60 protein-coding genes and 2 pseudogenes are annotated in these 54,584 nt (G+C 63.2%); 21 read left to right on the top strand and 41 right to left on the bottom strand.

Going from position 1 to position 54,584, the window contains the following annotated elements:
• Positions 1-148: 148 nt before the first annotated feature.
• On the bottom strand, positions 149-1,645 hold the full coding sequence (locus tag FJV77_RS15915; RefSeq protein ID WP_142867737.1) for a LysM peptidoglycan-binding domain-containing protein: 1,497 nt from the start codon (positions 1,643-1,645) through the stop codon (positions 149-151).
• Between the two features lie 125 nt (positions 1,646-1,770).
• On the opposite strand from FJV77_RS15915, the gene FJV77_RS15910 reads away from it, so the two are divergent.
• The 3 genes from FJV77_RS15910 to FJV77_RS15905 all read left to right on the top strand — a co-directional run bounded on the left by FJV77_RS15910 (position 1,771) and on the right by FJV77_RS15905 (position 3,682).
• Entirely contained in the window at positions 1,771-2,382 is a 612-nt protein-coding gene (locus FJV77_RS15910) for a TIGR00730 family Rossman fold protein (protein WP_142867736.1), read from the top strand.
• Positions 2,379-2,546 carry a hypothetical protein gene (locus tag FJV77_RS32375; protein ID WP_185970349.1) on the top strand — a complete coding sequence of 56 codons (168 nt, stop codon included), beginning with the start codon at positions 2,379-2,381 and terminating at the stop codon, positions 2,544-2,546. Before FJV77_RS15910 ends, FJV77_RS32375 begins: the two co-directional genes overlap by 4 nt.
• Positions 2,547-2,683: 137 nt before the next feature.
• Positions 2,684-3,682: a transporter gene (locus FJV77_RS15905; protein WP_142867735.1), complete on the top strand. Its 999-nt coding sequence runs from the start codon at positions 2,684-2,686 to the stop codon at positions 3,680-3,682.
• A gap of 14 nt (positions 3,683-3,696) precedes the next feature.
• On the opposite strand, the gene FJV77_RS15900 is transcribed toward FJV77_RS15905, so the two are convergent.
• The 9 genes from FJV77_RS15900 to cysS form a co-directional block, all read right to left on the bottom strand.
• Positions 3,697-4,383: a glutathione S-transferase family protein gene (locus FJV77_RS15900; protein WP_142867734.1), complete on the bottom strand. Its 687-nt coding sequence runs from the start codon at positions 4,381-4,383 to the stop codon at positions 3,697-3,699.
• Between the two features lie 11 nt (positions 4,384-4,394).
• On the bottom strand, positions 4,395-5,324 hold the full coding sequence (gene rarD / locus FJV77_RS15895) for an EamA family transporter RarD (protein WP_142867733.1): 930 nt from the start codon (positions 5,322-5,324) through the stop codon (positions 4,395-4,397).
• Positions 5,325-5,452: 128 nt separating this feature from the next.
• Positions 5,453-5,971: a hypothetical protein gene (locus FJV77_RS15890; RefSeq protein ID WP_142867732.1), complete on the bottom strand. Its 519-nt coding sequence runs from the start codon at positions 5,969-5,971 to the stop codon at positions 5,453-5,455.
• A gap of 3 nt (positions 5,972-5,974) precedes the next feature.
• On the bottom strand, positions 5,975-7,591 hold the full coding sequence (gene cimA / locus FJV77_RS15885; RefSeq protein ID WP_142867731.1) for a citramalate synthase: 1,617 nt from the start codon (positions 7,589-7,591) through the stop codon (positions 5,975-5,977).
• A gap of 46 nt (positions 7,592-7,637) precedes the next feature.
• Entirely contained in the window at positions 7,638-8,597 is a 960-nt protein-coding gene (pip, locus tag FJV77_RS15880) for a prolyl aminopeptidase (RefSeq protein WP_142867730.1), read from the bottom strand.
• An 8-nt stretch (positions 8,598-8,605) separates the two neighbouring features.
• Positions 8,606-9,082, bottom strand: coding sequence for a GFA family protein (locus FJV77_RS15875; protein WP_142867729.1), 477 nt, complete (start codon positions 9,080-9,082; stop codon positions 8,606-8,608).
• Entirely contained in the window at positions 9,079-9,570 is a 492-nt protein-coding gene (locus FJV77_RS15870; protein WP_142867728.1) for a GFA family protein, read from the bottom strand. The genes FJV77_RS15875 and FJV77_RS15870 overlap by 4 nt, the downstream gene beginning before the upstream one ends.
• Before the next feature lie 22 nt (positions 9,571-9,592).
• On the bottom strand, positions 9,593-9,979 hold the full coding sequence (locus tag FJV77_RS15865; RefSeq protein WP_142867727.1) for a VOC family protein: 387 nt from the start codon (positions 9,977-9,979) through the stop codon (positions 9,593-9,595).
• Positions 9,976-11,409, bottom strand: coding sequence for a cysteine--tRNA ligase (gene cysS, locus FJV77_RS15860; protein WP_142867726.1), 1,434 nt, complete (start codon positions 11,407-11,409; stop codon positions 9,976-9,978). Before cysS ends, FJV77_RS15865 begins: the two co-directional genes overlap by 4 nt.
• Before the next feature lie 465 nt (positions 11,410-11,874).
• On the opposite strand from cysS, the gene FJV77_RS15855 reads away from it, so the two are divergent.
• Complete coding sequence (locus FJV77_RS15855; protein WP_112560752.1) at positions 11,875-12,030, top strand: hypothetical protein; 156 nt, start codon at positions 11,875-11,877, stop codon at positions 12,028-12,030.
• A 199-nt stretch (positions 12,031-12,229) separates the two neighbouring features.
• Here the strand turns inward: FJV77_RS15855 and FJV77_RS15850 are convergent, their stop codons facing one another.
• Positions 12,230-12,994 (bottom strand): SOS response-associated peptidase, encoded by a 765-nt coding sequence (locus tag FJV77_RS15850; RefSeq protein WP_142867725.1) that lies wholly within the window; start codon positions 12,992-12,994, stop codon positions 12,230-12,232.
• Positions 12,995-13,117: 123 nt separating this feature from the next.
• Between FJV77_RS15850 and FJV77_RS15845 the strand changes: the two genes are divergently transcribed.
• The 4 genes from FJV77_RS15845 (at position 13,118) to FJV77_RS15830 (ending at position 15,488) form a co-directional block, all read left to right on the top strand.
• The gene (locus tag FJV77_RS15845; protein ID WP_142867724.1) at positions 13,118-13,543 is read left to right on the top strand and encodes an NUDIX hydrolase; all 426 of its coding nucleotides are present in this window, start codon (positions 13,118-13,120) and stop codon (positions 13,541-13,543) included.
• A gap of 49 nt (positions 13,544-13,592) precedes the next feature.
• Positions 13,593-13,967, top strand: a complete 375-nt coding sequence (locus FJV77_RS15840) for a TIGR02301 family protein (protein WP_142867723.1) — start codon at positions 13,593-13,595, stop codon at positions 13,965-13,967.
• A 333-nt stretch (positions 13,968-14,300) separates the two neighbouring features.
• On the top strand, positions 14,301-14,558 hold the full coding sequence (locus FJV77_RS15835; RefSeq protein ID WP_008874920.1) for a hypothetical protein: 258 nt from the start codon (positions 14,301-14,303) through the stop codon (positions 14,556-14,558).
• A 126-nt stretch (positions 14,559-14,684) separates the two neighbouring features.
• On the top strand, positions 14,685-15,488 hold the full coding sequence (locus FJV77_RS15830; RefSeq protein WP_185970333.1) for a hypothetical protein: 804 nt from the start codon (positions 14,685-14,687) through the stop codon (positions 15,486-15,488).
• Between the two features lie 15 nt (positions 15,489-15,503).
• Here FJV77_RS15830 and FJV77_RS15825 read toward each other — a convergent pair whose 3' ends face one another.
• Positions 15,504-16,835, bottom strand: a complete 1,332-nt coding sequence (locus FJV77_RS15825; RefSeq protein ID WP_142867722.1) for a dihydroorotase — start codon at positions 16,833-16,835, stop codon at positions 15,504-15,506.
• 82 nt (positions 16,836-16,917) lie between these two features.
• On the opposite strand from FJV77_RS15825, the gene FJV77_RS15820 reads away from it, so the two are divergent.
• The 3 genes from FJV77_RS15820 (at position 16,918) to FJV77_RS15810 (ending at position 20,621) form a co-directional block, all read left to right on the top strand.
• Positions 16,918-17,778, top strand: coding sequence for a folate-binding protein YgfZ (locus tag FJV77_RS15820; protein ID WP_142867721.1), 861 nt, complete (start codon positions 16,918-16,920; stop codon positions 17,776-17,778).
• A complete protein-coding gene (locus tag FJV77_RS15815) occupies positions 17,778-18,416 on the top strand; it encodes an HD family hydrolase (RefSeq protein ID WP_142867720.1) in 639 nt (212 codons plus the stop codon). Before FJV77_RS15820 ends, FJV77_RS15815 begins: the two co-directional genes overlap by 1 nt.
• Before the next feature lie 66 nt (positions 18,417-18,482).
• Positions 18,483-20,621, top strand: coding sequence for an EAL domain-containing protein (locus FJV77_RS15810; protein ID WP_142867719.1), 2,139 nt, complete (start codon positions 18,483-18,485; stop codon positions 20,619-20,621).
• On the opposite strand, the gene FJV77_RS15805 is transcribed toward FJV77_RS15810, so the two are convergent.
• A complete protein-coding gene (locus FJV77_RS15805; RefSeq protein ID WP_246691275.1) occupies positions 20,590-21,438 on the bottom strand; it encodes an AraC family transcriptional regulator in 849 nt (282 codons plus the stop codon). The genes FJV77_RS15810 and FJV77_RS15805 overlap by 32 nt on opposite strands.
• Before the next feature lie 91 nt (positions 21,439-21,529).
• On the opposite strand from FJV77_RS15805, the gene FJV77_RS15800 reads away from it, so the two are divergent.
• Complete coding sequence (locus FJV77_RS15800) at positions 21,530-22,705, top strand: amidohydrolase (RefSeq protein ID WP_142867718.1); 1,176 nt, start codon at positions 21,530-21,532, stop codon at positions 22,703-22,705.
• 6 nt (positions 22,706-22,711) lie between these two features.
• On the opposite strand, the gene FJV77_RS15795 is transcribed toward FJV77_RS15800, so the two are convergent.
• Positions 22,712-23,629: a fatty acid desaturase family protein gene (locus FJV77_RS15795; protein WP_142867717.1), complete on the bottom strand. Its 918-nt coding sequence runs from the start codon at positions 23,627-23,629 to the stop codon at positions 22,712-22,714.
• Positions 23,630-23,716: 87 nt separating this feature from the next.
• Between FJV77_RS15795 and FJV77_RS15790 the strand changes: the two genes are divergently transcribed.
• On the top strand, positions 23,717-24,622 hold the full coding sequence (locus FJV77_RS15790; protein WP_142867716.1) for a LysR substrate-binding domain-containing protein: 906 nt from the start codon (positions 23,717-23,719) through the stop codon (positions 24,620-24,622).
• Positions 24,623-24,664: 42 nt separating this feature from the next.
• Here FJV77_RS15790 and FJV77_RS15785 read toward each other — a convergent pair whose 3' ends face one another.
• The 8 genes from FJV77_RS15785 to FJV77_RS15750 form a co-directional block, all read right to left on the bottom strand.
• Positions 24,665-24,937 (bottom strand): DUF3303 family protein, encoded by a 273-nt coding sequence (locus FJV77_RS15785; RefSeq protein ID WP_142867715.1) that lies wholly within the window; start codon positions 24,935-24,937, stop codon positions 24,665-24,667.
• An 18-nt stretch (positions 24,938-24,955) separates the two neighbouring features.
• Positions 24,956-26,419: a RimK family protein gene (locus FJV77_RS15780; protein WP_142867714.1), complete on the bottom strand. Its 1,464-nt coding sequence runs from the start codon at positions 26,417-26,419 to the stop codon at positions 24,956-24,958.
• A 5-nt stretch (positions 26,420-26,424) separates the two neighbouring features.
• Positions 26,425-27,522 (bottom strand): peptidase C39 family protein, encoded by a 1,098-nt coding sequence (locus FJV77_RS15775; protein WP_142867713.1) that lies wholly within the window; start codon positions 27,520-27,522, stop codon positions 26,425-26,427.
• A 206-nt stretch (positions 27,523-27,728) separates the two neighbouring features.
• The gene (locus FJV77_RS15770) at positions 27,729-28,520 is read right to left on the bottom strand and encodes an anti-sigma factor (protein WP_142867712.1); all 792 of its coding nucleotides are present in this window, start codon (positions 28,518-28,520) and stop codon (positions 27,729-27,731) included.
• Positions 28,517-29,035 (bottom strand): RNA polymerase sigma factor, encoded by a 519-nt coding sequence (locus tag FJV77_RS15765; protein WP_142867711.1) that lies wholly within the window; start codon positions 29,033-29,035, stop codon positions 28,517-28,519. The genes FJV77_RS15770 and FJV77_RS15765 overlap by 4 nt, the downstream gene beginning before the upstream one ends.
• A 162-nt stretch (positions 29,036-29,197) precedes the next feature.
• Positions 29,198-29,614 (bottom strand): type II toxin-antitoxin system VapC family toxin, encoded by a 417-nt coding sequence (locus FJV77_RS15760; protein ID WP_142867710.1) that lies wholly within the window; start codon positions 29,612-29,614, stop codon positions 29,198-29,200.
• A complete protein-coding gene (locus FJV77_RS15755; protein WP_142867709.1) occupies positions 29,614-29,856 on the bottom strand; it encodes a type II toxin-antitoxin system VapB family antitoxin in 243 nt (80 codons plus the stop codon). Before FJV77_RS15755 ends, FJV77_RS15760 begins: the two co-directional genes overlap by 1 nt.
• 48 nt (positions 29,857-29,904) lie before the next feature.
• Positions 29,905-32,658: a DUF2339 domain-containing protein gene (locus FJV77_RS15750; protein WP_142867708.1), complete on the bottom strand. Its 2,754-nt coding sequence runs from the start codon at positions 32,656-32,658 to the stop codon at positions 29,905-29,907.
• A gap of 246 nt (positions 32,659-32,904) precedes the next feature.
• Between FJV77_RS15750 and FJV77_RS15745 the strand changes: the two genes are divergently transcribed.
• A complete protein-coding gene (locus FJV77_RS15745; protein ID WP_142867707.1) occupies positions 32,905-33,369 on the top strand; it encodes an NUDIX domain-containing protein in 465 nt (154 codons plus the stop codon).
• Between the two features lie 16 nt (positions 33,370-33,385).
• On the opposite strand, the gene FJV77_RS15740 is transcribed toward FJV77_RS15745, so the two are convergent.
• The 9 genes and pseudogenes from FJV77_RS15740 to FJV77_RS15700 form a co-directional block, all read right to left on the bottom strand.
• Positions 33,386-33,904, bottom strand: coding sequence for a PaaI family thioesterase (locus FJV77_RS15740; protein ID WP_025583659.1), 519 nt, complete (start codon positions 33,902-33,904; stop codon positions 33,386-33,388).
• A 7-nt stretch (positions 33,905-33,911) separates the two neighbouring features.
• A complete protein-coding gene (gene recO / locus FJV77_RS15735) occupies positions 33,912-34,688 on the bottom strand; it encodes a DNA repair protein RecO (RefSeq protein WP_142867706.1) in 777 nt (258 codons plus the stop codon).
• Positions 34,689-34,787: 99 nt separating this feature from the next.
• A pseudogene (locus FJV77_RS15730) lies at positions 34,788-34,970 on the bottom strand (aminoglycoside phosphotransferase); the annotation flags it as partial.
• A gap of 45 nt (positions 34,971-35,015) precedes the next feature.
• Positions 35,016-35,948: a GTPase Era gene (gene era, locus FJV77_RS15725; protein WP_142867705.1), complete on the bottom strand. Its 933-nt coding sequence runs from the start codon at positions 35,946-35,948 to the stop codon at positions 35,016-35,018.
• A complete protein-coding gene (rnc, locus tag FJV77_RS15720) occupies positions 35,935-36,660 on the bottom strand; it encodes a ribonuclease III (RefSeq protein ID WP_142867704.1) in 726 nt (241 codons plus the stop codon). Before rnc ends, era begins: the two co-directional genes overlap by 14 nt.
• Positions 36,660-37,409 carry a signal peptidase I gene (lepB, locus tag FJV77_RS15715; RefSeq protein WP_142867703.1) on the bottom strand — a complete coding sequence of 250 codons (750 nt, stop codon included), beginning with the start codon at positions 37,407-37,409 and terminating at the stop codon, positions 36,660-36,662. The genes rnc and lepB overlap by 1 nt, the downstream gene beginning before the upstream one ends.
• A gap of 95 nt (positions 37,410-37,504) precedes the next feature.
• Positions 37,505-37,918, bottom strand: coding sequence for a holo-ACP synthase (gene acpS / locus FJV77_RS15710; RefSeq protein WP_142867702.1), 414 nt, complete (start codon positions 37,916-37,918; stop codon positions 37,505-37,507).
• On the bottom strand, positions 37,915-38,499 hold the full coding sequence (locus FJV77_RS15705) for a DUF2062 domain-containing protein (RefSeq protein ID WP_142867701.1): 585 nt from the start codon (positions 38,497-38,499) through the stop codon (positions 37,915-37,917). Before FJV77_RS15705 ends, acpS begins: the two co-directional genes overlap by 4 nt.
• Positions 38,500-38,761: 262 nt before the next feature.
• Positions 38,762-39,142: a VOC family protein gene (locus FJV77_RS15700; protein ID WP_142867700.1), complete on the bottom strand. Its 381-nt coding sequence runs from the start codon at positions 39,140-39,142 to the stop codon at positions 38,762-38,764.
• A gap of 122 nt (positions 39,143-39,264) precedes the next feature.
• On the opposite strand from FJV77_RS15700, the gene FJV77_RS15695 reads away from it, so the two are divergent.
• Positions 39,265-39,453, top strand: coding sequence for a type II toxin-antitoxin system HicA family toxin (locus FJV77_RS15695; RefSeq protein WP_142867699.1), 189 nt, complete (start codon positions 39,265-39,267; stop codon positions 39,451-39,453).
• Between the two features lie 5 nt (positions 39,454-39,458).
• A complete protein-coding gene (locus FJV77_RS15690; protein ID WP_142867698.1) occupies positions 39,459-39,860 on the top strand; it encodes a type II toxin-antitoxin system HicB family antitoxin in 402 nt (133 codons plus the stop codon).
• Positions 39,861-39,907: 47 nt separating this feature from the next.
• On the opposite strand, the gene pyrE is transcribed toward FJV77_RS15690, so the two are convergent.
• The 3 genes from pyrE to rpoZ form a co-directional block, all read right to left on the bottom strand.
• Positions 39,908-40,486: an orotate phosphoribosyltransferase gene (gene pyrE / locus FJV77_RS15685; RefSeq protein ID WP_142867697.1), complete on the bottom strand. Its 579-nt coding sequence runs from the start codon at positions 40,484-40,486 to the stop codon at positions 39,908-39,910.
• Positions 40,487-40,510: 24 nt separating this feature from the next.
• Positions 40,511-42,742 (bottom strand): bifunctional (p)ppGpp synthetase/guanosine-3',5'-bis(diphosphate) 3'-pyrophosphohydrolase, encoded by a 2,232-nt coding sequence (locus FJV77_RS15680; RefSeq protein ID WP_142867696.1) that lies wholly within the window; start codon positions 42,740-42,742, stop codon positions 40,511-40,513.
• 127 nt (positions 42,743-42,869) lie between these two features.
• Positions 42,870-43,271 (bottom strand): DNA-directed RNA polymerase subunit omega, encoded by a 402-nt coding sequence (gene rpoZ / locus FJV77_RS15675; protein ID WP_027045279.1) that lies wholly within the window; start codon positions 43,269-43,271, stop codon positions 42,870-42,872.
• 330 nt (positions 43,272-43,601) lie between these two features.
• Between rpoZ and FJV77_RS15670 the strand changes: the two genes are divergently transcribed.
• Both FJV77_RS15670 and FJV77_RS15665 read left to right on the top strand, forming a co-directional pair.
• Positions 43,602-44,183 carry an NYN domain-containing protein gene (locus FJV77_RS15670; protein ID WP_112560724.1) on the top strand — a complete coding sequence of 194 codons (582 nt, stop codon included), beginning with the start codon at positions 43,602-43,604 and terminating at the stop codon, positions 44,181-44,183.
• Positions 44,184-44,195: 12 nt separating this feature from the next.
• On the top strand, positions 44,196-44,846 hold the full coding sequence (locus FJV77_RS15665) for a uracil-DNA glycosylase (protein WP_142867695.1): 651 nt from the start codon (positions 44,196-44,198) through the stop codon (positions 44,844-44,846).
• 10 nt (positions 44,847-44,856) lie between these two features.
• Here the strand turns inward: FJV77_RS15665 and FJV77_RS15660 are convergent.
• Positions 44,857-45,069 (bottom strand): annotated as a pseudogene (locus tag FJV77_RS15660) (zinc-binding dehydrogenase); the annotation flags it as partial.
• A 59-nt stretch (positions 45,070-45,128) separates the two neighbouring features.
• Positions 45,129-45,602, bottom strand: a complete 474-nt coding sequence (locus FJV77_RS15655; RefSeq protein WP_142867694.1) for an Lrp/AsnC ligand binding domain-containing protein — start codon at positions 45,600-45,602, stop codon at positions 45,129-45,131.
• A gap of 153 nt (positions 45,603-45,755) precedes the next feature.
• On the opposite strand from FJV77_RS15655, the gene FJV77_RS15650 reads away from it, so the two are divergent.
• Positions 45,756-46,655 (top strand): DMT family transporter, encoded by a 900-nt coding sequence (locus FJV77_RS15650; RefSeq protein ID WP_142867693.1) that lies wholly within the window; start codon positions 45,756-45,758, stop codon positions 46,653-46,655.
• Between the two features lies 1 nt (position 46,656).
• Here FJV77_RS15650 and FJV77_RS15645 read toward each other — a convergent pair whose 3' ends face one another.
• The 3 genes from FJV77_RS15645 to dapA all read right to left on the bottom strand — a co-directional run bounded on the left by FJV77_RS15645 (position 46,657) and on the right by dapA (position 48,861).
• Positions 46,657-47,385 (bottom strand): GH25 family lysozyme, encoded by a 729-nt coding sequence (locus FJV77_RS15645; protein ID WP_142867692.1) that lies wholly within the window; start codon positions 47,383-47,385, stop codon positions 46,657-46,659.
• An 89-nt stretch (positions 47,386-47,474) separates the two neighbouring features.
• Positions 47,475-47,954 (bottom strand): SsrA-binding protein SmpB, encoded by a 480-nt coding sequence (gene smpB, locus FJV77_RS15640; RefSeq protein WP_025583626.1) that lies wholly within the window; start codon positions 47,952-47,954, stop codon positions 47,475-47,477.
• 25 nt (positions 47,955-47,979) lie between these two features.
• On the bottom strand, positions 47,980-48,861 hold the full coding sequence (gene dapA / locus FJV77_RS15635; protein ID WP_142867691.1) for a 4-hydroxy-tetrahydrodipicolinate synthase: 882 nt from the start codon (positions 48,859-48,861) through the stop codon (positions 47,980-47,982).
• A gap of 246 nt (positions 48,862-49,107) precedes the next feature.
• Here dapA and FJV77_RS15630 point away from each other — a divergent pair, with 246 nt between their 5' ends.
• Together FJV77_RS15630 and FJV77_RS15625 are read left to right on the top strand one after the other, a co-directional pair.
• Positions 49,108-51,141, top strand: coding sequence for a lytic transglycosylase domain-containing protein (locus FJV77_RS15630; protein ID WP_142867690.1), 2,034 nt, complete (start codon positions 49,108-49,110; stop codon positions 51,139-51,141).
• Between the two features lie 103 nt (positions 51,142-51,244).
• Entirely contained in the window at positions 51,245-52,144 is a 900-nt protein-coding gene (locus tag FJV77_RS15625) for an alpha/beta hydrolase (RefSeq protein ID WP_142867689.1), read from the top strand.
• Positions 52,145-52,204: 60 nt separating this feature from the next.
• Here FJV77_RS15625 and FJV77_RS15620 read toward each other — a convergent pair whose 3' ends face one another.
• Together FJV77_RS15620 and FJV77_RS15615 are read right to left on the bottom strand one after the other, a co-directional pair.
• Positions 52,205-53,227: a site-specific integrase gene (locus tag FJV77_RS15620; protein WP_246691285.1), complete on the bottom strand. Its 1,023-nt coding sequence runs from the start codon at positions 53,225-53,227 to the stop codon at positions 52,205-52,207.
• Positions 53,228-53,516: 289 nt separating this feature from the next.
• The coding region (locus FJV77_RS15615; RefSeq protein ID WP_142867688.1) for a porin at positions 53,517-54,584 on the bottom strand (1,068 nt) is incomplete at its 5' end.

Genomic DNA, 54,584 nt, shown 5'->3' with positions numbered 1-54,584 from the left:
CGCCGAAGGCGACAGAGGGGGGGCCGTGCGACCGGGCGCGACGTCGTTTGGAAAGAAGAGAAGGCCGGCGCTCTATGCGCGGCGACCCCCTCTGGCCTGCCGGCCATCTCCCCCTCAAGGGGGGAGATTAGGCGCACAAACGCCTCGCCTACTGCGCCTTCACCGGCGCCGTCGTCGCTTGCTCGCCCATCGCCTTGAGGTCGGCGGCTTCGCCTTCCTTCGACTTTTCCGGGACCTTGAACACCTGCCCTGGCCAGATGCGGTCGGGATTGCTGATCTGGTCCTGGTTGGCGAGATAGATGGTCGAGTAGCGCACGCCATGACCATAGACCCGCCGCGAAATCCGCCACAGCGTGTCGTTGCGGCGGATGATGACGGCGCCGTCGGCATGTTCGAGTTTCGGCGCCACCGTCTCGGGCACGTCGGGCGTCGCGGCCGCGACCACGGCCGGAGCCTCGGTAGCGGGCGCTGCCGGCACCGCCGGTGCCTCGGCAACCGCCGGGGCTGGCGCTTCGGCCGCAGGCGCGACAGGAGCCGGTGCGGCCGGCGCTTCGGCAGCAGCCGGTGCGGCCGGCTTCGGTTCAGCCGGCTTTGCCTCGGCCGGCTTGGTCCCTGCGGGCGCCACGGCGGCGACCGCTTCGCCCGGTTCGCGCTCGAACGGCACGGCGGCGCGGGCCACCACCTTCACGCCGTCGGCATCGAGACCGTCGACATGGATGGTGTAACTGCCGACCGGGATGTCGCGCGTCGCCTCGACCAGGAAATGGCCGTCCGGCGACGTCACCGCGTCGCCGAGCAGGATATCGTTGGCGTAGGCGCGCACCTTGCGGCCGGCGTCTGCCAGACCGGCAACAAAGATCTTGTTGCCGTCGATCTCGACCGCCTCGACGACGATCTTGGGTTCGGCCACCGCCGCAGCCGGCGGTGTCGCCGGAGCCGGAGCGGCCGGCGCAGTTTCGGCCGGGGCGGCAGGTGCCTCAGCAGCGGGAGCAGCGGCCTGATCGCCGGCAGCCGGTGCCGCAGGCTTGGTCTCAGGCGCGGGAACAGTCAACAGCTCGGCCGGCTTGCCCGGCTCCTCGACCATCGCCAGCACCTGGCCGGCGGCATCCTTGGGAACCGAAACGACGGCGGTCTGCACCGAAGGCGTAACGACATCGCCGGCTGTCGAGCGCAGCGCAATCGTATAGTCGCCGGGCTTGAGCGGATCGTCGAGAACGATGACAAAGGCGCCGTCCGGGCCGGCGATCGTCGAGCCGAGCACTGTCGAGCCGTTGAGGATCTCGACCTTGGAATTGGGCGCGGCATTGCCGGCAACGACGATCGAGCCGTTGCTTTCGACGCGCACGACATCGAAGCTCGGCACAACCGGGCCGACCGCAGCCGGTGCTGTCGCGGGAGCCGTTGCGTCGGCAGGCGCCGGTGCCGGCACAGCCTTGGCATCGGTGGGGGCGGCAGGCGCCGGCGGCAGCCTTCCCTCGGTCCCTGAATCGGCCGGCTTGTCAGCCGGCGGCGCCAGCGACGCAATCTCCGCCGGAGGCGTGGGATTGAGATACGGGTCGAGTGCGCCCGATACATAGGCGGTCCCGATGACCGCGACGGTCCCACCCGCCGCGAACAGAAACGCCTTCAAAGGATTAACAGCCATATTTCCCCTGCCCCTTAGCCACCTAACGCCGGTCTAGCGTGTTTTGCCGGAACCGACAAGAAAAAGCCCGGGCTTGTCAGCCTATGGGGCTTGACCCCGCATTCAGACCCAATCACCAATCACGCATGAACACGATTCGATCCGTCTGCGTCTACTGCGGCTCGTCTCCGGGCCGCGATGAAATCTACGCCAAGGCCGGGCACCTGCTTGGCCGCTCGCTCGCCAAGTCCGGCCTGCGATTGGTCTATGGTGGCGGCACCAAAGGCATTATGGGCGCCGTCGCCGAAGGCGCGCTCAAGGCCGGCGGCAAGGTAACGGGCATCATTCCGCGCTTCCTCATCAACAAGGAGGCGACCGAAACCGCGCTTGACCGGCTCGACGAGTTGGTGATCACCGACAACATGCACGAGCGCAAGCACAAGATGTTCGAAAAATCCGACGCCTTTGTGGCGCTGCCGGGCGGCATCGGCACGGTCGAGGAGATCGTCGAGGTCATGACCTGGGGCCAGCTTGGCCATCACCGCAAGCCGATCGTCTTCGCCAACGTCAAAGGGTTCTGGAATCCGATGCTGGCGCTGATCGACCATATGTCGAGCGAAGGCTTCATTCACACCGCCCAGCGGGTCAAACCATTGGTGATCGAAGACCCCGAAGCCATCGTCGCCGCCATCATGGTGGCGGGCTCGTCGGTCGATGCGCCGACGGAAGGCGTGCAGTCGGTGATTGATAAGATGTGAATAGCCGCGGCGATATTCCGGGCAGCGGCATGATGTTCGAAGCCGGCAGCGACGCCGACGTGCGCGGCCACCTCGCCACTCTGCCGCTGATCAAGGCGGGCATGATGGACATCGCCGCGATCGTGCCGCTTGCGCCCTATCCCGGATTTGGGCCCAAGCGCTGATCCTCACGGCGAACACGACGGACTGTGATCGCCCTGTCAAGAATCTGTCACACGGATCCCGGTTCACCCGTGATAGGAATGGCGCGCCGGCATCCGCGCGTCGGCGTAGTCGAAATCTGGATCTGGCGAGGCGAGCCGTGAACATCGCTCTCAACGCGGAAGGCACTCCCCTGTCGCCTTACCTGCCCGACGAGCACGGGCTGTTCTTCATCTATCATTTCACCGCTGAGGGCCTGCGCACCAAGGACGCGGCTGCGGCTGCCTGGACATGGCGCAGCTACCAGCTGTCCGACCTGCGCGCCCGCCGCGAGATCGCCGCCGAGGCGGCGCTGCCGGCGCCAGTGCGCGAAGCCTTCCTCGGCGCCAGCCAGGGCTGCCACATCGATCTCGAGGATGACTGGCTCTATGGCGATCTGCCGGACCTGCGCCACGACTATTCGGCGGAGGCACGCGGGCTCGGCCATTTTCGCTTTGCCCTCAATGAAAAAATGCTGATCGGCGCGCGCAAGCAACCACTGGAATCGGTCGATCTCATCCGCAAGGCGGTGGAGAGCGGCTCGCGCAAATTCCGCGCCCCTGCCGACCTGATCGAGGCGGTCATGGGCCAGTCGCTCGACGGCATGGCGGCCGAGCTTCACGGCCTTGGCGATACGCTTGACGGCATCGAGGACCGCATCGTGCGCGACGCCTGGCACAGCGAGCGGCAGTCACTGGTCGAGGCGCGCCGTCAGCTGGTGGTCATCCATCGGCAGATGGCGACACTCACAAACCTGTTCCGCCATCTCGACCATTCGCATCGCAACGAGCTGCCTGACCCGATCAACGACATGGCGACAAGGCTCTCGCACCGAGCGCACACGCTCTATCACGACGGCGAGCAGCTGCAGGCGCGCACAAGGCTGTTGCAGGACGAGTTGATGGCCAAGCTGACGATGCAGTCGAACCAGCTGCTCTATGTGCTGTCCGTAATGACGGCGGTGCTGTTGCCGATGACCATCATTTCAGGCCTCTTCGGCATGAATGTCGGCGGCCTGCCGCTGGTCAACACGCCGATGGGGTTCTGGGTGGTGTCGGCGGTTTCGATCGTGATCGCGGCGGCGACCTACCTGTTCGTCCGGCGGCTCGGGCGGATGTAGCGCCCAGCAGAGGGTCACGCCGTCGCTCGAAGATCCTCTATGACGGTGCCGGCGGCAGCGACCTCCGCCTCATGGTCCGGTTCACGCCAGGTCTCCGCGAGCCCCGCCGCATACCATTCCTGCATCGCCGGCAGGCCAAGCAATTGCGCGGGATAGGCGGCAGCTGCCCCTTCGAACGAGAGCCCATAAGACTGCACGCGGAACGCCACCGGAGCAAAGAAGGCATCGACGGCGGTGAAATGGCCGCCGGCAAGAAACGGTCCGCCAAAACGGGCGAGGCCATCGTTCCACAGATCGCCGAGGCGGAAGAGATCCTGCTTCAGCGCGTCAGACATAGGAAACGGCTTTACCCGCAAGCCGCAATTCATCGGGCACGCACCGCGCAAGGCGGTGAAGCCCGAATGCATTTCGGCGGCGGCCGAACGTGCCCAGGCGCGTGCCTTGGCCTCGACCGGCCACACACCGTGGTGGCGCTCGGCGAGATACTCCGCAATAGCCAGCGAATCCCAGACAGCCCAGCCGTCATCGACCAGGCAGGGAACGCGGCCACTGGGTGAAAACGACCGGTAGAGATCAAAGCTGGGCCCGGTCGGGAATGGCGTCAACCGCTCCTCGAACGGGATGTCGAGGGTCCGCATCAGAACCCATGGCCGCAGCGACCACGACGAATAGTTCTTGTTGGCGATGTGCAGCACGTACATCGAAGGAGATCCTATTTCGCGACCAGCGCCACGGGGCGGATTTCACGGCCACGGAACATCGACCAGGAATACATCGCCAACGCCGCCCAGATCAGCGCGAAGGCAATCGCCTGCGTGGCGCCGAACGGTTCGTCGAAGATCAGCACCGCGATCAGGAACACCATGGTCGGCGCGATATATTGCATGATGCCGATGGTGGAGAGGCGCAGAAGCTTGGCGCCGAAGGCGAACAGAAGCAGCGGCACGGCGGTGACCGGTCCGCAGCCGATGAGCAATGCCGTGTCGGTGCCGTTGCTGGAGATGAAATGATCCTGGCCGTTGGCGATCAGGAAGACGATGTAGCCAAGCGCCGGCACCGACAGCAAAAGGATTTCGAGCAGAAAGCCCTGGCTCGGACCGATCGGCAGCGTCTTGCGGAAGAAGCCGTAGGCGGCGAACGAAAACGCCAGCGCCAACGACACCCAGGGCAATTTTCCGGCATCGACGGTCAGCACCGCAACGGCGATCACAGCCAGTACCACGGCCGCGATCTGCAGCTTGTCGAGCCGTTCGCCGAGCAGCAGCGCGCCGACGACGATGCTCACCAGCGGATTGATGTAGTAGCCGAGCGCGGTCTCGACGGTACGGTCGACCGAGATCGCCCAGACATAGATGCCCCAGTTGACGGAAATCAGCGCCGCCGTCAGCGCCGCCATGGCGATGCTGCGCGGCGAGCGGATGGCGGCCTTGAAATCGGCGGTGCGGCCGGCCCAGACCAGCACTGCCGCCGCGATCGGTACCGACCAGACGATGCGGTGGGCGATCACCTCGATCAGCGGCAGATGTGCGACGGCCTTCATGTAGAAAGGCAACAGCCCCCACAAGAGATAGGCGCCCAGCGCCAGCAGAAAGCCGCGGCGGGCTTTGGAGTCGGCATCGAGGGCGAGTGCGTCGGTGGCCATGGCGCAACGCTATGGATCAACGGCTCGGCCAAAACCATCGCAAAGTTGTGATGGATCAATGGACTTTTGCTGATGGTTCAAGGGGTGCCTCACAGGCTGTGCCTCGACAACGACGTCTGGTCAGCACACTAGGCACGTTTCTCGACAAGCTCGAAGAACAGCCGGTCCGGCGCCCATTCATCATGCCTGAAGCTCGTCAATTCCGCCGCCAGATCAAGAGGAATGTCGAAAACATAGTCGACGTCATCTTCCTCGTCCTGCTTTGAAAAGGCTTGTTGTCTCAGAGTTTCAAAAGAGGCCGAAAGATCGCCTGTGGCGTGGAGGTCCCTGACATTCTGGTCACCGCTATGCCCAACCTTCCAGACACTTCTTCCATCACGCCACAGTTCGGCGTGCGAGAACATGACATGCTCTTCTATGTGCACGACGACCAATTCTCGTCCTTTCGAAATCGCTGCGAGGAATTGATCAGGAGGTCCCGGAAAGCGGCACTCGTCAAGAATGACAATCGCCCAATTCTCATTGGCATAAGCGTTCATCGGAGCGTCGAAGGCGTCGATTTGATCGCCAACCTCGACTTGAAGCAGCGCCGCAGCTTCTTCTATGCCGAGGCCGCGAAGGCCTAGCCAACTGATAGAAAAGCCCATTGCTCACTCCGCCGCCACCAGCCCCGCCATGTCGCGGTTCTTCATCAGCTTGTAGACGATCGAATCCATCAGCGCCTGGAAGGAGGCGTCGATGATGTTTTCCGACACGCCGACCGTCCACCAGCGGGCGCCGGTGCCGTCATGCGATTCGATCAGGACACGGGTGATGGCCTCGGTGCCGCCATTGAGGATACGCACCTTGAAGTCGGCCAGCTCCAAGTCGGCGATCTCGCCCTGGAACTTGCCGAGATCCTTGCGCAGCGCGATGTCGAGCGCGTTGACCGGGCCGTGGCCTTCGGCGACCGACATCTTCTCCTCGCCCTCGACCATCACCTTGACGATCGCTTCCGACACCGTCTTCAGCTGGCCGTTGGCGTCGAAGCGGCGCTCGACCATGCAGCGGAACGAGGTGACGTTGAAGAACTCCGGCAGGCCGTGCAGCATCTTGCGCGCCAAGAGCTCGAAGGAGGCATCGGCGCCCTCATAGGCGTAGCCCTCCGCCTCGCGCTCCTTGACCACCGAGATCAGCGCATCAAGACGGTGATCGTCCTTTGGCACGTCGATGCCGCGCCGCTTCAGTTCGGCGAGGAAATTGGCTTTCCCGCCCTGGTCGGAGACCATAACGCGGCGGCGGTTGCCGACGGCTTGCGGCTCGACATGCTCATAGGTCGCCGGCTCCTTGGCGAGTGCCGAGGCATGGATGCCGGCCTTGGTGGCGAAGGCCGAGGCGCCGACATAGGGCGCCTGCGCTTCCGGCGCGCGGTTCAAGAGTTCGTCGAAGGCGCGGGACAGCCTGGATATGCCGGTCAGCGCTTCGGCTGAAATACCCGTCTCAAAACGATCAGCGAAGGCCGGCTTCAGCGCCAGCGTCGGCACGATAGAGACCAGATTGGCATTGCCGCAGCGTTCGCCGATGCCGTTCAGCGTGCCCTGGATCTGGCGCACGCCGGCCTCGACGGCGGCCAGAGAATTCGCCACCGCCTGGCCGGTATCGTCATGGGCATGGATGCCGAGATGGTCGCCCGGTATGCCGGCGGCGATCACCTTGTCGACAATGGCGCGCACTTCAGAAGGTTGCGTGCCGCCATTGGTGTCGCACAGCACCACCCAGCGCGCATGGGCGTCATAGGCGGCCTTGGCGCAAGCCAGCGCATAATCCGGATTGGCCTTGAAGCCGTCGAAGAAATGCTCGCAATCGACCAGCGCTTCCTTGCCGGCGGCAACAGCTGCTTCGACCGAAGCCTTGATGGAGTCGAGGTTCTCCTCATTAGTGCAGCCAAGCGCGACGCGGACATGATAGTCCCAGCTCTTGGCGACGAAACAGATGGCGTCGGATTTCGACTGTACCAGCGCCGCCAGGCCCGGATCGTTGGATGCCGATACCCCGGCCCGCTTGGTCATGCCGAAGGCGACGAATTTTGCCTTCGCCGTGCGCTTCTGCTGGAAGAAGGCGGTGTCGGTCGGATTGGCGCCGGGATAGCCGCCTTCGACATAGTCCATGCCGAACTCGTCGAGCAGCTTCGCAATCGCGATCTTGTCCTCGACGGAAAAGTCGATGCCCGGCGTCTGCTGGCCGTCGCGCAATGTGGTGTCGAAGAGATAAAGGCGTTGCTTTGTCATGGCTGCGCGGGTGCGTACGCACCCTCCTCTGGCCCGAAGGCCGATGTCATTTCTTTCCTGCGAACTTGTCCGTTGCCCTGATCAGCTGATCGAGGATCCCCGGTTCCGAATAGGCATGGCCGGCGCCTTCGATCAAATGGAAATCCGCCTTCGGCCAAGCCTTGTGCAGCGCCCAGGCGTAGCGCGCCGGACACGGCATGTCGTAGCGGCCATGGACGATGGTGCCGGGAATGTCCTTCAGTCTGTGCGCGTCGCGCAGCAACTGTCCCTCCTCGAGCCAGCCGGCGTGAACGAAATAGTGGTTCTCGATGCGGGCAAAGGCGATGGCAAAATCGTCCTCGCCGAACTTGTCGCTGGTTTCCGGTTCCGGCAGCAGCGTGATCGTCTCGCCTTCCCACAGGCTCCACGCAAGGGCGGCTTCGAGCTGCGCTTTGCGGTCGGAGCCAACCAGCCGCTTGCGGTAGGCGGCCATCATGTCGCCGCGCTCGGCTTCAGGGATCGGCGCCTGAAAACGCTCCCACTTCTCGGGGAACATTTCCGAGACGCCGAACTGATAATACCATTCGAGTTCGGCGCGGGTCAGCGTGTAGATGCCGCGCACGACAAGCTCGCTGGCGCGATCGGGATGGGTCTCGGCATAGGCGAGCGCCAACGTCGAACCCCAGGAGCCGCCGAACACCAGCCAAGTTTCGAAGCCGCACATTTCGCGCAGGCGTTCGATGTCGGCGACCAGATGCCAGGTGGTGTTGGCGTCGAGCGAGGCGTTGGGGGTCGATTTTCCGCAGCCGCGCTGGTCGAACAGGATGACATCGTAAAGCTTCGGGTCGAACAACTGCCGATGTTTTGGCGAGATGCCTCCGCCGGGACCGCCATGCAGGAACACCGCTGGCTTGGCGCCCTTGGTGCCGGAGCGCTCCCAATAGATCTGGTGACCGTCGCCGACATCGAGCATGCCGGAAGCGAAGGCCTCGATCTCGGGATAAAGGGTGCGAAATTCACTGCTCATTTCATTGCTCATATCTGCAGGCCGTGCGCCGGCCAGTCCGCGGTTTCGTGGTCGGGATGCTGGAAGGAGATGATCTGCTCCTGGCGAGTGTAGAAATCGGGATCCTGATGCACGGGCTGGTCGAAGATCGTCTCCACCCAGGGCAGCCGTACCGCGTAGTTGATCTGGATCTGCGGCGCCAGATCCGAGCGGTCGTCGAACGCGCCGATGGCGATCTCCAGCGCGCCCGGCTGGCGATAGGTCAGCGGCGTTCCGCAACGGGCGCAAAAGCCGCGATCGATGTTGACCGACGACTGGAAGTAGGTTGGCTCCTCGCGCACCCATTCGACACCGTCCTTGGGCACCGTCACCAGCGCACCGAAGAAAGAGCCGAACTGTTTCTGGCACATGCGACAATGGCAGATGGAGGCACGGCCGAGCTTGCCCTTGATGCGGAAGCGCACGGCGCCGCACTGGCAGCCGCCGGTTCTGATATCATCGGTCATGGTCTTTCCTCTGGCGGCCATTGTTCGGTGTCGTGGTCGGGATGCTGGTAGGAGACGAGTTCGGCGAGATAAGGCGCCGATGACATGTCGGCCATCGTGTCCTCGCCGGGCAGTTGCGGGATGGTGTCGACATAGGGCAGCTTTGCCTCCGTGCCCCACTGGATCAGCGGCACGATTTCGGCCGGATTGTCGAACGCCCCAATGGCGAGCCCGACGCCATCAGGCGCGGTAAAGGTCAGCGGCGTGCCGCAATTGGCGCAGAAGCCACGATCGACATGGCTGGACGAGGCGAAATATTTCGGCTCGCCGCGCGTCCAGTCGAGCTTGGCGCCACGCACCGAAACCAGCGGCGCGTAGAAGGACCCGAACGCTTTCTGGCACATGCGGCAATGGCAGATCGAGGCATCGCCCAGCGCGCCCTCGACGCGGAAGCGCACCGCGCCGCATTGGCAACCGCCGGTGTAGATGGGCCGGTTGTCGAGGCTCATCGCGTCTCACTCCGTTTCATATTCATTCCGGGGCATGGCAGACGGCCTCGACATTGTTGCCGTCGGGATCGAAGACGAAGGCGCCATAATAGTGCGGGTGATAATGCGGCCGCAGGCCCGGCCCGCCATTGTCCTTGCCGCCGGCGGCAAGGGCGGCGGCATGGAACGCATCGACCTCAGCGCGGCTGCGCGCGGTGAAGGCGACATGCTGATGGGTCCTCGGCTCATCGTTGCTGGCCTGCAACCAGAACACCGGCCGGTCGCGGCCATAGCCACCGACCTTGGTGCCGCCGGTATATTCCAGCGGCACCATGTAGATCAGCGAGGCGCCTAGCGGCGCCATCGCCTGGTCGTAAAAGGCCTTCGAAGCGTCGAAATCGGCGACGTTGATGCCGAGATGGTCGATCATCTTTTTACCTCCCAGGTGGTGATTCTTTCGCCCGTGACGGGGTCCTTGCCGTCTTTCAACTGCACGCCTTGCGCCAAAAGCTCGTCCCGGATGCGGTCGGCTTCGGCCCAGTTTTTCGCGGCGATCAGTTCCAGGCGCTTGGCGATCGCCCTGGCGACCGCGGCCTCATCGACCTTGGCTGCACCGACATCGAAGCCGAGGAACAGCAGCGAGGCCTTCAGCGAAGCGGCAGCTTCGTTGCCGTCCGCGGCCTCGCCGGCAAGCTGCGTCAGTTGCTGGAAGGCGGCGTAGGTGGCGAGGTCGTCCGACAGCGCTGCCACGACTTCCGCCGGCACTTGCCCTGCGGCCGGGGCGAGATCGGCTGCGCGTTTCCATTTGCGCAGCGTGTTCTCGGCCTCCTCCAGCTTACGGACCGAAAAATCGATCGGCTCGCGATAATGCGTCATCAGCATCGCCAGCCGCAGCACCTCGCCCGGCCATTTGCGGCCGCCGAATGTGTCGGTCTCCAGCAGTTCGGCGATGGCGTAGAAATTGCCGAGGCTCTTCGACATCTTCTGGCCCTCGACCTGCAGGAAGCCATTGTGCATCCAGACATTGGCCATGACGTCGGTGCCGTGCGCGCAGCGCGACTGGGCAATCTCGTTCTCATGGTGGGGGAAGATCAGGTCGAGGCCGCCACCATGGATGTCGAAGACGTCGCCGAGATAGGCGGCCGACATGGCCGAGCACTCGATGTGCCAGCCCGGACGGCCCCTGCCCCACGGGCTGTCCCAGCCGGGCTCTTCCGGCGACGACAATTTCCACAAAACGAAATCGCCGGGGTTCTTCTTGTGCGCATCGACGGCGATGCGGGCGCCGGCCTGCTGCTCGTCGAGATTGCGCTTCGACAATTCGCCGTAATCCGGCATCGAGGCGGTGTCGAACAATACCTCACCGGCGGCGACATAGGCATGGCCGCGCTCGATCAGGCGCTCGATCAGGGTGATCATGTCGGCCTTGCCGTCGGCGCGCTGCGCGACGAACTCGGTGGCGCGCGGCTCGACCGTCGGCGGCAAGCAGCCGAGGGCCGCGACATCCTTGTGATACTGGTCGGCCGTCTTTTCCGTGACGCGGCGGATCGCCTCGTTGAGCGTCAGTTTTCCCGACGCGATCTCGGCGCCGAAATCGCGCAGCGCACGGGCGTTAATCTTGTCGTCGACATCTGTGATGTTGCGCACATACGTGACACCAGCCTTGCCGTAGAGGTGACGCAGCAAACGGAACAGCACGTCGAAGACGATCGCCGGCCGCGCATTGCCGATATGGGCAAAGTCGTAGACGGTCGGGCCGCAGACATACATGCGCACATTCCCAGCGTCGATCGGGACGAACACGTCCTTCGTCCGCGTTAGCGTGTTGTAGAGGCTGAGACCCTTCGATGCGTCAGACATGCGTGCCCTTCCGGTCCGTTACTCTTTGGTTGAGCATGATCTTATCCGAAAACCGGTACCCACTTTTCACTTCGTGGACCTTCGGTTCGGGATCATGCTCTGGGCAGAGCCGTCCTTGCGCCGAGGCACAAATCGGGCTCCAGCCTGCTGGCCGGGGCGTTTGTCCACTCTGGGGAAAGATGAGGCGAAAACGTCCGGACCAGCGTGAGGCTAGCCAATAATGCAAATGCCACAAATGGCGAAAAACGTTTTCATGGGCGGCTTTATCGCCTTGGCCGGTGTTGCCGTCAAGTCGCAACTTCCGGCAAAAGCGCAGCTGGATCACAGGTCATGAGGCACTGAAACATTTTATTAAACATGTCGGCACAGTCATGAAACATTCGCCGGCTAGTTCACCATGGGTCACGATTCGGTCAGATTCGGCCGGCAAACGCAGACACGGAAATGTTACCAGGGAAGAGATTGATGTCACGAACCAAGCAGGAATCGAGCCGCGCCAAGCAACCGGCGCTCGCCAACCACTACCGCGCGATCGGTCCGGCCGCCATCGTCGCCGCCCTTCTCCACACCGCCAAGAAGAAGAAGCCGGCACCGAAAATCACTTCGCCCCGCGCTGCCTGATCAAAGCTCGGGCACCGGCCGCCGCCAAGGCGTACGCCGGCACGGAAGGCTGAGGCGCGCCTGAGCGCGCCTGAAAACAACAGCTCTTCCTAATTGAGCAGGTTCTTCCCGAAGACTGGTTTCTTGGGGTCGTGCTCTAAGTCTTTGTTTGACGCATGTCGTTGTCCCAGAACCGCTGCACACTTCCGGGCGACATGCATTAGAACAGCGTCATTTGACTGTCGTCCGCGCCGGGCTTCTGGCGCCTGACCTTCTCGGGCTCAGGCCCGACGATGCCCCTGGCCTGTATCTCGGGCCCGGTGTTGGCGACCTTGTTGACGAGGTCGGAGACCGGCACAGCCTCGAAGAAATCGGGCTGTGCAGGTCTGAGCAGGTCGGCCACGTCGCGCGGTTCGAGCGTGCGGCAGTCCAGCCAGCGGGCGAAATCCTCAGGCGCGATGACCACCGGCATGCGGTCATGGATATGGGCGATGCCGGCATTGGCGTTGACGGTGAGAATGGCGCCGGTATCCATTTCCGAACCGCCCGGCTCGGCGTAGGTCTCGATCAGCCCGGCAAAGGCGACGAGCCCGCCATTCCTCGGCCGTATCCAGTAGGGCTGGCCCTTCTTGCCGTTGCCCGATTGCTGCCACTCATAAAAGCCGGAGGCCGGAACCAAGCCGCGGCGATGGCGCATGGCGGCTTTGAACGAGGCCTTCTCCGCCGCTCCTTCCGAGCGCGCATTGAACAGCAGCGGAAATTCCCTGGTGTCCTTGACCCAGGCCGGGATCAGACCCCAGCGCACCAGCATCGCCTGGCGATCGGGAAAATTCGAGCCCGGCATGCGCGGCGGCCCTGACAGCGCCATCAGCACCGGCTGCGTCGGCGCGATGTTGTAGCGGGCCGGAAAATCCTCCAGTTCGGCCAGGCCGAGCAAGGCAGCGGTCTGGTCCGGCGTGGCCGTCAGGGCAAAGCGTCCGCACATGGGCTAAGTTCTCTGAATGGTGTCATGCGAAGGTGGCGATGGAACCGGCCTTGCGCAACCGCTAAAGCTCGATGCCGCCAGCCGTCCACAAGGGTCTAACCTCATATAGGCGAATCGCGATCGATGAACGAACAGCGCAAGACACTTCCCGCAGTCTCCGTCGCCGTCGTGCGCGGCAGAACGGTGCTTCTGGTCAAGCGGGCGCGGCCGCCGTCGCAAGGGGTTTATGCCTTTCCCGGCGGCAAGGTCGAGCCCGGCGAAACGCTTGCGCAGGCAGCGGCGCGCGAATTGCTGGAAGAGACCGGGCTGCGGGCGAAAGACTATCGTCCGCTTCGGGACATCCACATCGACGGCAGCGGCGAGAATCACCCGGTCGACTATCTCCTGACGGTGTTCGGCGCTGTCTATGCCGGCGGCGAAGCGACAGCCAGCGACGACGCCGAAACCGCCGCCTTCTACACGCTGAACGACATGACCGACATGCCGCTCGCAGGCGATGTGTTTGAGGTCGCTGAGGAGCTTATGGGCTCAAGCGGTGCCGGTATCTGAACGCAGAGAATCGCCTTGCAGGCGACAAATTGTTTCGTCAGAAAGACTCATGACCCGCGTCGCGCTCTTCTTCGCCGCATGCCTCGCCGCCAGCACGGCTGCCGTGCAGCCGACGCTGGCCGCCGAGTCGCCGTTCGAGCCTGGGCTGATGCGGCTAGCCGAGGTGCTGGGATCGCTGCATTTCCTGCGCAATCTGTGCGGCGAAAAGGGCGACCAGTGGCGCACCGAGATGGAGAAGCTGATCGATTCGGAAAATCCAGATCCCGAGCGGCGCGCCCGCTTCATCGCCAGCTTCAATCGCGGTTACCGTTCCTTCGGCGGCACCTACACGCAGTGCACGCCGTCAGCGACCGAGGCCATCAGCCGCTACATGAAGGAAGGCGAGACGCTGTCGCGTGATATTGCCTCGCGCTACGGCAACTGACGAGCGCCGGACTGCGTTATAGCCAACACCTTTTCGTATACCTCCGCCTTGTATCCACGGCACGTTGATACAATGTTGGTGTTGCACTTTGGCAACAGTATTAACGAAACGTTAGCGCGCGGATGTGGAATTAACTCAAACTGAAGGTTTTCATCCCGCTCACCGGTCTAATCGGCTAAGTTTGAATCGGACCGAACGCTGGCGATGAGGTTTGTCAAATACGATCAAAAAAATGACGTATTTACAAATACTTACTTAGCCCGCGTGGAGATAGGGACAGCCCAAGCCGGATCCGACCCGTCGGATCGACGCTTGAAAAGGGTGGACATCGCGATGGAACATGGCGTCAACGACATCGACGCGCTGGTCAGGGAAGAAAAGCGCCTGACCGCGGTGGAAAGCCATAGCGAGGCCTGGGCGGAAGGTCTGTCGGCCGGCATCGAGCCGGAAATCATCGCCGAGGCAGCACTTGAAACGGCGTTCGGCGAGATGCTGCGCGCCAATGGCGAGACTTCAGCTCTTGCCCTGCTCGACCGCATGCGTGAAAAGGTGATCGCCGGCGCTTTCGAGCCGGAGCGGCTGCGCCACTAGATCTGCCTGCGTCCCTCTGGGCGCAAACCGGCGCTCCGGCGCCTTGATCGGTTCTTTGACGACGGCGCGCCGTTTGGGCATCATGCCTGGCACCTGAAGGAGCTCAGGCCCAAGGAGAGGCAAGCGGTGAATTTTTCGATGTCAGGCCAGCCTCGCGGACTGGTCCTCAGCATCTGGCTTGCCGCTTCCTGCGCCGCGGTTCCGCCGGCACTTGTCCTGACAAGCAGCCCTGCCCACGCGCTGAGCGAGATCAAGCGCGAGGAGCTTCCGGCGCCGGCTGCGCCGCCAGCCAACGGTGAGACGGCGCCATCCGAAAATTCCGTGCCGATGCCCGATCTGCCCGGCACGACGCCGCCAGCGGCCAGCCAGCCGAAATCACCCGCAGAGCCCGAACAAAGCCAGCCGGAAGGGCCGACCGACGATGGCGGCGTGGCCAACCCGCGTGCCGATCCCGATGCGCCGGTGCCTGAAGTCGTCTACGATCTTTCCAAATTGCCGGAGCCGGTCAGGCGCATGCACGACCTGATGGTCGAAGCCTGCGTCAGCGGCGACATCGAGAAGCTGCGGCCCCTGATCGGCACCGGCGAGACCATGACCCAATTGTCACTGGGCGAGATCGAGGGCGACCCGATCGCCTTCCTGAAGGGGCTTTCAGGCGACAAGGAAGGCCAGGAAATCCTCGCCATATTGGAAGAGGTGCTCAATGCCGGCTATGTCCATGTCGACGTCGGCACGCCGCAAGAGCTCTATGTCTGGCCGTATTTCTTCGCCCTGCCTCTGGACAAGCTTGACGCCAAACAGCGGGTCGAACTGTTCAAGATCGTCACCGCCGGCGACTATGACGACATGAAACAGTTCGGCGCCTACATCTTCTACCGCGTCGGCATCACGCCCGCCGGACAATGGACATTCTTCGTCGCCGGGGATTGAGTTTTTGCCGTCAGGCTATATCGGAAGGGCCTCGGAAAACTCCACCGGCCTGCCCTGCCCGGGCGTGACGACCTCGCCTTCCCACATGATGCGGCGGCCGCGCACGACGGCGCCGACCGGCCAGCCGGTGACTAGCTTGCCGTCATAGGGCGTCCAGCCGGCCTTGGAGCCGGCCTGCGCATTGGTGATGGTCTCGCGACGCTTCATGTCGACGATGGTGAAATCGGCGTCGTAGCCGGCGGCGATGCGGCCTTTCCGGGCCATCCCGAAGATGCGCTGCGGGCCGTGGCTGGACAGGTCGACGAAGCGCTGCAGGGTCAGCCGGCCTGAATTGACGTGGTCGAGCATGATCGGCACCAGCGTCTGCACCCCGGTCATCCCCGACGGCGACGCCGGATAGGGCTTTGCCTTCTCGGCCAGCGTGTGCGGGGCGTGGTCGGAGCCGAGCACGTCGACAACGCCTTGCGCAATGCCGTGCCAAACGCCGTCGCGATGGCGCGCCGCCCGCACCGGAGGATTCATCTGGATCAACGTGCCCAGCCGCCCATAGTCGTCGGCCGCGAGCGTCAGATGGTGCGGCGTCGCCTCGCAGGTCGCGACGTCCTTGTGCTGTTCGAGGAAGACGATCTCCTCCGCGGTGGAGATGTGCAGGACATGAATGCGCGCGCGGGTGTTTCGCGCGATGCGGACAAGGCGCTCGGTACAGCGCAAGGCGGCGATCTCATCGCGCCAGACCGGATGCGATGACGGGTCGCCCTCGACGCGCAGGCCAAGGCGCTCGCGCAGCCGGAACTCGTCCTCGGAGTGGAACGCGGCGCGGCGGCGGGTGTTGCGCAGGATCGATGCCACACCCTCGTCGTCCTCGACCAGCAGGTCGCCGGTGGACGAGCCCATGAACACTTTTATGCCGGCAGCACCGGGCAGCCTTTCGAGTTCGCCGACATCGCCGGCGTTCTCGCGCGTGCCGCCAACCCAGAAGGCAAAGTCGCAATGCATGCGGCTGGTAGCGCGGCGCACCTTGTCGGCAAGCGCTGATTCGCTGGTGGTCAGCGGGTTGGTGTTGGGCATTTCGAACACGGCGGTCACGCCGCCCAACACAGCCGCGCGCGAGCCCGTCTCCAGATCTTCCTTGTGCTCCAGCCCCGGCTCACGGAAATGCACCTGGCTGTCGATGACGCCCGGCAGGATATGCAGGCCGCGGCAATCGATCGTCTCACCGGCCGAGGCCTGGCTAAGATCGCCGATGGCCGCGATGCGACCGTCCTTGACGCCGACGTCGCGCGCGCCCTCGCCGTCATGGTTGACCACCGTGCCACCTGTCAGGATGAGGTCGTAGGTGCTGGCCATGGGCGTTCGGTCTCTTGCGGGGGGAGTATCGTCGGCTTACGTAAAGGCCGACCCTTTTGCAAGATCAGGTTCTTTTCCGCTCATGCACTTTGCCCAGCTCGAAAACCGCGCGCTCATTTCCGTGTCAGGCCCGGATGCCGAGCATTTCCTGCAGAACATCCTCACCACCGACCTCGATTTGCTGAAGGCCGAAGAGGTCAAACCGGGTGCGCTGCTGACGCCGCAAGGCAAGATCCTGTTCGATTTTCTGATCTCGCGCAGCGGCGAAAGCAGCTTCCAGCTGGAATGCCGGGCCGACGTCGCAGACGATTTCGTGCGCCGGCTGATGCTTTACAAGCTGCGCGCCAAGGCCGAGATTGCCAAGCGGGATCAATTGCTTGTGACGGTTGCATGGGGCGATGATTCAACCGCTTCACATTCTGATTCAACGGCACTTGCCGATACCCGCTTCCGTGACGTAGCCGTCAGCCGCTCCTATGGAGGCGTATCCGAAGGCGGCGATCCGGCTGCATGGCAAACCCTGCGCATCGCCCACGGCATTGCCGAAAGCGGGCCGGACTACCAGCTCGGCGACGCCTTCCCGCATGACGTGCTGCTCGACGAGACCGGCGGGGTCGGCTTCAAGAAGGGCTGCTATGTCGGCCAGGAAGTGGTCTCGCGCATGCAGCATCGCGGCACCGCCAGACGGCGCGTGCTGATCGTTTCGGCCGACAATGCTTTGCCCGCGCCGGGCACGGAACTGACGGTGGCGGGGCGGCCGGTCGGCACGCTCGGCTCGAGCAAAGGCTCCATCGGCCTAGCCGTTGCCCGCATCGACCGGGTCAAGGCGGCGCTCGATGCCGGGCAACCGATCCTGGCGGGTGACGTCGCTGTTTCGCTCGCCATTCCGGCCTGGGCAAAGTTCAGCTTTCCCAGGGAAGCGGTCGACGCGGAGGACGCCTGATGGCGGCCGACCGTGTCGGGGCGCCACCGCGCGCCTGGCAGCGCATGCTGTCGGGACGGCGACTCGACCTGCTCGATCCCTCGCCGCTCGACATCGAAATCTCCGACATCGCCCACGGGCTTGCCCGTGTCGCCCGCTGGAATGGTCAGACACGCGGCGATCACGCCTTTTCGGTTGCCCAGCATTCGCTGCTGGTCGAGGCGCTTTTTGGCGAATTGCAGCCGGACGCCTCGGCCAATGCGCGGCTGGCGGCCCTGCTGCACGACGCGCCGGAATATGTCATCGGCGACATGATCTCGCCGTTCAAATCGGTGATGGGCGGCTCCTACAAGGATTGCGAGTTGCGCCTCCAGCGCGCCATCCACCAGCGCTTTTCGCTGCCGGCCGAACTCGGCGTCGGCCTGCGCAAGGAGATCAAGCGCGCCGACCAGATCGCTGCCTATTATGAAGCGACGCTGCTTGCCGGCTTTTCGACCGCGGAGGCAACCGAGTTCTTCGGCCGGCCGCGCGGCTTCAATGCCGACCGCTTCGATTTCACGCCGCGCTCGGTGACCTCGGCGCAGGCTGCCTTCCTCAAGCGTTATGCGACGCTCGAAAAGCAGCGCCAGGCAACGGTTGCTGTGCATTCGGCGCAGTGAACATACGCTAAATTAACCAGCGGTAACCACAGTACCGGGTTCGATCACGGTCAGCAGGTACGCCTCATGTCCGTTGCGCACGTCAAGGGTGGTTCGCCCGTCCGCAGACGGGGAGCCGGAGGCGTTGCCGCGCCACGGCAGATCGCGGACGAATTGCGCCACCAGAACGAGCGCTTTTCGGCGGCCGTCGAGAACATGTCGCATGGGCTGTGCATGTTCGATGCCGACGAGCGGATGATCATCTGCAACCGCAACTATCTCAGCATCTTTTCCCTCGATGCGAAGATCGTGCGGCCCGGCATCGCGTTCCTGGATATTCTCCAGCACAGCGTCGACATCGGCGTCGCCTCGCAGAGCGCCGCAGACCTCTATGCCATCCGCAAGCCCTATATCGAGCGCGCGCAAGCCTCGACCTATGAGGAAATACTGTCGGACGGCCGTATCGTTTCCATCACGCACCGGCCGCTGGCCTCGGGCGGCTGGGTGTCGATCTATGAGGACATCACGGAGCAAAGGCGGGCCGAGCAGGAATTGAAGGAGCAGCACCGCCGCTTCGATGCGGCGCTCGCCAACATGTCGCAAGGCCTGCTGATGTATGACGCCGACGGTACGCTGATCGTGCGCAACCAGCGCTTCTTCGACCTCTACAACGTCACGCCCAGCGACTTCCCGCTCGGCATGAGCCAGCGCGCCCTGCTCGAACAGATGGTGCGTCTGCGCATCTATCCGTCGATCGACATCGACGGCGAGATCTCCAAGACCAGGGCCAGCCTGCAAGCCGGCGAAACGCGCTCGACAAATCGCATCCTTGCCGATGGCCGAACATTGCTGATTGCGCGCCGGCCGCTTGCCGGCGGGGGCTGGGTGGCGACGTTCGAAGACATCACCGAGCGCCGGCGCGCCGAAGAGCGCATGAGCCACCTTGCCCATCACGACACGCTGACCGACCTGCCCAACCGCTCGATGTTCCGCGAGCGGCTCGACCAGGCGCTTGGCGAAACCCCTGCTGCTCCGCTGGCGATCTTCTCGCTCGACCTTGATCGCTTCAAGGCCGTCAACGACACCTGGGGACACCCGGCCGGCGACTGGCTGCTGAAATGCGTGGCCGAACGGCTGCGGCACAGCCTGCGCAGCGACACCGATGTGGTCGCCCGTCTCGGCGGCGACGAGTTCGCCATCCTGCAGTTCAATCCCAAAGGCGCCACCGATGCGGAACAACTGGCAAAGCGCATCGTCGCTGTCGTCAGCCAGCCGTTTCGCGACAAGGGCCGCGACATGCATGTCGGCATCAGCCTTGGCATCGCGCTGTATCCCGGTGACGGCAAGGACGCCGACACGCTGTTGAAGAATGCCGACATGGCGCTCTACAGCGGCAAGAGCGAAGGCCGCAACGTCTACCGCTTTTTCGAACCCGGCATGGATGCCCTGGTGCGGGCGCGCCGGGCGCTCGAAACCGATCTCGAGACGGCACTGAAGCGGCAGGAATTCGTCCTGGACTTCCAGCCGATCACCAACATCGCGTCAGGCGAAATCGTCGGCGCCGAGGCTTTGATGCGGTGGAATTCGCCGACGCGCGGCCTGGTGGCGCCCGACGATTTCATCGCGGCCGCCGAAGACAGCGGACTGATCGTGCCGCTGGGCGAATGGGCACTCAAACAGGCCTGTAGCGTGGCCGCCGGCTGGCCGCCTGGTATGCGGATCGCCGTCAACGTCTCGGCCGTGCAGATCAGAAGCGCCGACTTTGCCCGCAGCGTGATTTCGGCGCTGGCCGTTTCCGGCGTGCCGGCCAGGCGGCTTGAGCTGGAGATCACCGAAACCGTGCTGATGGATGAGAGCAAGACGGTGCTGCGGACGCTGAGGCAGCTGCGCGAACTCGGCGTCCGCATTGCGCTCGACGATTTCGGCACCGGCTATTCGTCGCTTGGCTATCTCAGGCGTTTTCCCGTCGACAAGATCAAGATCGACCGCTCGTTCATCCATGATATCGACAACCGGGACACAGCGGCGATCGTGCGCACGATCATCGGGCTTGGCGCCGAGCTCGGCATCACCGTCACCGCTGAAGGCGTCGAGACCGAAGCGCAGCTCGACATATTGCGCAAGGCTGGCTGCGTCGAGGCGCAGGGCTTTCTGATCGGCATGCCGTCAAAGGCGGCTGACATGGCACGACTGCTCAAGTCGAAGGCAGCGTCCCGGCCCGCCTGAACATCCCCGGTGTCATTCCATGCGCCGCGCGGAAGGTGCGCGAAAGATGGCTTTGATCGGAGAAGCCGGCCGCAAAGGCGGCGTCGGCGAGGTTTGAGCCTTGGCGGATCAGGAGATCGGCGCGGCGCAACCGGCGGTCACGGATGAAGGCAGCGGGCGTGAGACCCAGCACCTTCCTGAAATCCCGGATGACCTGGAAGCGCGTCACGCCTGCAGCTTCAGCGAGCCGCCGCAAATCGAGGTCCGAGTTCAGATGGTCTTCGATGACCTGTTCATAGACCTGGAGCCGGCTTTTCGAGCCGAAGCTTTCGACCGCCTCGCGCCGTCGGCCGCCCCAATCGCCATGGCGCAGGACGAGCTTGCGCAAGGCGATCAGCATGGATGTCTCGGCACTTGTGGCATCGCCTGATGTCGAGGCCTGGTGTGCGGCGGCCACCGCCTGGACGAGGTCGGCGTCATCGACGATCGATTGCGAAAACAGTGGCGCGCGATCCTGCCCGAGTTCTCCCGCGATCGCGCCCATGAGGGAAGCCGTGGGATAGAAGGTGCGGTAGGCCCAGCCCTGCTCGGCACCAGCCTCGCCGTCGTGCCACACCTCCGGATTGACGAGGAGGACCGTGCCCATCGGCGCGACGACGGTCTCGTTGCCGATGCGGACACGCTCGCAGCCTTGCGTGATCAGGGCGACGACATAGGTCGGGTGCGTGTGCAACTGGTAGCGATGCCGCGTGAAACGCGCCGTGAGCATGCCAAGATCGCGAAAGCGCGGATGACGCCAGAACTGCGTTGTCTCCTGCGGCTCCTGAATTCCCGACACGGTCAATCCTGTTCAAGACGCTGCCGGCGCAAACCCTTTAGGTGCCGGCATCGACAAGGCCGAATTTACGACGGCCGGCAAGGAGAGCGCAATGCTGCACAACGACCCCGTCGCCGCCCTCACCCCGCAGGTGGTGGAATGGCGGCACCACATCCATGCCAATCCCGAGCTCGGCTTCGGCGAATATGAGACGGCGCGCTTTGTTGCCGCCAAGCTGCGCGCCTTCGGGCTCGACGAAATCCATGAAGGCATAGGCGGCACCGGCGTGATCGGCGTCCTCAGGGGTCGGCCGGGGACACGCGCGATCGGGCTCAGGGCCGAACTCGATGCCTTGCCTGTGCTGGAGAAGACCGGATTGCCCTACGCTTCGAAAAAGGACGGCGTGATGCATGCCTGCGGCCATGACGGCCACACCGCGATGCTGCTCGGCGCCGCCAAACTGCTCGCCGATAGCAGAGCCTTCGACGGAACCGTCTGCTTCATCTTCCAGCCAGCGGAGGAAAATGAAGGTGGCAGCATGCGGATGATCGAGGACAGGCTGTTTGAGCGCTTCCCGGTGGAAGCCGTTTACGCCGTCCACAACTGGCCGGGACTGCCGCTCGGCACGATCGCGGTCCGTGCCGGTGCGATGATGGCGGCCGTCGACAATTTCGAGCTGAGTTTCGAGGGGACCGGCGCGCATGCCGCCATGCCGCAGCTCGGCGACGACCCGGTGCTGGCGGCCAGCGCCTTCGTTCAGGCCGTGCAGCGCATCGTCAGCCGCTCGGTCGATCCGCAGACGGCGCTGGTCGTCTCGATCACGCAGATCCATGGCGGCAATGTCGGCAACATCGTGCCGGGCAAGGTCTGGCTGCAGGGAACCTGCCGCTTCTTCGAGCCCGCTCTGTCGGATCATTGTGAAAGGCTGATCGGCGACATCGCGGACGGTATCGCCTCGGCGCACGGCCTGACCGCAAAGCTGGCCTACAGGAAAGGCTATCCGCCGCTGGTCAACACATCGGTCGCGACCGAACAGGCCGTGCAGGCCGCCGCCGCCGTCGTCGGCAGCGAGCAAGTCGAGACCGCGTTCAACCCGAGCCTCGGTTGCGAGGATTTCGCCTATATGGTCCGCGAAGCCGGCGGTTGCTATGCGTGGATCGGCGCCGGCGCGGTCGGACCGGGCGAAGGGCTGCACGGCGATCGCTATGTCTTCAACGACGCCATCGTTCCGACCGTGCTGAGCTATTTCGTTATCCTCGTCGAGCAGACACTGGCGAGGGCAGACTGAGGGCCGTCAGCGCAGGGTCTCGATGTATTTCTCGTGGAAGCTGACATAACCGGGCTCGACCACTTTGAGATGGCGCTCGATCAACTGGTGAAATGCGGGCAATTGATGGAACGGCACGCCGGGATAGGCATGGTGCTCGGTGTGATACGGCATATTCCAGGCAACCTTGCGCACCAGCCAATTGGTTAGCGTGGTACGGGTGTTTTCGAGCATGTTGGCGACGAGCGGGCAGCGACCATGTTCGGCCAGCAGATAGAGCCTGAGGAATGGCTGTCCGAGCAGCGCCGGCACGATCCAGACATAGAGCAGCACCGTCGCGTTGAACCAGAGCGCCAGTGCGGCGACTACGACATAGAAAGCGATCATGGCGCGGGCCTCAGCACGCACCTTGGGCAGGCCCTTTGGCGGCACGTAGCTATCTCGGCAGCCGCCGGTCGCGTTGGTGTAGAGCGTCTGCAGATGCCCCCACCACACCGGCAGGCCCGACACGTGGACGACGTATTGCCGCACCGTCTCCGGTTTCGGAAAGGCGAGCTCGGGATCGTTCTCGGGATCCTGGGTAAAGCGGTGATGGGCGAAATGGAAATAGCGGAACCAGTCAGCCGGCAGCGCGATCGCCAGGCTGCAGACCCTTGCCACGGCATCGTTGAGCCATTGCGTCTCGAAGGCCGTCCTGTGTACCGTCTCATGCAGCAGCGTGAACAGGAAGACGATGAGGATGCCTTGCGGCAGCATCAGCAGCGGCCAGTACGGCACTTTGGCCGCGATCAGCGCGCCGAGAACGATGATCCCGCCGAGATGGAAGGCGAGCTGGACTAGGCCCGGCCCGTCCGATTTGCCGGTCAGGCGGTTGCGCTGCTCATTGGTCAGCGACGCGATGACATCGCGATGGTCTCTGGGTTCAGTCTGAGCCGATATGTTCATTGCGCCACGCTACCCCAACAAGAAACCTTTCTAAAAACGAGAATTTCTGCAAAATAGATAAGCTAAGCTTATCTATCGGATCACCAAATGGCCGCGCTTCCATCCCTGAAAGGACTGCAAGCCTTCGAGGCGGCTGCACGCTCGGGGAGCTTTGCCGCGGCGGCGGAAGAGCTGTCGATCTCGGCGGCGGCCGTCAGCCAGCTTATCCGCACCGTCGAGGAGCAGATGGGCCGCAAGCTGTTCCATCGCGTCAACCGCCGCGTTGTGCTGACCGAAGCCGGCGTCGAGATGCTGCCGAGGCTGACCTTGGCCTTCGAGGAGATCGGCAGCATAGCGCGCGGCGGCGATGCCTTCCGCCCGCGGCTTGTCATATCGGTGCCTCCGTCCATGGCGATGGGCTGGCTTTCGCAACGTCTCGCCGGCTTTGTCGCCAGCCACGGCGCCGTCGACATCTCGCTGCGCGGTGATGACGACCCGGTGCCGTTCGACCGCGAACTGATCGACATAAGGCTGTCCTTTGGCCCGCACTATCGCGAACACCCGACCGAGGACATTGTCAGGGACGCCGTCTACCCCGTCTGCGCGCCTGGACTTGCGGCAACGATCAAACCCGACAGCTTGGTCCGCATGCCGCTGATCCACACCGACTGGGGACCGACCGGCGCGTCATTTCCATCATGGCGCAACTGGTTTGAGGCGGCCGGCATCGAGCCCGGCCGGGCAGTCCAGCGCGGCCTGTCGGCGAATTCGTCGCGAGCAGCGCTCGATCTGGCCATTTCAGGGTTGGGCGTGACGCTGGCACAAGGCATCTATTGCGCCCAGGCGTTGGAAGACGGCCGGCTGGTCCGGGCGAATGCCCTATCGATCGCGCTGCGCCAACCCTATTGCCTGACGATCCCCGAGCGCAGCGCACGGCGCGACGTGGTGGCGGCGTTTCGCAATTGGCTGATCGACGAATGCCGGCGGTCGGTGGGTTCGCCGGTGCTCCGATGATGGCGTGCCCCGCTCCGACATGGGCGGCCAATGCCGCCCCACTCAGAGATGGCTGGCCAACGCGGCGACCATGTCCTTGTTCGTCGCCACGGGAATGATCTCGAACTCCACCAGGTCGGACCATTCGATGACCCAGCGCTGCAGCAGCGTCACATCATCGGCCTCGACCAAAAGGAAGCAGCGGCTCATATCCGCCGCGATCCAGGAGTGGTGCACGGCAAGCTCATCCGGCTTCAGGCGGCCGCGTTCGCCGAAGCGGCGATAGATCTCCTTGCGATCGCAGCCGGTGAAATCCTCGATGACGATAAACTGCATACGTCCCCTCGCCTTGAACTACCGCCCGGGACGGTCGAGCCGTTCCAGGAACCATTGCGTCAGCCGCACCCAGACCTCGTCCTTTTCGCCGGAATCCTCCCAGCCATGGTCGAGATTGGGGTTGTCGTTGACCTCGATGACGAACACGCCATCCTTGGTCTCCTTGAGGTCGACGCCATAAAGCCCGTCACCGATGCAGCGCGCCGCCTTCACCGCCGTCTCGACGACATGCGGCGGCGTCTCTTTCAGCGTGAAGGTCTTGATGCCGCCCTGGTCGGGCTTGCCGCTGGCCTTGTGGTTGACGATCTGCCAGTGCTTTTTGGCCATCAGATAGTGCACGGCAAACAGCGGCTGGCCGCCGAGCACGCCGACACGCCAGTCATATTCGGTCGGAATGAATTTCTGCGCGATCAGAAGATCGGAATCCTCCAGCCACTCGGTGGCGAGTGTCTTCAGTTCCTCGAAGCTGCCGCATTTCTTGACGCCGCGCGAAAACGACGAATCCGGGATCTTCAGCACCAGCGGAAAGCCCAGCGTCTGCGCCGCCAGTTCGAGGTCCGTGGTGCCGGCAATCATCACCGTCGGCGGCACCGGCACCTTGTTGTAAGCCATCAGCTCATTGAGATAGACCTTGTTGGTGCAGCGGATCATCGACAGCGGATCGTCGATCACCGGCATGCCTTCCTGCTGGGCGCGTCGCGCGAAGCGGTAGGTGTGGTTGGAAATCGAGGTGGTCTCGCGGATGAACAGCGCGTCGTAATTGGCGAGCTTGGCCAAGTCCTTCCTGGTGATCGGTTCGATTTCGACGCCCATCTTTTCGGCGATCTTGGCCCAGTAGCGCAGCGAGGAAATCTCCGAGGGCGGCAGTTCCTCATGCGGATCGACCAGCGTGGCGAAGGTGTAGCGCGCCGGTGTGCGGCCCTTGGTGTCACGCCACTCGCGGTTGGTGTAGGTCTCGAGCGCCTGCACGAAGAAGGCTTCTTCCTCCTCGGTCATCCTGGCCAGCGGCAGGAAGCCGATCTTGCGGATCGCGGCCCATTCGGCACTGTCCTTGATGTGGACCTCAAGCGCCGGGGCGCGGAACCAGTCGAACAACAGCTTGGCGAAGCGATCCCAGATCTTCGACGGGCCGACGCCGAAGAAGATGCAGACTTTTTGCGGAAAGACGCCGCCGAGATCCTTGCGGCATTTGTTGAGCGCCAGCTCCAGTTCCGGCAGCGCGTGCTCGTAGAGCTTGCGCTCCGACAGGTCGATCATCGTCTCGACCGTCGGGATGACCTTGTGGCCGCGCGAACCGGCGAGCAGCGAGGCATAGTAGCCGCGGCTCTGGTAGGCGTAGTGGTTCGACAGGTTGATCACCTTCGGCTGCTGGCCGCGAAACAGCGCCGGATGCGCAAGATAATCACGGTTGGTGATGATCTTGTGCGGCGTCGCCGTCTGGTCGAGATCGTTCTGCCGGCCGGTGAGGATGACCCAGGTCATTGTTATCAGCGTTTCCCAAGAGTGATGGCAGCACGCAGTCCGTCGCGGCCGAATTGCGCCATGTTCATGAAGATGCCGTGGGGGACGGGAATGTTGGCGGCATCGAGGATGGTCTCCTGTCTTTCGTCCTCGACCCAGGGATCGTGGATCAGAATGTGATCGCCGTCATCGCCGATGGCCAGCACCCAATGCGGCACCTTCTTGCCGAACATCAGGAAGCCGCTGATCAGTACCAGCACCAGTTTGCCTTCGGCCAGGGCGCCACGGATGTCGTCGATGGCGAATGGACGGTAATTCACCGGGATGCCGTATTGTTCCGCGCGGCGGCGAAAGTCGACCTGGGCGAGTTCCATCACCCGGCGCTTGTCCTCGCTGCGCACCGACTGCAGGAAGAGCGCGCCATAGAAGGACACGAAGATTTCCGCCGCCAGCCCGTTTTCGTGGCCGGCCACCGCAAGGCCGAAGGGCTCGCAACCGCCCGGGCCGGACATCATGAAAACCGTCGTCGCCTCGCGCCAAAGGCGGATTTCCATGACCGGATCGGGCACGAAGCCGGAATCGTAGTTGGCCATCGCCATCATCAGGCAACATGGGCCGCAGGTGAATTCACAGGTCTGCTGGTAAAACGGCACTTTGGTGGCGACCGGAATGTCGCCGCGCAAGGTCTTCTCGTAGCGCAGCGCGGTGGCGCCATCCTCGTAATAGTGGGGTTCGCGACCGATCTTGCGGTAGCCGCTCTGCTCATAGATGCCGATGGCGCGAAGATTGTCCTCGCGCACTTCGAGGCGCAGCATCATGCGGTCGTGCTCGAAGGCGGCCTCTTCGGCCGCGGCAAGCAGCATGCGGCCGATGCCGAGGCCGCCGAAAAACGGGCCGGTGGCAAGCGAATAGAGCCGGGCGACGCCACTACCCTTGCGAAACAGCACCACGGCGTAGCCGGCGACGCGGCCATCGCTTTCGGCGACCAGCAGCTCGGCGGTCTCGCGTTCGATCAACAGTCGAAAGGAGCGCCGGGAAATGCGGTCACTGGAAAAAACCGCCTTCTCGATGGCGGCGAGGTCATCGACGTCGGACGCGCGGGCCTTGCGAATCTCGGCAGGCATGCGGGTTCAGAAAACCTCGATTGAGTGGGTGGAAAGCCCCGGTCGAACACGTCGCAAACATCAGCCGAAACGCCGATATCAGCCAAGCGCTATCGCACCTTGAATAGGGCCGAATTGTGACAGGTTGCGCCGCGAGTGGCGGGCGGTGGCGGCGGCACCGCGAAGTGCGGCGTCGCCCCGGTGCATGACCCGAAAACGGAATGCGCTCAACTGGCGAGGCCGGCCACTAGCTGGCCATAGGCGCGCTTGGCCACTGCCGCCAGCTGCTCGCGCGGCAGCGAACCGACGACGGCGCAGGCATAGCCCTTGTCCAGCCAGTAGACCGCCTCGGGACCGTCGGCGTCCGCCATGTAGGTGCCCTTGGACTTGGCTGAGGAATCAGCGGTAACGAACAGGGAGATGCGCTGGCCCTTGGCGTCCTCGTAAAGCAGCATGGCGGCCTTGCCCTGGCCGGCGGGCAGCAACCGGCCGCCAACCAGCTGGAAGCCCTCCGCCACCAGATCGGGCGCCACCAGCTTCAGGCCGACGCGGTTGGACAGCCAGGTCTGCAGATGATCCTTGTCGCTGGCCGGCACTTCCACCGCATGGCGCTGTTCGGCGGCATAGATGACATGGGCGGCGATAGCCTCCTCGGCCAGCTGGTCGTCTGCCCCGTCATCCCTGCCGATACCGTCGATGCCGGCAAAATAGCCGCCAAGACCGCCGACGACGAGCACCGCGGCCGCCGCAGCTGCAAGCCACCAGCGCGACTGCTGCGCCGCCACTTTGGTCGCGCCTTCACCGCGCAGGATCTGCTTGAACAGCACCGGCACCGGCTCGTCGAGCACGCCGGCAAAGGCGGCGCGCAGCGCAGCGCGATCGGCGGTGTAGCGGGCGCTTTTCGCCTTCATTTCGGGATTGGCGTCGATCCAGGCGTCATAGGCGGCGCGCTCATCGCCGGGCAGCTCGCCGTCGAGGGCCATGTGGATGTCGCGTTCGGAAAAATCGCGGCGGGTCATTTCTCGACGATCCTTATCGAGCGGCGGCGTGCGGTGTCGTCGAGCAGGCTGCGCAGTTCCTCGCGCCCGCGCGCAATGCGCGACATCAGCGTGCCGGCGGGCACGCCGAGAATGTTGGCGGCCTCGGCATAGGAAAATCCTTCGATGGCGACCATGACGAGGGCGGCGCGGCGGTCGGGACTGATCGCCTGCAGAGCATCGATGATCTCGCGCGATGCCGCATTCTCCGCCTGCTCGGCGGGGACTGCCTGCGCCTCGTTTGCGTCGAGCGGCAGGATCGCCGCCTCACCGCGCCGGTTCACCTTGCGCATCTGATCGATGAACAAATGATGCATGATCGTAAACAGCCACCTCCGGGGGCTTTCTCCTGTCTGCCAGCTCTCGAGCCGCAAGAGCGCCCGTTCGAGGCAATCCTGGACGAGATCGTCGGCGGACTCGCGGTTGCGCAGAAGCGAGCGTGCGTAGCGGCGCAGGCGCGGTATTTCACCAAGGATTGCTGCCTTCTTTTCGTCCATGACCGCTGGTTCTGAGGTCGCCTTTGTTTAACCCGATTGAACGCGCCTTCCCGGCGTGGCGCAAGCGGCCAGCGCGAAGCGGTCCGCCGCCCCGGTCACCCAAGCAGTGAGATAACGAGGTGATCGGCCAAATTATTCCCGGCAATCAACAAGAAAGCCGAATTATCCCAAATCCGTCAGTGCGAAATCATTGCCCTTGTAGAGCAGCGGAAGATCGCGGCTTTTCGCGCAGGCATAGGCGAAACAGTCTCCGAGATTCAGATCCGCCTTGTGTCCAACGGCTTTGCCGTAACGGGCACTCGCGTCAACGGCTCGAGAGCCGATGTCGTCGTCGATCGTCACATTGTCTCCGTCAATCTCCAGAATGAACCGATCAACCAGATCGCGAGCATGGAGAAGTGCCTCGGCAGTGGGTTTGCGCGAACCCGCACCGGCACGCGCCAGTGCTTGTGTCGCTTCGAAGCGCACCAAGGGAGAAACGCAGAGCAAGCCGGAAAACCCGGAAACCCGCTTGATCAATTCCTCCCAACCCGGCTCCTGGTTGAGAATGGCGACCACCACCGACGCGTCGACAAACATTAGTCTTCCCACATCTCGTCGGTGAACTTCTTCATATCGAAATCGGGATTGGGCAGACCAATCTGCCTGGCCTCGACCTGTAGCCTGCCAATCCGGTCGCGCAGCGGCACCTTGGTGCGATTGCGCTCGAGTTCGTGCACGAGCGCGATCCGCACCGCCTCGGTTTTGCTCGGCGCGTTCGTCTCGCGCTGCAATCGGGTCGCCAGCGCATCCACTTCGTCGTCACGTATATAAAGCGGCATATGAATATCCTCTACTGGATATTCATATATTCCATCCTGCATATTCGTTCAAGAAGCAGCGCTGTTCTCCCTCGCCGCCCTTGTCAGCAGCCGTTGATAGAACAGGCCGATGCCGATCAGCACGGCACCGAGGCCGATGAAGGACAGCGCCCGCAGTACGCCTTCCAGCTCCGACATGTCGAAGAGGAAGACTTTCACCACGGCTATCGCGATCAGCGCCGCCGAGGCAATGCGCAGCACCTGCGATTTCAGCCAGACGCCGGCTGTCAGCAGCACGACGCCGATGACCAGCCAGAGCGCCGAATAGGTGTAGGTCTCGAGCTGGCCGAGACCGCTCCACAGGCCGATGAACTCGCCCTTGAACACACGCCTGACCGACAGCGTGGCATAGGCGAAGCCGAGCAACGCCGCCACCACAGCCAGCATCTGCGCATACCATGGCGGCCGCTTGTCCCTGGCATAGAGCGCCAGCCCGCCGGCGGCGATGGCCGGCAGCAAGTAGGCCAGGAACAACAGGTTGAACACCGGGATCTGGCCGGTCGACTCGTCTGTGAACAGCGGGTTCAGCACCAGGAAATGCTGGAAGACGATGAAGGCGACCGAGATCACGCCGGCGGCCATCGAGCCGTAGCGAAGCACCGAGCTTGGCGAGCGCATGTCGACGGCGACCAGCATGGCCCCGGCGCCGATGGCTATCAGCGTATCGATCGCCTGTTCGGCGAGCGTGACCGGGCCGGTGTCGATGACGCCGCCATGCATGGCGTGGCGCACCAGCATCGCGACGGTGAGCAGCGCGAAAAGGGCTGCACCCGCCTCCATGGCAAGCCGCGGCCGTCCATTGGTGGTGCGGGCGAGTTGCCAGGCGGCAAAGCCGAAGGCCAGCGCCGGCACGCCGTAGCCCGGCAGTAGCCAGTTGAACACTGGCGTCGTCGTCAGCAATCCGGCGCCGACGATGGTCGGATCGAAGGCAACGCGGCCAAGCACGGCGACGACCGCGCCGACCGAAATCCAGCCGAGCACCGGATAGGAGCGCCAGCGCGTCGCCAGCGCCGGCACGATGGCGGCAACGCCGGCGAGAATGGTCGTCCAGCCGGAACCGAAGGCCATATGCAGCGTCAGAAGGCCGGCCAGAGCCGAGCCGCACAGCGCGAAGGAGACGGCGACATCGCCCTTGAGCGGCGGCTCTTCGGCACGTGCGATCCACTCGCCGCCGGCGGCGAAGACGACAACCAGAAGGGCAGCGACCGCTGCGTAGACAAGATCGCGGTCGAGATTGCCGTAGGCGAGCCACAGCGTCAGCAGGATGACCAGGGGCGCGGCCACGCCCCATGCCGCCCAGCATGCCGCGCGAACCTGCGCGGTGGCGGCGAAGCGGCGTGCGGCCCAGAAACCGGCGCCGATGAAGAGCAGGCCGAGGCCAATGCCGATGTGCAGCGTCCAGGGGTTTCCGGCGGCCACCGGCATGCCGTCAAAGCCTATGTTTCCCTGGGATATGTCCGAGCCGATGCTGGCGGGCGGAATAATGCCGAGATAGATCATCACGCTCACCACACCGGCGGCATGCAGCAGGGGCAAAGCGCGCGGCCGGTAGAGTGCGGTGGCGACAAGCGCAACGAGGACGGTTGCGCCCGGCAAGGCGCCGCCGGCGGCGACAAGTGTCATGTCGACTGACAGGCCAAGTGCTGAAAACGCAACGAAGACGCCAGGCACGATCGAGGGCCAGTCGAAACCGTTCTTTGCCGTTTCCGCTTCGCTGCCGCGGCTACCCAGCCAGACAAAGGCAAGCACCGCCAGCGTCACCGCGTCGATGAACAGGATGACGGCAAGGTCGGTGCCGGGCGCAGCCATCATGTAGGTGATGGTCCAGGCGCCGGTGCCGAAGAAGGCCGCCGCGATCAGGAATTTCCAGTCGCGCATGCGGGCGATCACCGCGGTGGCGGCAAGCACGATGGCGAGATAGACGAACAGCGCCCATGGGTTGGGCGCCTGCGAGGACACAAGCGCCGGCGTCGCCATGGAGCCGACAAGGCCGATGCCGGCCAAGGCCTGGCCGTGGACGAGGGCCGCGACAATCGTTGCCACGCCGATGGCGCCGAGCACGGTGAAGGCGAAGGCCGGGCCGACGAAGCCGTAAACGGCATGGGCGGCATAGACCGTGCCGAACAGGATGAAGGCACCGGCGGCCGTCAGGATCGCCGGGATATAGGCGCCAGCCACTCCTTCCACCGGAACCTTGAAGCCCGTGCGGCGGATGAACTCGCCGCCGCCGACGAGCACAAGACCGAGCAAGGCTGCGAGGGCCAGCCGCACTTCCGGGCCGAAAATGCCGGCCTCGATGGTGTAGCGGATGAGGAACAGGCCGCCCAAGGCCAGCGCGATGCCGCCGACCCAGACCGCCCATCGTGTGCCGAGCGCGGTTTCGACCTCGGACTGCCGGGCCGCTTTCCCGGTGGCAGGCGGCGCGGATCCGGTCAACGCCGCCTTGGCCGCTGCTGACAGTTCCGGGATGGGCTCGCTGGTGGCCGCTTCAGGCGCCGCGGCCGGTGCTTGTGCCACTTCGGTTACTGTTGGCGAAGCTATGTCGGCAATCGCTGCGGTGGCCTGAGCGGCATCCGCCGGCACGCTGTCATTTGCGGCTGCCTCAACCGCCTTGGCAGCGGGCGCGGCAACATTCACGCCCGACAGGACCAGGCTGCGCAGCGCGCCGAGTTCGCGCTCGACCAGGCCGATGCGGCCCTGCTGGCGCAAGACGAGGACGAACAGTACGATGACGACGACAGCGCCAATCAGGCTTTCAAACATGGCGGTTCCCCCAAACCAGGCCAGTTTTCACTGACAATTGCGGCGGCCACACGGCCACCCCAGACGGCTATTCAAGTCACGCCACCACAATGGTGACCGGAGAGAAATCATCGAGCATGTTTCGCCGGCAAATTCCAGCGGTCTACAGTCGTTATCCTCACCCATCATCTCGTTTGGTCAGGAATGGCGCCACCGCTACTTGCCAGGGAGCCATGTTATCCGCAGATGAGCTACGAGGACAATCGAATGCCTAGAAGAAGCGCGGGACTGCTGATCCACCGGACAAGGGCCGGCATCCTCGAGTTTCTGCTCATCCATCCCGGCGGCCCGTTCTGGGCAAGGAAGGACGAGGGTGCGTGGTCGATCCCCAAGGGTCTCGTCGAAGAAAACGAGGATGAGTTGGCAGCAGCCCGTCGCGAGGCCGGAGAGGAACTCGGCGTCGCCATCGAAGGCGATTTCGAGCCTGTCGGCAGCTATCGGCAACCCGGCGGCAAGATCGTCATCGCCTGGAGCGTCGAAGCCGACCTCGACGCCGATGCCGTCAAAAGCGACATGTTCAACATGGAATGGCCGCCAAGGTCGGGCGCGATCAAGGAATTTCCCGAAGTCGACAGAGCCGGCTGGTTTTCATTGCCCGAAGCCAGCCTCAAGATCCTCCGCGGTCAGCGCGCCATCCTCGATGATTTCATGGAACGGCGCAAAGCCGGCTGAGCCAAAGCCGCCTTCCTCAGCGCGCCGCCAGATTGGCGGCTGGAAAGATCGAGCATGTCTCGGTGCCGAAGGCGAGCAATTTGCCCTGCGCATCTTTCAGCGTTGCTTCCGATACCGCCAGCGTGCGGCCCTTGTGGACGATCTTGCCCTCGCAGACGACTTCGCCGGTCTTCGGCGTGATCGGTCGCGTAAAGTTCACCTTGAACTCCGCCGTCGTGTAGGCCTCGCCCTTCTCAAGCAACGTCTGTACTGCGCAGGCGAGCGCCGAATCCAGCAGCGTTGCCGCCCAGCCGCCATGCACGCCGCCCAACGGGTTGAGATGGCGCTCGCTCGGCACGCCGCGAAACACGGCGCGGCCCTCCGACACCTCGGTCAGGGTAAAATTCAGCTGGAAGGAAATCGGCGGCGCCGGATATTTGCCGTCGATGATGCGCTGCAAAAGGTCAATGCCGCTATATTCGAGCAGGTCGCCAAGCGGAATGGTGCCGAGGCCAAGCGGTGAGACCCGGCCGGGATAAAGTTCGACTTCGCTCATATGATTCTCACGTCGTGATTTCTGGGAGGGCGCCTGCTGTTGCGGCGGCCTTGCCGCCCGAATGATGCTTGCGCAAGGCGGCGAGAAAACCGGCGCGCGCGTCTGGCTGTTCCATGCCGCGCGGCTCGTAGACATGGCGGGTGAAAAAGAAACCGGTCAGCCGGAACGCATCCTCGAGTGCCGCCTGATCGGCGCGCAGGCCGGAGCCGCGCTGCAGGAAGGCCGGCAGCGCCAGCATTTTGTCGCGCCATGGCGCGCCGGCCTGGCGCGACACGGCGCGGCCGGATTTCGGCGAGACATAGGCCAGATCCTGCCGGGCGCCGGTCGCCGCGCACTGGCTGAGATCGAGGCCGAAGCCGAGTTCGTCGAGGATGAGCAGTTCGAAGCGCGCCACCAGTTCACCGGCGGCGTCGGCATCGTCGAGATGGGCAATCATCACCGCCAGCGTCTCGTAGAGGCCGCCGTGGGCGTCGCGCTCCGGCAACAGCCTCAGATGCGCGGCCATGGTCTGCAGGCCGTAGACGGCCACCGCGCTGTCCATCAGCCGGGCGGCATTCATCTCGATCGCCTCGGCCTGGAAGGTGCCGAGATGCTCGTCGAGGCGGGCTCGCCACAACAGGTCGACACGGTTGCCGGGCTGCAGCACCGGCTGCTGCTTGCGCGAGCGGCCGCCGCGCACCAGGCCGAGATGGCGGCCATGGGCGCGCGTCATCACCTCGAGGATGGCGCTGGTTTCGCCATGCTTGCGGGTGCCGAGAATGATTCCCTCGTCGCGCCATTCCATGCCGGGAGCTTGTCACCGGATGCGTGGCGAAATCAAGGATTGGGCGGAGACGCGCGATCTGTACTCACATTGGACGGCCGACGCGTAGTCAAAATACCACTGTAGCGCATACGGTGCGGCACTCGGCAGCCGCACGGTCATCTCATCGCCGAGATGGAAGGTACGATTGTCCCAGCCGCCTGATGCCACCGGACTCACCGGCAGATGCCGCCATTGCGGGAACTGCGTAATCATCAACCGACGCACGAGATCGGTATCGATGGTCAGTTTTGGGTCACTCATATCGTTATCTCAAACTGCCGGCGCGGCAGTTCTAGACGACGAAGCTCAATGGGGAAACTCAAGCCCCATCTCGCGGTAGCGTTCGGGGTCGTCGCCCCAGTTCTCGCGCACCTTGACGAACAGGAACAGGTGCACCTTCTGTTCCAAAATGCCGGCGATCTCCATCCGCGCGGCCTGCCCGATGGCGCGGATCGTTTCGCCCTTGTGGCCGAGCACGATCTTCTTCTGGCTTTCGCGCTCGACATAGATGGTCTGGTCGATGCGCACCGAGCCGTCCGGCTTCTCTTCCCATTTCTCGGTCTCGATATGGGAGGAATAGGGCAACTCCTGGTGGAGGCGCAGATACAGTTTTTCGCGCGTGATCTCGGCTGCCAGCTGGCGCATCGGCAGGTCGGAAATCTGGTCTTCCGGATAGTACCAGGGGCCAGCCGGGAGCGCTTGCGCGAGGTAGTCGAGCAGGTCCTTGCAGCCGGAGCCGGTCAGCGCCGAGACCATGAAGGTGCGCTTGAACGGCACTTTGTCGTTCGCTGCCGCGGACAGTGCCAACAGCGCCTCGTGCTTGACCCGGTCGACCTTGTTGAGGATCAGCACCATCGGCTGGCGGACATCCTTCAGCCGCTCGAGGATGGCGTCGGCGTCGCCCCGGATGCCACGCTCGGCATCGATCAACAGCAGCACGATATCGGCGTCCTTGGCACCACCCCAGGCGGTGGTCACCATCGCGGTGTCGAGCCGCCGCTTCGGCTTGAAGATGCCGGGCGTGTCGACGAAGACGATCTGGGCATTGTCGTGCGTGGCGATGCCGCGCACGATGGCGCGGGTGGTCTGCACCTTGTGGGTGACGATCGACACTTTGGCGCCGACCAGTTGGTTGACTAAAGTCGACTTGCCTGCATTGGGGGCGCCGATCAGGGCGACGAAGCCGGAATGCGTTGCAGGAGCTTCCGCTGCCGAGGGCAAGTCTTCACTGGCGGTCATGCCGCACTCCCTTGGTTGGCCCGATGCCTTCGCGCACAAGAAATGCCGATGCCGCCGCTTCTTCGGCCGCACGGCGAGAGCCGCCCATGCCGCTTGCCGGGGCAAAACCACTGACCTTCACGGACACCGTGAAGACCGGTTGGTGTTCAGGTCCTTCGCGTTTTTCGATCGCGTATTCGGGCCTGACATCGCTGCTCTTGGCGATCCATTCCTGCAGCTCGGATTTCGGATTGGGCGGTTTTGCCACGACCTTCTGCGAGCGCGGCTCCCAGTAGCGCAGGACGAATTGCCTGGCGGCATCGAGGCCGCCATCGATATAGACCGCCGCGATCAGCGCTTCGACCGCATCCGCCAGATAATTTCCGCCCGAACCGCGCGAACGCGCCTTCAAGGCAGCGTCGGCCCGGACCAGATCTTCCAGCTGCATTTCAATGCCGATCTCGGAGCATGTACGCGCATCGACCAGGGCATTGAAGCGAGGGGCGATCTCACCTTCCGGCGCTTCGGGAAATTTTTCGAAAAGCATGTCGGCAACGATCAGGCCGAGCACGCGGTCGCCGAGGAATTCGAGGCGCTGGTTGTTGCTGTTGGCTCTGACCGCACTGGAATGGGTCAGCGCGGTCTCGAGCAAACGGACATCCCGGAACGAATGGCCGGTTCTGGCTTTCACCAAATCGGCCAGAGTTCCACCAGTCGGGCGCTTCAAAGCCATCAATTTACGAAATGGAACATGCGCGACAAGCGCACCAGCGACGGCCATTTCCAGATCTCAAGCGGGCTCGCTTTGCCTGCGATCGAGAAGAAGACGATGTTGGCGCGGCCGACAAGGTTCTCCGCCGGCACGTAGCCGACGCTGAGGCGGCTGTCGGAGGAATTGTCGCGGTTATCGCCCATCATGAAATAGTTGCCCGGCGGCACGACGAACTCGCGGGTGTTGTCGGTGATCGAATTCGGTGTCAGGTCGAGCGTGTCGTAGCTGACGCCGTTGGGCAGCGTCTCGCGATAGACGTCGACCGGTTCAGGCACTTCCGTGATATCAGGATTTTGGATCTGGCCGGTCTTCACACGCGGAACACCCTGGCCATTGATGAACAGCTGGCCGTCCTTCATCTGGATATGGTCGCCGGGGAGGCCGACGACGCGCTTGATGTAATCGAGCGACGGATCCGGCGGGAACTTGAACACCACCACATCCCCACGCTTCGGATCGGAACCCCAGATGCGGCCGGAAAAGATGTCGGGCCCGAACGGCAGCGAATAGCGCGAAAAGCCATAGGACCATTTGGTGACGAATAGGTAGTCGCCTTCGAGCAAGGTCGGCCGCATCGACCCCGAAGGGATCGAGAAGGGCTGGAACAGCAGCGTGCGGATGACCATGGCCAGCAGCAAAGCCTGGATGATGACGCTGACGATTTCGCCAAGCCCGCCGGATTTCTTCTCGGATTTTTCAACCACGCTCATGTCGTCCTCGATTGTGCTTGGATGGTATAGAGTCTCGGCGCGCGCTGGGCAACGTCATGCCAGCGCTAGATATAATCGCCGGTCGTCAGATGCAATCAATGTGGCGCTTGTTCGGCGGGCAGCGCCTCGATGATCACAAAGGCTTGAGCAAGCGGGAAATCATCGGTGATTGTGAGGTGGATCGCCGCTTTGTGTCCTTGCGGCAGGATTCTGGCCAGTCGCGCAGCCGCCCCGCCGGCCAGCGCCATGGTCGGCTTGCCGCTGGGCAGGTTGACGACGCCCATATCGCGCCAGAACACACCTTGCGCCAGGCCCGTGCCGAGCGCCTTGGCGCAGGCTTCCTTGGCAGCGAAGCGCTTGGCATAGGAGGCGGCACGCCCGGCACGGCCCTCGGAGCGGGCCTGCTCGACTTCGGTGTAGATGCGCTGGATGAAACGCTGGCCATGCCGTTCCAGCGACTTTTCGATGCGTCTGATGTCGATCAGGTCGCTGCCGATGCCGATGATCATTCCGCCGGAACTTCCCGCCCGCCGTGCCCGGCCTTGTGCGCCCGTTCGGCCATGCGCTTCCGGCGCTGCTCGCGAAAGGCGGTCATGCCCCAGCGGGTGATTCCGTAGAAAATCAGGCCGAAGACCAGCCCGAGCGGCACAGCGCCGATCAACATCGGCTCCAGGATCGGGTGCCACAGCTTGGCGAACGACAGCGTATGCATCATTTCGCCGAGATGCGCGGGTGGCCCGTTCTTGGGCAGGCGCTCATGCAGGATCAGCTTGCCTACTTCCCAGGACGCCCCCCATAGCAGCGGGAAGGTGAGTGGATTGCCGAAGAATACCGCGCCGAGGGCGGCGGCCACCAGATTGCCGGCGATTACCCAGCAGAGCACGGCGGCGACGGCGAAATGGAAGCCGAGCGGGAAGAAAGAGGCGAAAACGCCGGCCGCGACGCCGGCCGCCACTGCGTGCGGCGTCGCCTTCAGCCTGAGGATGCGCTTGGAGAAATACTGCAACGAGCGGGAAAACGAGCGGCGCGGCCATAGATAGGTACGCACCCGCTCCAACAGGCCATCAGGCTTGCGGCGTCGAAAAAGCACTCTGTTTCAATTCCCGTTCAGCAACGCCCCAACCATCCCAGGCCAGACGCGATAGGTCCATCTTGCGCTTCGAGGGCGCAGAAAGGCAACAACGACTTTAATATAGCGACTGCCTTGCCGCGGAACAACGAAACCCCGCCGCGCTGGTCTGCCGCAGTCCTGTAAAAGAGCGCTATTGGGGCGAAACTGAGGACGACCTCAGGTGAGAGGTTAGATGACGACGACAAGGCCCGCCCGCGAAGACGACGCCGAGGCGGATAGACTATTCCCGATAGTCGCTGACTTCGACCAGATTGCCGTCCGGGTCGCGGAAATAGACCGACATCATTGGGCCGCGAGCGCCGGTACGTTCGACCGGACCGACTTCTATTGCGACGCCATTGGCCTCCAGGCTGCCACAAATCTCGGCAAGCGGCCTGGCGGCGACCAGACAGAAATCGCCGGACCCGGCCGTCGGCGTCCTGGCTTTCGGCTCAAATGTGCGGCCAACTTCATGCAGGTTGACCTTCTGCGATCCGAACAGCAGCGCCGTCGGCCGGTTCGGCTCGTCGAGACGTTTCAGGCCAAGCACGCGCTGATAGAACGCGCAGGTGGCCTCCACCGAGCGGACCGTCAGCACGAAATGATCGATACCGGCGATCATAGTGTTTTTCCCTTATGCATGTCGTTGCTCCAAAACCGCCGCACACTTTCGAACGACCTTCATCTTCTACCAGACCGGTTTTCATTGACATCGGTACGGCATTGGTGTGTATTTATACACACATGAAGAGTGCCGACGTGATTGTAAAGTTGGTTGCTGATGGTTGGTTTGAAGTTGCTCGAAAAGGCAGTCATGCTCAATTCAAGCACCACGACAAACCGGGACGGGTCACCGTACCACACCCCAAACGAGACATACCCATCGGCACCCTGCGCAGCATCGAAAAACAATCCGGACTGAAACTGAGGTGAGAACCATGCAGCAGTATATCGGACTTATCCATAAGGATGCTGAAAGCGACTTTGGCGTCTCTTTTCCTGATTTTCCCGGCCTGGTTACGGCGGGTGAAGACTTGGACGACGCCCGAGGCATGGCCGAAGAAGCCCTTGCCTTCCATATCGAAGGACTCGTTGAGGACGGAGAGGCTATTCCGGAGCCCTCGTCTCTGGCTGAGATTATGGCATCAGCGATCAATCGCGATGGCGTAGCTATTCTGATTGGGGTGAAAACCGATGCTAAAAAGGTGGTGCGAGTAAACGTCACCCTACCGGCTGATGTTCTTCAACGGATCGATGCGTTTGCTGAGGCTCACGGCTATACGCGATCTGGTTTTCTCGCCAAGGCGGCGGAGAAGGCAATGCAGCAAGAGGCGGCCTGACTTTCATTGCGGAAGGTCCAGCGCACTGTTGGGCGAGATGCATTCCCTCAGATGTTGCGGCTGCCGGGTTTGATCGCCGGGATGGCGGCCAGTTCCGGCGGCAGGCGGTCGGCGGGATAGGCGGGCACTTCGTATTCGGCGAGCGCGATCAGCGGCACGCCGACATTGGTCTTGCCGGCCGAGCGATCGATGATGCAGGCGGCGGCCACCACTTCGGCGCCAAGCGCGCGCAGGCAGTCGATGGTCTCGCGGATCGAGAGGCCCGTGGTGACGATGTCCTCGACAATGACGACGCGCGATCCCGGCGCGATCTCGAAGCGGCGCAGCCTGAACTCGCCGCCTTCGCGCTCGACCCAGATTGCGGGCACGCCGAGATGGCGCGAGGTCTCATAGGCCGGGATCAGGCCACCGATCGCCGGGCCGACGACATAGTCGATCTTGCCCGGCACCGCCTTGCGGATCTTTTCGGCCAGTGCCTTGCACAGGCGCTCGGTCTTGTCGGCATGCATGAAGACCCGCGCCTTCTGCAGGAAGACCGGACTGCGCAGGCCGGACGTCAGAATGAAATGTCCCTCCAGAACAGCGCCCGCCTCGCGGAATATGCCCAGCACTTCGTCCGTATTCATCCTGCCCTGCCCCGAAATCAGTGGTTAGCCGTTGACGCGCCGCGCATCGCTGACGCTCGAATTGTCCTTGAGCTGCGACAGCAGCCGGTTGAGGTGCTTCAGATCCCAGACTTCGAGATCGATCAGCATTTCGGTGAAGTCGGGCGCGGTGCGCACCATCGACAGCGTATGGATGTTGGCGTCGTTCGAGGCAACCACCTGGGCGATGTCGGCCAACGACCCTGGCGCATTGATGGCGGTGACCGAGACGCGCGCCGGAAAGCGTTCCTTGGTCTGCTCGTCAATGTCCCAGCGCACGTCGATCCAGCGTTCCGGCTGGTCGTCGAAGGCCTGCAGCGCCGGCGACTGGATGGGATAGATGGTGATGCCGGTGCCGGGCTGGACGATGCCGACGATGCGGTCGCCGGGCACAGCCCCTTCCGGCGCGAAGCGCACCGGCAGGTCGCCTCGCACGCCGCGGATCGGCACAGCGCCATCGCGTGGCTGGTCCTTGTCCTTGCGCGCGGCTCGCGTACCGGGCATCTGGAACAGCATGCCGGCAGCGTTGCGGATCTTCGACCAGCCCTCCTCCCGCTGCTTGGGAGCGCTGACGGTGACGCGCTCGTCCTTGTAGTCCGGGAAGACCGCCTTCATGACGTCGGTGGAGGCCAGTTCGCCTCGCCCGACCGAGGCCAGCACATCCTCGATGTCCTTGCGTGCCAGCCGGTGCAGCACCGGCTTCAGGTTTTCCTTGGTGAAGGTCTTGCCGGCGCGCTCGAAAGCGCGCTCGAGAATGCGGGCGCCGAGACCCGAGTATTGCTTGCGGATGGCATTCTTGGTGGCGCGGCGGATGGCCGAGCGCGCCTTGCCGGTGACGACCACCGACTCCCACGCCGCCGGCGGCACCTGCGCCTTGGAGCGGATGATCTCGACCTCGTCGCCGTTCTTGAGCTCGGTCATCAGAGGCATGATGCGGCCATTGACCTTGGCGCCGACGCAGGTGTCGCCGACATCGGTGTGAACGGCATAGGCGAAGTCTATGGGGGTAGCGCCGCGCGGCAGCGCGATCAGCATGCCTTTCGGCGTGAAGCAGAACACCTGGTCCTGGAACAGCTCGAGCTTGGTGTTCTCGAGGAAATCTTCCGGGTTGTCGCCTTCAGCCAGCTGCTCGATGGTCCGCCGCAGCCAGGCATAGGCGTTGGTCTCTTTCGAGATCGTATGGGCGGCACCGTTGGTCTTGCCGCCAGTGTCCTTGTAGATCGAATGGGCAGCGACGCCATATTCGGCGATCTTGTTCATCTCGCGGGTGCGGATCTGCAATTCGACACGCTGGCGCGAGGGGCCAACGATGGTGGTGTGGATCGAACGGTAGTCGTTCTGCTTGGGCGTCGAGATGTAATCCTTGAAGCGGCCGGGCACCATCGACCATGTCGTGTGGATGGCGCCGAGCGCGCGGTAGCAATCTTCGACGCTGTCGACGACGACGCGGAAACCGAAGATGTCGGAGAGCTGCTCGAAGGACAGCGCCTTGGCCTCCATCTTGCGGAATACCGACCACGGCTTCTTCTGCCGGCTCTTCACGCCGGCGTTGATCGCATGCTTTTCGAACAGCGCCGACAGCGCCTTCTCAATGTCGGTCAGCACCCCTTTGTTGCGCTCGAAGATCTCGGCAAGCCTTGCGGTGACGGCGCGATAGGCTTCCGGATTGATGAAACGGAAGGCGATCTCTTCCAGTTCCTCGCGCATGCCTTGCATGCCCATGCGCCCGGCCAGCGGCGCGTAGATATCCATCGTCTCCTCGGCGATGCGCAGGCGCTTGGCTTCCGGCATGTGGTCGAGGGTGCGCATATTGTGCAAACGGTCGGCGAGCTTGACCAGGAGGACGCGCACGTCCTCCGAGATGGCCAGCAACAGCTTGCGCAGGTTCTCCGCCTGCTCGGCCTTCTTGGAGACCAGATCGAGCTTCTTCAGCTTGGTCAGGCCCTCGACCAGTTTGCCCATTTCGGGGCCAAACAGATCGTCGATCTCGGCCCGCGTCGCGGTCGTGTCCTCGATCGTGTCGTGCAGCAGAGCGACAGCGATCGTCGCCTCGTCCATGTGCATTTCAGTGAGGATGGCTGCGACTTCGAGCGGATGCGAGAAATAGGGATCGCCGGAAGCGCGCTTCTGGTGGCCATGCTTCTGCATGGCGTAGACATAGGCCTTGTTGAGCAACGCCTCGTTGACGTCAGGCTTGTAGCGCGCGACGCGCTCGACAAGCTCATACTGACGCATCATGGGCGGGTTCTCGCGGTGCTGAAATGATTGATGCGCCGCACTAGCGTACGGCGCATCTCATAGATAGCCACGAAACTGACGGGACGGAAGTGCCGGAACCATATTCCCGGCAGGTCCAGAGCGCCGCTTAGTAGTCGTCGCTCTTTTCCGGCGGTACCAGGCCTTCGATGCCGGCCAGCAAGTCTTCCTCGGTCATGCGATCGAAGGTGACGTTTTCTTCGGCGTCGTCAGCATCGGTTGCCGCGACTGCGCCGCCGGTCTGGTCGGCGATCGCCTCGCCGTCGGCTTCGGGCTCGTCGACCTCGACATGCTTCTGCAGCGAGTGGATCAGATCTTCCTTGAGGTCGTCGGGCGACAGCGTCTCATCGGCGATCTCGCGCAGCGCCACGACCGGATTCTTGTCGTTGTCGCGCGGCACGGTGATCGGCGCGCCCTGGCTGATCTGGCGGGCGCGATGGCCGGCGAGCAGCACGAGCTCGAAGCGGTTGTCGACCTTGTCGATGCAGTCTTCAACGGTTACGCGGGCCATTGATTGCCCCTTTCATGCCTGGATTTGATGGAAAACAGGCGCGGTCCATAACCCGAACGCCGCCAAAATACAAGCATTATGGCACTGTGACCTCATGGGCCGACCAATACCGGTTTCGGGCGCCGATGAATGCCTTGCCGGCGAAGCCTGCCCACCGGCGACGATACGGCCCCGATCACAATTGCTTGCAGTCGGCCAGGCACCCTTGGATTGCCGTAAAACTGGCGCTATCTCGGTTGACGAAAGGTCAGCCGGTTTATTTACGAGCCGACCGATATATCAGACCCATTTCGATTAGTCCGCCACCTATTTCGAAAAAGGAATATTGCCATGTTCGACCCCCGTGAAAAAATCGCTCTTTTCATCGACGGCGCCAATCTTTACGCCACCTCTCGGGCGCTCGGCTTCGACATAGACTACCGCAAACTGCTGTCGAGCTTTCAAAAGCGCGGCTATCTGCTGCGCGCCTACTACTACACCGCATTGGTCGAGGATCAGGAATACTCTTCGATACGGCCGCTGATCGACTGGCTCGACTATAATGGCTTCAAGGTGGTGACCAAGCCGGCCAAGGAATTCACCGACTCGACCGGCCGCCGCAAGATCAAGGGCAACATGGACATCGAGCTGACCGTCGATGCGCTCGAACTTGCCGATGTCGTCGACCACTATGTCATCTTCTCCGGAGACGGCGATTTCCGCACACTGGTCGAGGCGCTGCAGCGGCGCGGCCGCAAGGTCTCGATCGTCTCCACCATGGCCTCGCAGCCGCCGATGATTTCGGACGATCTGCGCCGCCAGGCCGACCACTTCATCGACCTGACATCGCTGAAGAACGAGGTCGGCCGCGATCCCTCCGAGCGGCCGGTGCGCCGGCCCGAGCCGGCTGAGGTCGACGAGGAAGATTATTGAGAAGCGGTCGCCTTGAACGCCGCTTCCGAACCCGACCGCGACTGCCCGCTCTGCCCGCGCCTGCATGATTTCATCGCAGACTGGCGGCAGCGCGAACCATCCTGGTTCAATGCGCCGGTGCCGACCTTCCTGCCGCCTGAGGGCGACGGCGCCGTCGAGCTGCTGATCGTCGGACTGGCGCCTGGCCTGCGCGGCGCCAACCGGACGGGGCGGCCGTTCACCGGCGACTATGCCGGCGACCTGCTCTACTCGACGCTGATTGCGCACGGCTTTGCGCGCGGCGAGTTCAAGGCGCGGCCCGATGACGGGCTGCAGCTGATCGGCACCGCGATCACCAATGCGGTGCGCTGCGTGCCGCCGGAGAACAAGCCGGTCGGCGCCGAGATCGCCACCTGCCGCAGTTTCTTGGTGCCGACGATTGCGCGCTTCACCAGGCTGCGCGCCGTGCTGGCGCTCGGTTCGATCGCGCATCAGTCGACGGTCAGGGCGCTGGGCGGCCGCGTGGCCGCCTATCCGTTCAAGCATGGTGGCCGCCTCAAGGCCGGCACAGTTACACTGTTTTCCAGCTACCATTGCTCACGATACAACACCAACACCGGTGTCCTGACCGAAGCCATGTTCGTCAAGGTTTTCAGCGAGATCGCGGAATTCCTGCGGAACTAAACGCTGCCTCTCAAAATCCCTCGAGCACGATCTTGCTCTTGGCCTTGCCGGTCTCGATCAGCGCATGGGCGCGCTTCAGGTTGGCGGCGAACGTCTCGGCCAAAGTGGTACGGATGGTGCCGGCGTCGACAAGCCGTGCCAGTTCGTTGAGGTGCTCGCCCTGCGCGGCCATATCAGGCGTTTCATAGAGCGAGCGGGTGAACATCAGCTCCCAGTGGGGCGATGCGAATGTGACGCTGGCGCCGGAGGTCTCTCGAGCCGCCTGACTTCAGGCGCTCCGTCTCACACAGGCAGCAGCGCGTCCGGCTTCACGTCCGATATCGACGCATAGGTGTGGGTTTCCCGCACACCCGGCAGCGGCAGGATCACGCGTTTAAGGAAATCCTGGTAGGCGGCCATCTCGGAAATGCGCGCCTTCACCAGATAGTCGAAGCCGCCGACGACCATATGGCACTCCAGCACTTCCGGGGCTTTCGCCACCGCCTCGGCGAAACGGTCGAACACATGCGGCGCCGCCTGGTCGAGCCTGACTTCGATGAAGACAAGCGTGCCGCGGCCGATCTTTTGCGGATTGAGCACGGCCCGGACGGCAGTGATGAACCCGTCACGAAACAGGCGCTTCACCCGCTGGCTGGCGCCGGTCGGCGACAGGCCGACTCGGGCGGCAAGATCGAGCGTGGTGCGGCGACCGTCCTCCTGCAGCAACCGCAGCAGGCTGCGGTCGATGGCATCAAGCTGATCGGATTCATGATTCACGTTCGCAATGCCCCTGTTGTGTGACTTTCACTTCCCAATTGCGAAAACAGCATATTTTGTCGCACCATTTTCAACAATAGGCTCAGCTTTAAACGAGAGCCGCCAGAGGAAGAAACCTCCGCCGGCAGGATCCAACGGGATGAGAGCATGCGCGTGGCTGAGGACCGAAACACAAAGCCGGCAATTCTTGCCGGCCTGGTCATGATCGGCATCTACGCCGTGCAGTTCGTCGCCGCCCGCTTCAGCCTGCGCGAGCATCTGGCCGCGACCGATCTCACGACCTTGCGCTTTATCGGCGCCGGCATGGTCATGCTGCCCGTCGTCTGGCGCAGCGGCCTGGCGGCTATCAAGACGTTAGGCTGGCGGCGCGCGCTGACACTCGCGGCGCTGGCCGGACTGCCCTACCCGATCATCATCAATTGGGGCCTGACCTATGCGCCCGCCGCGCATGGGGCGGCACTTTGCCCTGCCTCGATCGTGTTCTTCTCGTTCGTGCTGTCGCACATGGCTACGACTGATAAAGCCTCGCGCCAGCGAACCATCGGCGTCGCCGCCATCATCGCCGGCCTGATCCTGTTCATTGCGCCGGTGCGCCCCGACAGCGGCATGAAGGACGTCTTTTTCGGCGATCTTCTGTTTATCGCATCGGGCGCCATGTTTGCCGCCTATGCCGTTCTCGTGCGGCGCTGGCGCGTCGAGCCGGTCACGGCGACCGCAACGGTCGTGCTCCTGTCATGCGTGCCGGTGCCATTGCTTTATTTCTTTGCCCCGAGCGGGCTGCGCGCCGCATCAGTGGCCGAGATCGCCAGCCAGATCGTCATTCAAGGGTTTTTGGCAGGCGCGGCCGCCATGTTCCTCTACACCTATGTCGTCCGACAGCTGGGGTCGCAAACGGCATCGCTGTTCATGCCATGCGTGCCGATCGCAACGGTCCTGATCGCCATGACGGTGCTCGGTGAAACGCCGACCGGCACCCAGTTCGCCGCCATCGTGATCATGGCTGCGGGAATGGCCTTTTCGGCTGTTGCCAGACCTGCGGCCAAGACTGCCTGATTCAGGGCGATGGCGATGGTTGTGCAGATGGCGCAAACAACTCGGCCAGCGTTTGCTGCCCGCCCTGAAGCACATTGAGGTCGACATCGCCCTCGATGCCGTCGACGCGGCCCATATTGTGGTACTGCCAGTAGATCCAGCCGTCCTCGCTCGGTTTGATCGCCAGCGAGCGCAGCCAGCGCGGCCGCACAGCTATCTGTTCGGCATAGGCGTCCTCAGCCTCGTCGGTCAGGTAGATGATCGCCGGCTTGCCGAACGCGGCTTCAACCGGCCCGAGGAAGGCCTGGAGTTCCGCGCCCAGTTGTTGCGGCGACGGGCGCTGCGGACAATTGCCGCCGAATTCGATGTCGACCACCGGCGGCAGCAACGGCTGGTCGTGCGGCACCACCGCGATGAAGTTCTTCGCCTGGTCGGCGCCTGGCCGGCAGAAGGTGAAAAAGTGGTAGGCGCCGACGGCAAGGCCGGCCTCGCGCGCCTCGCGCAAATTCTTGGCGAAGGCATCGTCGACATGGTCGCCGCCCTCGGTCGCCTTGATGATGGCGAAAGCGACGTCATCGGCCGCAACGCGCCGCCAGTCGATCTCGCGCTGATGATGGGAAACGTCGATGCCCCTGACCGGATAGCTGTCCCGATCCGGCGAGAAAGTCTGGAAATACAAGAAGCCGCCTGCCGCGACGAGGCCGGCAATGACCAGACTGGCCGCACCCCAAAGGATGATCCCGTTTCTCAAGACCATCCCCTGTTCATCGTCGTGGCTGATTGGTCGAAACCCTTGAAAGCCAAACCGTTGGCTTTTCTAAGGCTATTCTCCGAGGCTCCTCACCCACGTTCTTTAAGCAGCCGGCCCTTCTCGCGCGACCAGTCGCGCTGTTTTTCGGTCTCGCGCTTGTCGTGCAGTTTCTTGCCGCGGCCGACGGCGAGGAGCAGCTTGGCGCGGCCCTGATCGTTGAAATAAATCTTCAGCGGCACCAGCGTCATGCCTTCGCGCTCAATGCTCTGCGACAGTTTTGCCATCTCGCGCTTGTTGAGCAGCAGCTTGCGGCGCCGGCGCGGCTCATGGTTGAAGCGGTTGGCTTGCAGATATTCCGGCAGATAGGAATTGATCAGCCAGATCTCGCCGCCCTCGACCGAGGCATAACTGTCCTGGATGTTGGCCTGGCCCTGGCGCAAAGACTTGACCTCGGTGCCGGTCAGCACCAGGCCGGCCTCTACCGTGTCGAGCACCTCATAGGAAAACCGCGCCTTGCGGTTTTCCGCAACGGTCTTGTTGTTGGGATCGGCTTTTCTGACTTGATTCATGATGTGGAGAGGTGGCGCCTCATCCTCAATTTATCAAGCCGGCGTGCTTCATCGCCGCATCGATCTTCTCGGCGGTCGATGCCTCGATCGTCACCAGCGGCGAGCGAACCACGTTCTCGACCTTGCCAATCTTCGACAGCGCGTATTTGACGCCGCACAGGCCTGGCTCGAGGAAGATCGCCTTGTGCAGCGGCAGCAGACGGTCCTGCAACTCCAGTGCCTTGGCGCTGTCGCCCGACAGCGTGGCCTCCTGGAACTCGGCGCATAGCCGCGGCGCGACATTCGACGTCACCGAGATGCAGCCGACGCCGCCATGGGCGTTGAAGCCGAGGGCAGAGGCATCCTCGCCCGAAAGCTGAATGAACTCCTTGCCGCAGGTGGCGCGCTGTTCGGACACACGCTCGACCTTGCCGGTGGCATCCTTGACGCCGACGATGTTCTTGAAGTCGTGCGCCAGCCGGCCCATCGTGTCGGGCATCATGTCGATGACCGAGCGCGGAGGGATGTTGTAGATGATGATCGGCAGGCTGGTCGCCCTGGCGACAGCGGCGAAATGCTCGTAGAGCCCGCGCTGCGTCGGCCTGTTGTAATAGGGCGTGACGACCAGAGCTGCGTCGGCGCCCGCCTGCTCGGCATATTGCACCAGACCGACCGCTTCCGCGGTGTTGTTGGAGCCGGCGCCGGCGACGACAGGCACCCTGCCCTTGGCGACCTCGATGCAGACTTTGACGACATGGCGATGCTCGTCGTGCGACAGCGTCGGCGACTCGCCTGTGGTGCCGACCGGGACGAGGCCCGTGGTGCCCTCTGCGAGTTGCCACTCGACGAAAGCGCGAAAGGCTTTCTCGTCGAAACGCCCGCTCTTTTCGAACGGTGTCACGAGCGCAGTAAGCGAGCCTCTCAGCATGTCGTCCAACTCCTTGGGACTTTTCAGTTTCTTGGTGTGTTTCAGCGTCGGCGCCTTCTAGCCGAAAGCGAAGCCGCGCACCATAGTCTCGACACTGTTGCGCGGCAAGCATGCCGATGGTGCCAGCGAGTGCAATTCGAACGGCCTCGATAACGCTTTGTTTACGGGCTCTTCACGACCTAAGTCTAGGCTATCACGCACCTGGGCTTGCCATTTAAAGTGCCGCAACAGGAAAAGATCAGGATCATGCCGGCCAGTCGGCCCCTCCGCTTCGTATTGCTTGGCGCCGTTGCCCTGCTGATAGTGGCGACGGCGGCAAACGAGAGCGTCGATGAGCAGACGACCTCGTCGATCCCGATGCCTGGCCTGCAGGACGGCGCGCAGACTGAAGCGCCCTCCGCCAGTATCGTTGTGTTGAAAGGCGGTCTCGACGCGTTGGCGACCGGCGATCTTGCCGCTGCGCGCACCGTACGCGAGACATTGCCGGCCAAGTCGCTCGACCGCCACATCCTTGCCTGGGCGATCGCGCTCTATGGCGGCGACCGTGTGCCGAGCAGCGAGATTGCCGATACCGCAAAGATGTTGCCGACCTGGCCGGGCACCATCGCCCTGCGCAAGAACAGCGAACGCGCGCTCTACCGTGAAGGCCCGTCGCCGCAGACCGTGGTGAAAGCCTTCGATGGCAGCCAGCCGCTGACCTTCGAAGGCGTGGTGATCCTGGCCCGCTCTTATGTGGCGCTTGGGAACATCAAAGCGGCGCTCTCGGTGCTGACGCCGTTCTGGCGCACCGAAAAACTGGAAGCGAAGGATGAGGCGTCCGTCATCAAGGAGTTTGGCGCCATCATCCCAGCTGCCGACCATCGTTTCCGCATGGAACGGATGTTTTATGCCGACCGGGAGAATTCGGCGCTGCGGGTCGCAGCGCTTGCCGGCGCGCAACCGCTGGCCGATGCCTGGGCCGCCGCCTCGCGTGGCGACAAGAACGCGGCCAAGCTGTTGAAAGCAGTGCCTGCGGCGCAGCAATCGGCCGGCTATTTCTTCGCGCAAGCCGAATATCTGCGCAAGCAACGGAAGTTTGCGGACGCAGCCGCGGTGGTGATGAAAGCGCCAACCGATCGCGACGCGCTGGTCGATCCCGATGCCTGGTGGGTCGAGCGCCGCGTGCTGTCGCGCGCACTGGTCGACCAGGGCGACTGGAAGACCGCCTACAAGATCGTTGCCGCGAATGCCGCCGAAAGCCCCGCCAGTGCCGCCGAGGCTGAATTCCACGCCGGCTGGTATGCGCTGCGCGGCCTCAACGATCCCGCGACGGCCTCGACCCATTTTGCACGCATTACCGACCTCGCGCAGGGGCCGATGTCTCTGTCGCGCGCCTATTACTGGCTTGGCCGCGCAGCGGAAGTCGGCGGCCCCGGCGATGCGAAGACCTATTTCACCAAGGCGGCAGCCTATGGCACCACGTTCTACGGGCAGTTGGCGGCGGAACGGGTTGGTCTGCGCACGCTGAACATCATCTATCCCGAGCCAAGCACCGCAGACCGCCAAAGCTTTGACGGACGCGAAGCGGTCAGCGCCATCAAGCGCCTGCAGGAGGCGGGCTATGACCGCTATGCCGAGACGCTCTACCGCGACCTCGCTGGACAGTTGACCAGCCCCGGCGAACTGGCGCTGCTGGCTGTGCTGGCGGAAAAGCAGGGCAACCATTTCATGGCGCTGAAGGTCGGCAAGATCGCCGGGGCGCGCGGCATCGATGTCGGCGCGCTGTCGCACCCGCTGGGCGTCATTCCCGACACCGCCGACATTTCCGGCTCGGGCAAGGCGCTGGCGTATGCCATCGCCCGCCAGGAAAGCGAGTTCAATGTCGGCGCCGTCTCCAGCGCCGGCGCGCGCGGCCTGTTGCAGCTGATGCCGGGCACCGCCAAACAATTGGCCAAGAAGGCCGGGCTGACGTTTTCGCAGGATCGGTTGACCAGCGATGCCGGTTACAATGCGACGCTGGGCGCGGCCTTCCTCGGCGAGCAGCTCGACCGCTTCGGCGGCTCCTATGTGCTGACCTTCGCCGGCTACAATGCCGGCCCCAACCGCGCCAGCCAATGGGTGGCCAAATATGGCGACCCGCGCGGCAAGGGCATCGACGCCGTCGTCGACTGGATCGAACGGATTCCCTACACGGAAACAAGAAGCTACGTTCAGCGCGTGATGGAGAATTACGAAGTCTACAAGATGCGCATTTCCGGGAAGTACGACATTGTCGGCGACCTGGTGAACGGGCGGAGCTGAAGGCCCTTCACATTCTCGCCTTGGGGGAAGGGAAGACCTTATTTGACCGCTCCCACTCTCACCTGTAGCAGTCGGAGACGATCCGACCAGGGAGCCCCTTCAGATGTCGAGCAGCGACGGCTTTTCCGACTTTTTCTACACCGCGCCGGACGGGCTCAAGCTTCACGCCCGCGTCTATGGCGAGACAAACTCGGGAACATGGCCGGTCGTCTGCCTGCCTGGGCTGACCCGCAACGCGCGCGACTTTCATGAGCTTGCGCTCTATCTGTCGCGGCGTGCCAACCATCCGCGCAAGGTCATCGCCTTCGACTATCGCGGCCGTGGCCAATCGGCCTATGACCCTGAAATCGGCCACTACAATGTCGGCATCGAGGCCGGCGACATTCTCGCCGGGCTCGCGGCGCTCGACATCGCGGAAGCGGCCTTCATCGGCACGTCGCGTGGCGGGCTGATCATCCATGTGCTCGGCGCGCTGCGGCCAGCCGTGCTGAAAGCCATTGTGCTCAACGACATTGGCCCGGTGGTCGAAGCGAATGGGCTCGCTCATATCCGCACCTATCTCGATCCCTCGCCGAAACCGAAGAGCCGCGCTGAGGCGGTCCATGCCCAATGCGTAGCGCATGGCGCGGATTTTCCCGCCCTCGCGGAGGCGGACTGGGAACGGATGGTGTCGGCTCTCTATCGCGAGACGGACCAGGGGCTGCTGCCGGATTTCGACCCAAGGCTGGTCGAGACGCTGGCGGGTGTCGACTTCAGCAAACCGCTGCCGGATCTATGGCCGCAGTTCGAAGCGCTGGCGGCCATACCTTTGCTTGCCATACGTGGCGCCAACTCGAAACTTTTGTCGGGGGAGACGTTCGAAGAGATGGGCAAGCGCCATCCCGGCCTGGAAGCGATCACGGTCGACGGCCAGGGCCACGCGCCCTTCCTGGAGACAGGCGATCTGCCCGGCGCCATCGCAGCTTTCCTGGACAAGGCGGAAAACACGGCTCGAACAAAGTAAACCCCAAGATCGAATATGATCCTGGGGTCATCTTTTCAGTATATGAGTGACTCGGTAGAACTATTTGGCTTTCGAGCTTTTCCTGGGCGCCTTGGCCGGTTTCGCCGCGGTCGCTTCGCCCTTTTGCGTCGGCGCTGCCGCTGAAACAGTGGTCAGCGGAGATGCGAAGGCCGAGCTTTCGCCTGACAACCCCTCGCCGCGCGGCGTTTCCAGCACGACGACGCAGCCGTCGAGATCGTTGGTGGCCAGGTGCGCATAGCGCATGGTCATCGAGAGCGTCTGATGGCCAAGCCACATCTGCACGCGCCGGATGTCGATGCCACCCTGGACCAGACGCGAGGCGCAGGTGTGGCGCAAGATGTGCGGCACCACCTGGTCGTCGGCGCCGAGACCGACTTCGGCCTTGGCATCGTTCCAGATGGCGCGAAATTGTGCCTGGCTGAGTTTGGTGAACGGACCCTTGGGCCTGCGACCCTCTGAAGGCGGCAGCTTGATCACCTCTTTGACCCGTTCGGTCATCGGAATGGTGCGGCTGCGGCCGGATTTGGTAATCCAAAACGAGACGCGGTGTTCCTGGATGTCGTTCCAGATCAATCCGAGCGCCTCGCCGAGGCGGCAGCCGGTGTCGACGAGAAAGACTGAGAGACGGTAGGCATCCTCGCTGCGGCTCTTGATGGCGGCGAACAACCTTGCCTCTTCGTCCCTTTCGAGGAAACGAATCCGTCCCGCCCGCTCTTTCTGGCGGCGGAACTCAGGCAGGCTGTGGATATCCCCCATCTTGTAAGCCTTGCGCAGCAGTTTGCTGAGGGCAGCCATCTTTCGATTGATGGTTGCGTTGCTGTTGCCGCGCTGGCGCAAGGTGCCGATAAGGTTGTCCAGGGTGCTCTGGTCGAAGGCGCTGAACCGTTCTCCGAGGAGAATCTCGTCTATTTCGCCGATGAAGGAGCTGACATTGTACTTATGCCGCCCATCATCCCAGAGTATGTCTCGGTATGCTGAAAAAAGCTCTCCGACCCTGTGCGACTTTACTTCTCTGATCTTGTTGTAGCTGTATTTTATCTTCGAGGTTTGAGAAGAGAACATTGAGAAATGTTCGGAGGGATCACCCTCTTGTATCGCTTCGATGGTCATCAAATGCCACACCCCCGAGTGGATAGAGTCAGACCTACCCGCTTGGAAGCGTCCTTTCAAGAGATTTAATCACGCAGTTGTGAATTCATCCGCCCATCAGCGGATCCCACGAACTCACCCTTACGGACTGTTCAGCTGCCGATTCCCCCTGTTCCTTCTGCTTGTCTTGTCCAGTCACGAAACAAAAACAGCCCGGGCGTTGAAGCGCCCGGGCTGGTATTCACCTGTATAAAGCCAGCCCTTAGAACGAGCGCTGGAAGCGGAGCATGCCACCGATGGCGTCGTCGCCATCAGTAATACCGGTCCAGTTGTGGTTCAGGCCATCGGCTTCGTCGATCGAACCTGCATTGACGTAGTCGACTTCGGCCGTGACCGTCAGGCCCGGGACAACGTCGTAGGCGATGTTGGCGGCGATGCCGAGATTTTCACCTTCGTCATACGAGACCTGGGCGTTGAACGAGGTCTTCTCGTTGATGGTGTAAGTGCCACCGCCCCAGACTGCCCAGTTGCCGTCCCACTGCTTGTAGAAGCCGCGGCCGCCGGCCGGGAAATTGTAGGTCGGATCCGTATAATTGTCGTCGGTGCCGTAGCCGCCCATGATGAAGAGCGACAGGTTCTGCATCGGGGTGATGTCCAAACGGACCTTGCCGGCGACTTCCTCGTAGTTGCTGTCGTAAGCGATGACGCCGGTGATGGCGCCCCAGCCCTGCGTGTACTTCACGCCGCCGACGACATGCGGAACGTAGCTGTCGATCGTGCCGACGCCGTAGGAACCGGGCGTGCCGGCGCCCGCGCCTTCTTCGAGCGAGATCACGGCCGAGAAGCCGTTGCCCGCGTCGAAGTAGTACTGGATGACGTTGGTGTCGAAATCGCCGTAGGGAACGAGCGTATCCTGGATGACGTTGCCGGCGTAGCCGATGAACGTATTGAAGGCCGATTCGTCCTTACCGACGCGCAGGCCACCGAGCTGGATCCAGGCGAAGTTCAGCGAAGCACCGGTGTTGCCGGCAGCGTTGACGTCACCGTCCGCGCCCGAATCACGGTTGTTGTTCTGGAAGTTGAAGCGGGTCTCAGTGTAGGTCTTCAAGGTGCCGAGTTCGGTTTCCTGGCCGGTCCAGGTCCTCAGCGAGAGGCGGGCCTTCTTGTAGTAGGTGTCGTTGCTGCTGCCGTCCTCAGTGTCGGTGGACGTCGCACCGTCGAACGAGCCGACGTCGCCGACGCCGATGTCGTAACGGACATAGCCGCCGATGCGCAGGCAGGTTTCGGTGCCGGGGATGTAGAAGTAGCCCGAGCCGTAAACGTCGCAAAT

The sequence above is a fragment of the Mesorhizobium sp. WSM4306 genome, from assembly GCF_007003975.1.
In the GTDB taxonomy this organism is placed as follows: domain Bacteria; phylum Pseudomonadota; class Alphaproteobacteria; order Rhizobiales; family Rhizobiaceae; genus Mesorhizobium.
The sequence above is the reverse complement of the archived record's forward strand: the minus strand, read 5'-3'. Positions and strand labels throughout refer to the sequence as shown.

Bases quoted from the DNA above. Each gene is read 5' to 3' on its own strand.
- FJV77_RS15915 (WP_142867737.1), bottom strand. From the start codon at position 1,645: ATGGCTGTTAATCCTTTGAAGGCGTTTCTGTTCGCGGCGGGTGGGACC.
- FJV77_RS15910 (WP_142867736.1), top strand. From the start codon at position 1,771: ATGAACACGATTCGATCCGTCTGCGTCTACTGCGGCTCGTCTCCGGGC.
- FJV77_RS15900 (WP_142867734.1), bottom strand. From the start codon at position 4,383: ATGTACGTGCTGCACATCGCCAACAAGAACTATTCGTCGTGGTCGCTG.
- rarD (WP_142867733.1), bottom strand. From the start codon at position 5,324: ATGGCCACCGACGCACTCGCCCTCGATGCCGACTCCAAAGCCCGCCGC.
- FJV77_RS15890 (WP_142867732.1), bottom strand. From the start codon at position 5,971: ATGGGCTTTTCTATCAGTTGGCTAGGCCTTCGCGGCCTCGGCATAGAA.
- cimA (WP_142867731.1), bottom strand. From the start codon at position 7,591: ATGACAAAGCAACGCCTTTATCTCTTCGACACCACATTGCGCGACGGC.
- pip (WP_142867730.1), bottom strand. From the start codon at position 8,597: ATGAGCAGTGAATTTCGCACCCTTTATCCCGAGATCGAGGCCTTCGCT.
- FJV77_RS15875 (WP_142867729.1), bottom strand. From the start codon at position 9,082: ATGACCGATGATATCAGAACCGGCGGCTGCCAGTGCGGCGCCGTGCGC.
- FJV77_RS15870 (WP_142867728.1), bottom strand. From the start codon at position 9,570: ATGAGCCTCGACAACCGGCCCATCTACACCGGCGGTTGCCAATGCGGC.
- FJV77_RS15865 (WP_142867727.1), bottom strand. From the start codon at position 9,979: ATGATCGACCATCTCGGCATCAACGTCGCCGATTTCGACGCTTCGAAG.
- cysS (WP_142867726.1), bottom strand. From the start codon at position 11,409: ATGTCTGACGCATCGAAGGGTCTCAGCCTCTACAACACGCTAACGCGG.
- FJV77_RS15855 (WP_112560752.1), top strand. From the start codon at position 11,875: ATGTCACGAACCAAGCAGGAATCGAGCCGCGCCAAGCAACCGGCGCTC.
- FJV77_RS15850 (WP_142867725.1), bottom strand. From the start codon at position 12,994: ATGTGCGGACGCTTTGCCCTGACGGCCACGCCGGACCAGACCGCTGCC.
- FJV77_RS15845 (WP_142867724.1), top strand. From the start codon at position 13,118: ATGAACGAACAGCGCAAGACACTTCCCGCAGTCTCCGTCGCCGTCGTG.
- FJV77_RS15840 (WP_142867723.1), top strand. From the start codon at position 13,593: ATGACCCGCGTCGCGCTCTTCTTCGCCGCATGCCTCGCCGCCAGCACG.
- FJV77_RS15835 (WP_008874920.1), top strand. From the start codon at position 14,301: ATGGAACATGGCGTCAACGACATCGACGCGCTGGTCAGGGAAGAAAAG.
- FJV77_RS15825 (WP_142867722.1), bottom strand. From the start codon at position 16,835: ATGGCCAGCACCTACGACCTCATCCTGACAGGTGGCACGGTGGTCAAC.
- FJV77_RS15820 (WP_142867721.1), top strand. From the start codon at position 16,918: ATGCACTTTGCCCAGCTCGAAAACCGCGCGCTCATTTCCGTGTCAGGC.
- FJV77_RS15815 (WP_142867720.1), top strand. From the start codon at position 17,778: ATGGCGGCCGACCGTGTCGGGGCGCCACCGCGCGCCTGGCAGCGCATG.
- FJV77_RS15810 (WP_142867719.1), top strand. From the start codon at position 18,483: ATGTCCGTTGCGCACGTCAAGGGTGGTTCGCCCGTCCGCAGACGGGGA.
- FJV77_RS15800 (WP_142867718.1), top strand. From the start codon at position 21,530: ATGCTGCACAACGACCCCGTCGCCGCCCTCACCCCGCAGGTGGTGGAA.
- FJV77_RS15795 (WP_142867717.1), bottom strand. From the start codon at position 23,629: ATGAACATATCGGCTCAGACTGAACCCAGAGACCATCGCGATGTCATC.
- FJV77_RS15790 (WP_142867716.1), top strand. From the start codon at position 23,717: ATGGCCGCGCTTCCATCCCTGAAAGGACTGCAAGCCTTCGAGGCGGCT.
- FJV77_RS15785 (WP_142867715.1), bottom strand. From the start codon at position 24,937: ATGCAGTTTATCGTCATCGAGGATTTCACCGGCTGCGATCGCAAGGAG.
- FJV77_RS15780 (WP_142867714.1), bottom strand. From the start codon at position 26,419: ATGACCTGGGTCATCCTCACCGGCCGGCAGAACGATCTCGACCAGACG.
- FJV77_RS15775 (WP_142867713.1), bottom strand. From the start codon at position 27,522: ATGCCTGCCGAGATTCGCAAGGCCCGCGCGTCCGACGTCGATGACCTC.
- FJV77_RS15770 (WP_142867712.1), bottom strand. From the start codon at position 28,520: ATGACCCGCCGCGATTTTTCCGAACGCGACATCCACATGGCCCTCGAC.
- FJV77_RS15765 (WP_142867711.1), bottom strand. From the start codon at position 29,035: ATGGACGAAAAGAAGGCAGCAATCCTTGGTGAAATACCGCGCCTGCGC.
- FJV77_RS15760 (WP_142867710.1), bottom strand. From the start codon at position 29,614: ATGTTTGTCGACGCGTCGGTGGTGGTCGCCATTCTCAACCAGGAGCCG.
- FJV77_RS15755 (WP_142867709.1), bottom strand. From the start codon at position 29,856: ATGCCGCTTTATATACGTGACGACGAAGTGGATGCGCTGGCGACCCGA.
- FJV77_RS15750 (WP_142867708.1), bottom strand. From the start codon at position 32,658: ATGTTTGAAAGCCTGATTGGCGCTGTCGTCGTCATCGTACTGTTCGTC.
- FJV77_RS15745 (WP_142867707.1), top strand. From the start codon at position 32,905: ATGCCTAGAAGAAGCGCGGGACTGCTGATCCACCGGACAAGGGCCGGC.
- FJV77_RS15740 (WP_025583659.1), bottom strand. From the start codon at position 33,904: ATGAGCGAAGTCGAACTTTATCCCGGCCGGGTCTCACCGCTTGGCCTC.
- recO (WP_142867706.1), bottom strand. From the start codon at position 34,688: ATGGAATGGCGCGACGAGGGAATCATTCTCGGCACCCGCAAGCATGGC.
- era (WP_142867705.1), bottom strand. From the start codon at position 35,948: ATGACCGCCAGTGAAGACTTGCCCTCGGCAGCGGAAGCTCCTGCAACG.
- rnc (WP_142867704.1), bottom strand. From the start codon at position 36,660: ATGGCTTTGAAGCGCCCGACTGGTGGAACTCTGGCCGATTTGGTGAAA.
- lepB (WP_142867703.1), bottom strand. From the start codon at position 37,409: ATGAGCGTGGTTGAAAAATCCGAGAAGAAATCCGGCGGGCTTGGCGAA.
- acpS (WP_142867702.1), bottom strand. From the start codon at position 37,918: ATGATCATCGGCATCGGCAGCGACCTGATCGACATCAGACGCATCGAA.
- FJV77_RS15700 (WP_142867700.1), bottom strand. From the start codon at position 39,142: ATGATCGCCGGTATCGATCATTTCGTGCTGACGGTCCGCTCGGTGGAG.
- FJV77_RS15695 (WP_142867699.1), top strand. From the start codon at position 39,265: ATGAAGAGTGCCGACGTGATTGTAAAGTTGGTTGCTGATGGTTGGTTT.
- FJV77_RS15690 (WP_142867698.1), top strand. From the start codon at position 39,459: ATGCAGCAGTATATCGGACTTATCCATAAGGATGCTGAAAGCGACTTT.
- pyrE (WP_142867697.1), bottom strand. From the start codon at position 40,486: ATGAATACGGACGAAGTGCTGGGCATATTCCGCGAGGCGGGCGCTGTT.
- FJV77_RS15680 (WP_142867696.1), bottom strand. From the start codon at position 42,742: ATGATGCGTCAGTATGAGCTTGTCGAGCGCGTCGCGCGCTACAAGCCT.
- rpoZ (WP_027045279.1), bottom strand. From the start codon at position 43,271: ATGGCCCGCGTAACCGTTGAAGACTGCATCGACAAGGTCGACAACCGC.
- FJV77_RS15670 (WP_112560724.1), top strand. From the start codon at position 43,602: ATGTTCGACCCCCGTGAAAAAATCGCTCTTTTCATCGACGGCGCCAAT.
- smpB (WP_025583626.1), bottom strand. From the start codon at position 47,954: ATGAATCAAGTCAGAAAAGCCGATCCCAACAACAAGACCGTTGCGGAA.
- dapA (WP_142867691.1), bottom strand. From the start codon at position 48,861: ATGCTGAGAGGCTCGCTTACTGCGCTCGTGACACCGTTCGAAAAGAGC.
- FJV77_RS15630 (WP_142867690.1), top strand. From the start codon at position 49,108: ATGCCGGCCAGTCGGCCCCTCCGCTTCGTATTGCTTGGCGCCGTTGCC.
- FJV77_RS15625 (WP_142867689.1), top strand. From the start codon at position 51,245: ATGTCGAGCAGCGACGGCTTTTCCGACTTTTTCTACACCGCGCCGGAC.
- FJV77_RS15620 (WP_246691285.1), bottom strand. From the start codon at position 53,227: ATGTTCTCTTCTCAAACCTCGAAGATAAAATACAGCTACAACAAGATC.